The organism is Leisingera sp. ANG-Vp, assembly GCF_000813725.1.
Classification (GTDB): Bacteria; Pseudomonadota; Alphaproteobacteria; order Rhodobacterales; family Rhodobacteraceae; genus Leisingera.
The window spans coordinates 283914-341174 of the sequence record NZ_JWLD01000002.1 but is presented as its reverse complement, the minus strand read 5'-3'; the positions used below and the strand labels follow the sequence as shown (position 1 = coordinate 341174).

Below are 57261 nucleotides of genomic sequence, written 5' to 3'. Positions count from 1 at the left end.
GCATGAACCAGAAATAGGCAGCCGCAAGAACTGCCAAGGCGCCGAGGATAATAGGCATCCTGTTTCTCCAATGCTTTAACAATAGATTTTCAGCATCAATGCCTGAAACGGGCCTGGGAAATCAAGCCGCGGCCAGGCCTGCATAGACAAGTGCCTCTGTCCAGACGGATCGCAAAGGGTTCGTTGAACTGTCGTCACAAGCGCGTGTTTCCCACTGTTCCCTCTGCTGCGGTCTTTCTAATACTGGGTGCAGCGGGGAGACTGTTGATGCTGAAACGCTTGTTGCTGAGTGCCGCTGTATTGCTTCCATGGCCGGTGCTGGCCGGACCCGCAGACTGGAAGCGCGAATGGCCAAAGACGGATTTCAGCCAGTCGCTTATAACCGACTGGCAGCAGATCCGCTCCGGCGGGGTGCCGAAAGATGGCATCCCGGCCCTGGACAGGCCGCAGTTCCTGGAGGCCGGCAAGGACCGTCGGTTGAAGCCGCGCGAGCCGGTCATAACCCTGGAGATCGAGGGGGCCGCGCCGCGGGCCTATCCGCTGCGCTACCTGACCTGGCATGAGATCGTGAATGACGAGGTGGCGGGTGTGCCGGTGGCGGTCACCTACTGCCCCCTGTGCAATTCGGCGGTGACCTTCGACCGGCGCACCAAAGCAGGGGTGCTGAGCTTCGGGGTCACCGGCAAGCTGCGTTACTCCGACATGGTGATGTATGACCGCGAGACGCAAAGCTGGTGGCAGCAGGCGCTTGGCACCGGCATCGTCGGCGAGATGAGCGGCCAGCGCCTGGCCAGCCTGCCGAGCTGGGTGGAAAGCTGGGAAGAGTTCACCGCCCGCAACCCGGATGGCCTGGTGATGGCGCAGCCCGGCTACAACCGGAGCTACGGGCGCAATCCGTACCGTGGTTATGACACGTCGGACTGGCCGTTTCTGTACGACGGCGCCCCGCCGCCGCACGGGCTGTCGCCGCTGGACCGGGTGGTGCGCGTCGGCAGCCGGGCCTGGCCGCTGACGCGGCTGGCCCGGGAGGGGGAAATCCGGGAAGCCGGCCTGATGCTGAGCTGGCGGGCCGGGCAGGCCTCGGCACTGGACAGCCGCACGCTGGCTGGCGGCCGCGATATCGGCTCGGTCCGGGTGCGGGACCAGGCAGGGCTGGACGTGCCGCATGACGTGATGTTTGCCTTCGCATTCCATGCCTTCTGGCCAGACGGCAATTGGATGCTCAAGTAGGCTCGGAATCCGGCAACGAAAAAGGCGCGCCCGGAGGCGCGCCTTTGCCAGAAACCCGTGGTTTTGTCTGGGTTTAGAACAGGAAGTTGTCTGCGTCCTGAAGTGCCGCGACAGTGGTGTTTTCGACCAGGATGGTGGTGTCTGCAAAGCTGACCAGCACATCGCTGCCCTGCGTGGTGAAGGTCAGATCTCCAAGGTCCGAGGCACCATTGACAATCTTGATCACGTCCAGGCCGGCGGAGAAGCCATGCATGACATCGTCGCCATCATCATCGCTGAAGACAAAGGTGTCTGCGCCGGCGCCGCCATACAGCTGATCATCGCCGCCGCCGCCGCGCAGGGTGTCATTGTTGCCGCCGCCGAACAGGGTGTCGTTGCCGGCACCGCCGAATAGGGCATCGCTTCCGAAAAAGCCCGCGAGAACGTCATCGCCTGCGCCGCCGCCCAAAAAGTCCCGGCCGCCGCCGCCCTGCAGGCGGTCATTGCCACCGCCGCCCTGCAGGCTGTCGTGTCCGCTTCCGCCAGCCAGCGTGTCGTTGCCGTTGCCGCCGTTCAAGGTGTCATCGTGGTTGCCGCCGCCCATCAGGTCATTGCCCTGGCCGCCCCACAGCCGGTCGGCGCCATCGCCGCCGAACAGGGAGTCAGTGCCCTCGCCGCCAAACAAGGTGTCATTGCCGGTGAAACCGCCCAGGATGTCGTCGTCGGCACTGCCATCAAGCAGGTCATTGCCGAGGCCGCCAAGCAGGCTGTCGTTCCCGGCACCGCCATAAAGCGAGTCATTGCCTCCATTGCCGGCCAGCGTGTCATTGCCGGTGAAGCCGTTCAGGAAGTCGTGATGGGCGCCGCCATGCATCTGGTCTTCGCCAATGCCGCCCCACAGGCGGTCGTTATCATTGCCGCCATAAAGGGTGTCATTGCCTTGGCCGCCGAAAAGTGTGTCGACGCCAAGCGAGCCGATCAGAAAGTCACCTTGCGCGCCGCCTTCCAACCGGTCAGAGCCGGCGCCGCCGTTCAGCCGGTCGCCGCCGTCGCCGCCCCATAGCCGGTCGTTGCCGTCCTCTCCAAAAAGACTGTCGCCGGCGTCGCCGCCCCATAGCTGGTCGTCGCCGCCCTCTCCAAAAAGACTGTCGATGCCGTTGCCGCCGAACATGCGGTCAGTTTGGTCCCCGCCATGCAACCGGTCTTCGCCGTCGCCGCCGGAAAGGGTATCCCGGCCACTTCCGCCGAACAGGGTGTCCAGGCCCTTTCCACCGTGCAGTTCGTCGTTTTCTACACCGCCATCCAGCAGGTCGTTGCCGTCGCCACCGGACAGGGAATCGTCGCCGCTGTCTCCGTACAGGGTATCCTGGCCTGTCCGTCCTGACAGCGTGTCGTTACGGTTGCCGCCCCGCATAAGATCGTCTGTTCTGCCAGAGCGGGTATCGCCGGTCAGCTGGTCCTGGCCACTTCCCCCTTCGTAGACGCCGATTCCCCGGTCGGAAAAGTTGATCAGTTCGACACCATTCACTTGGTCCCGGCCTTGGGAGGTCGCGATGATGAACCTGTCATGGCTGAGGCTGATTTCTGCTTCCGAGTATTGGGCGCTGATATTCAGCTGATCGGTTCCTGAGCCGCCGTCAACCGTCTCGTTTCCGCTGCCCGCGTTGATCGTGTCGTTGCCTGCGCCGGCATCCCAGAACCCGCCGGAGGAAGAGTTGATTTCGAAGCGGTCGTCGCCTCGGGTAGCGTCCGTGACGAACTCGCCTGAAGACGTGTCGCCATAGGCTGAAAAAGAGGCATCCAGGCCGGTTGCAGAGATAGCGGTAGTGCCGTTGATGTCAAGCGTGATTGAGTTGACTGTTCCAAACACGGAAAAACCGGTTGACCCGAAGCTGCCTGTTACCACCGCACGGACCGGCTGGCCTGCACTGTTGGTGCCGGAGACTTCGATCAGGCCGCTGTTTACAGTGCCGGGGACTGCGCCAATGATCCGGTAGGACTGGAGATCTCGAACGGACCAAGTTTCGTCGGAGTTGTTGACTGTAAAAACGGCCATGCCTTTTCCTTGGTTGTTAACAGGTGATGCAAATCATTTTCGATAGAAAGCCAATTATTAACCGTTTCGGTTTTGATCAAGGTAGGGAATTCCCGTTCTGCTTGTTGCGGCAAGGATGCAACACTTTGGCTGTACCAGGTTGAGGATTCTCTCAGGGGGAGTTCTTCTGCGTGACCGGTCTTCCGGTCGTATCACACTCGGATGGATGCAGAAGCAAAGGCACGCCCGGAGGCGTGCCATAACTAGAAACTATTGGGTCGCAGAGGCTTAAAACAGGAATTGTCCGCATCCTGCAGTGCTGCGAGATTGGTGTTTTCGACCAGGATGGTGGTGTTTGCAAAGCTTACCAGTACGTCACTGCCCTGCACAGAGAAAGTCAGATCCCCGAGCCCTGAGGCGCCGCCTGCGATTTGAATCTGATCGAGTCCGGCCTCGAAATCGGTGATGGTGTCGTCGCCGCCACCGGTGTTGAAGACAAAGACGTCGGCGTGGCTTCCACCGGTCAGCTTGTCGTCGCCGAATTGCCCAAACAGCGTGTCGCTGCCAGAATTGCCTTTGAGCCTGTCATTGCCGTTGCCGCCTTTCAGCTTGTCAGAGCCGGAGCCACCGGAAAGAAAGTCATTGCCGTCATCTCCCCGCAGGGTGTCATTTCCGGTGCCACCCCTCAGGATGTCGTTCTCGCTGCCACCCGACAGCCGGTCGTGGTGTGCGCCGCCGTCCAGGAAATCCTCACCTGCTGTGCCGAACAGCCAGTCCCTGCCTGCGCCGCCAAAGAGCTGGTCATCGCCGTTGCCGCCATTCAGCGTGTCATTGCCATGCTTTCCCAGCAGAACGTCGTCGTCGTGATTTCCGAAGATTTCATCATTCCCGCGCTCGCCCGAGAGCCGGTCGCGTCCGAAACCGCCCGAAAGGGCATCGTTGCCGTCTCCGGCATTTACCTTGTCATGTCCGTCGCCTGCCTGGATCGTGTCGTCCCCCGATCCGGCCTGAACAGTGTCATTGCCGGCGTACGTCGAGATAACTTCACCGTCGTTCCAGAAGGAGGTATAGGTATCGTTTCCGGTCATTGCCGCCTCGAGCGCAGCAGTAAGGTCTCCGGACTGAAGTTCCGAAAACGTCAATCCGAGATCGGTTGCTTCAATCAGCAGTTCTCCGTTGCTGATCAGGGTGAGGGCGTTGAGCAAGCTGGAAGTGGCAGGGTTGCCGTTATCATCATAGGTAAAGGCACCGGTAAAGACGACAGTTAACTGCTCAACTGTGGCGGTGATACTTGTGGCAGTTCTGGATGTAATGGCCGCATCTTCGGCCGAAAGTGTGGAAAAGTCCAAGCCGGCAATGGAATTGGAGGCTTCGGTAATAAGGATATCTGCCATTTCTGAGGCTTGTATCAAATTCGGGTGAAACTGTGCTTCTATAAGGTTGAATAGATATATGCCCATATGCGGTAAAGTGGCAAACTCAGCGCGCGGGATTAAGGCGGCATAGCGTAGTTGCATTGATGCAAAAAAACCGCCGCGGGTTTGTGCCTGCGACGGTCATTATCTGGAAAGCTATGCTTTTACAGCTGTTCAGCCCTCGGCTTTGTGGGCCGCGGTGGCTGCCTGAACAGCTGCCGATGGGGCCGGAGCTGCGGAGGGGGCCGGAGCCGGGGCTGCCTTGCGGCCGCCGGGGTTCAGCGGGTCGTCCTGACGCTGCACGGAGCCTTCGAAGTGGGCACCGCTTTCGATCGCGATGGTCTTGTGGATGATATCGCCTTCGACCCGCGCAGTGGAGGTCAGGCGGACCTTCAGGCCGCGCACGCGGCCGACGATGCGGCCGTTGATGACCACGTCATCGGCGGTGACTTCGCCCTTGATGGTGGCAGTTTCGCCAACTGTCAGCAGATGCGCGCGGATGTCGCCCTCGACAGTGCCTTCGACCTGGATGTCGCCGGTGGTCTTCACGTTGCCGGTGATGTGCAGATCCGAGCTCAGCAGCGACGCGGCGGGCTTGGCCTTGGGGGCGCTGGACTTGTAGTCGCTTGCCGCCGGTGCAGCAGGCGCAGCAGCAGGTGCCGGGGTTGCTTCGGCCTGCTTGGGCCCGGGCTCGTTGATTTTGCTCTTAGAAAACATTTCTCGCAGCCTTGATGTAGATCATGGGGTTTACAGGTTGCCCGTTGACCCTGACCTCGTAATGGAGGTGGGTCCCGGTGGACCGTCCGGTGTTACCCATATCAGCAATGTGATCCCCGCGCGAGACCCTTTGGCCCTCGGTCACGCGGATCTTGGAGTTATGGGCGTATCTGGTTTCGATGCCGAAGGCATGGCGGATGGTGACAAGGCGGCCGTAGCCGGATTGCCAGCCTGCGTGAGTCACCACGCCGTCGGCCGTGGCAAAGATATCGGTGCCGGTGCGGCCCGCGAAATCGGAGCCCTTGTGCAGGCGGCGGCCGCCGGATTTGGGATCGCGCCGGTAGCCGAATCCCGAGGTCTGGCGCACCTGTCCCAGGTTCACCGGCGTTGCAAAAGGCGCTTGCTGCGCTGCCAGCCGGTAGAGGTTCAGCTGATCCAGCTGCGCCAGGATCTTGTTGGCACGCAGTTCTTCCGGGGCGGGTTCCTCGCCGCGGGTGGACATCGCCAGGGGCTCAAGCGGGCCGCCCTGGCCGTTATAGCCGCGCCGCACCTGTTCAAGGATCCGGTCGGTGGGCATCCCGGCACTGCGGAACATCTTGTCGAGCGGGGTGACCGAGACCGCCACAGCTTCCTCGAGCTGGCGGAAGATCTGGTTGTTGCGCTCGTCCATCAGCTGCAGTTCCAGCTTCAGCTCGTCGCGTTGCTCAAGGGCGTCCCGGGCATCCGCCATGATCAGGTCGCGTTCGGCTGCGGTGTCGGACAGGACGTCAGCAAGCATTCCGGTCTGGGCAGCAGAGCTGAGCATTGCAGCGTGGGCATCGGCCCCGTCTTCCGCTTCGTCCTGCAGCTGCGCCAGCGACCTGCGCGCGTCATCGCGCTGGGTCATCGTGTCGCGCAGCGTCGTCTGAATCACTTCAATGCCGGTTTCCAGCTCGCGGCGGCGGGTTTCCGAGGCCAGCAGCTCGGACTGCATCATCGAGATCTGCGCCAGCGCAGCATTGAAGCGCGCCTGTGCCGCCAGCGCTTCTTCGGCACGGGCATCGCGCTCGGCGGAAATTGCGTTTAGGCGCTCCCGGTAGGTCTGCTGGTCGCGCTTGGCAAGCTCGCGGAAATTTCCGGCGCCGATGCTGTCCATCAGAACAATGGCCGTTGCGACAATGGCCCAGGCGACAAACAGGGTGGCGCCGGCCACTGCAACCAGCTGGGTCTCCGAACGAAGCCGGATGAACCGCGTGTCGCTGTCGGATTTGAGGAACACCCGCCGTTCAGGAAAGCGGCGTTCCAGGAAAGCATGAATTCTGATCGCGAGCCGAGTGCGCAAGGTCCGTTCCCTGTCCCTTCTTGCGAGGCAGCGCAGTGAGCGCAGTGCCGCCTCCTTGGGCGAAGTGAATAGACAGGGCGCGGCCATAGGGCAAGCCTGTTGACCCTTTGGTCTGGAAACCGGGGGAAGGCGGCGCAAGATAGGCGGAAACCTGCCGACATGCAGGGCGCGGGAACTGCAGAGGTTATGAAGGCAGCAGAGCAGGGAGGAGGCTAGCCCTGGCGTTCCTCCAGCGCTTCCATCCAGCCGTTTTCCCAGGATTGGTGGTCGACGTTGTCAAAGGCATAGGGGTTTGCGGTGAAGGACAGTCCCCGGCGCCGGGCCAGATAACCTTCGTCATAGCTGTTCATCCGCGGATCCATGCCGCAGGATTGGTGGGCCGTGTTGCGCAGATGGGCGGCGAACTCCGGGTATTTTACCAGATCGGTTTGGTCGAGCCCTTCCGGATGCTGTTTCAGCGCATGGCGGCCGCGAGGGGTAAGCTCCCAGCCGTCTTGCCCTGCCGCCTTGAGGATTCGGGCGATTTCAAGATCCTTCAGGTGGCCGGCTAGAAGGCTGCGCAGATCGGCTTCGGGAAGACCGGGATCTTCGTTGGCCTGCCGGAACAGATTGGCCAGCGCGTCCTCGCAGCTTGTCAGGGTGACCGGGCCGGAACCGGCCCTGTGAAGGATCAGTGCCACAAGGCTTGCAGCGCTTAACAGTGGGAAATCGTTATCAAACATGAGATCAGCCGGTTGCCGGGTTCTTCCTGGGTATGCCTTGAAAGGCTGCAGGTAAAACTAGGCTTCGCTGGCGCCTGGTCAAACTGACGCAAGCCCCGCTGTCATGCCGGGCCTCACCAGCCCGGCAGCGGCTTCACCTGATCCGCAAGCGGCCAGTAAAAATCCGGCGGAAGCCCTGCGTCGGCGCGCTTTTCTTCGTTGAAGGGCGGTTTCAGAGCGCCATGGAAATACTTGCGCACCAGGGTGTGGAAGACCTCTTTGGGATCCAGATCGTCGCGACCGCAGAGGAAATTGAACCATTTGGAGCCATAAGCCACATGGGCAACTTCTTCTGCATAGATAACTTCCAGCGCCTCGACCGCCTGGGTGATGCCCGCCTTGCGGAACACGCCGATCATACCCGGTGTCACATCCAGGCCGCGGGCCTCCAGAACCATGGGGACGACGGCAAGACGGCCCATGAGGTCGTCAGCGGTGTCTTCGGCCGCGCGCCACATTCCTGCATGGGCCGGCAGGGCGCCGTAGTGGCTTCCCAAGGCTTCAAGGCAGTCGCACATCAGGTTGAAATGCTTGGATTCCTCATCGGCGGCTTTTACCCAGTCGTCAAAGAAACCCAGCGGCATCGGGACGTGTGAGAAGCGGGCGATGATATCCCAGTGAAGATCGACGGCATTGAGCTCGATATGCGCCACCGCATGCAGCAAGGCGATGCGCCCGGCTTCTGAGCCCGGCTTGCGCTTGGGCACGTCGCGCGGGTGCAGAAGCTCCGGCCTGTCCGGGCGGGCCGGATGCACCGGCGGTTCGGCGGTGCCAATGGAAATGTCCGGTCCTGTACCGGCACGGGAAGCTGCCCAATCAGCGGCATAGCGGCGGGACAGGGCTGTTTTTTCCCTGCCGTCTGCGGTGGCAAGTACTTTGGCGGCGCGCTCTGCAAGCGAAAGAGGCTGGTCACCCATGCTGGTCTCCTTTTGGGCGTTGTATGGGGCTTCACCCGATTTCAAGGCAAATGTCCAGCTTGAGCCAAGCCTGGCTCCCTTTGTTGAGGATGGCATAAGCGGACGAAAGGAGCCGGCGCCCCGGCTCGGTAAGCGGCGCACTCCCGCGCCCGCGGATGATCAGCAGGCTGATCCCCCTGGCGGCCTTGGGCATGGCACCGCGCAGGCGCGGTGCGCGCCGCCCGGCGGGCGGCGCCCGACCCAACAGAGCAGGCAGTTCCCGGAAGGGAGCTGGCGGAACTGGCGGGAGCGCTCCCCTCGTGGTTACAGTTCCTGGACCGCCGCGAGCACTTCCTCCGCATGGCCATCGACCTTGACCTTGCGCCAGACACGGGCGATCCGGCCATCCGCGCCGATCAGGAAGGTAGAGCGCTCGATTCCCCAGTGCTTCCTGCCGTACATGTTCTTTTCCTTCCAGACGCCATAGTCCTCGCTGACCGTGCCGTCCGCGTCCGACAGAAGAGGCGTTGTCAGCGTGTGTTTTGCGGTGAATTTCTCATGCTTGGCGACGGTGTCCTTGGAAATCCCGAAAACGTGAGCGCCGGCATCGGCGAATGACTGCAAAGCCTCTGAAAAGGCGATGGATTCTTTGGTGCAGCCGGGGGTATCATCGCGGGGGTAAAAAAACAGCACCACGGCAGAACCCTGGAGGCTGGACAAAGTGACCTCTCCGCCGCCGCTGCGGGGCAGGGTAAAGGAAGGGGCGGGATCTGATACGTCTAGCATGGCCTGTCTCCGGTATTCTGTGCAATTCACTGGGCGGCAAACATAATCAATGACCAGCAAAGGGAAAGCTGAGATCGGACCTGACGGCGGGAAAATCAGCGCCGCCGCTGAGGCGGTGCCGGTCCGCGGCCCTGACCAGGCAGCGGAGGCAGGTTTGTGCGGCCCGCAGAAATCCGCGCGCCGGCGCTGGCGCTGGCGGCTGCTGCGCGGGCTGGTCTGGATGCTGGCGCTCCTGTGCTTTCTGGGCGCGGGCGCGGTCTATTTCGGCATCGGCACCCGGCTCGATGCGCCGGATTGGGTGCGCCAGCGGGTAGAGAGCCGGATTGAGAGGCATCTGAACGGCCTGCAAATCGAATTTGGCGCCATCCATGTTGTGGTCAACGAAGGCTTGCGGCCGCGGGTGAGTCTCAAGGATGTGGTGCTGCGGCATCCCGACGGATCGGTGTTTGCCCAGCTTGCGGATGCGCAGGCGAGCCTGGCGATGCGGCCCTTGCTGCGCGGCAAGGTGCAACCCAAGCGGATCGCGCTTAGCGGGCTTTTCGCCGCCTTGCGCCGCAACAAGGATGGCTCCTTGGCGCTGAGTTTCGCAAACGGCGGGCTGCCTTACCGGCAGGCGGGCAACCTGGCGGAGCTGATCGAGCAATGGGACAGCCAGCTTCAGAAACCGGTTCTGGCGGCTTTGACCGGGGTGGAAACCAGCGCTCTGACACTCTCCTATACCGATGACCGGCTGGGCCGGGCCTGGACGCTGGACGGCGGTCAGATCGGGTTGCAGCGGGACGGCAGCTCGGTGTCGCTCGCCGCTGCCTTCTCGGTGCTGAGCGGGCGCGGCGATGTGGGCACGGTGGAGGCAAGCTATACCTCCGAGCTTGGCAGTCCCGAAGCGGATTTCGGGGTGCTGATTTCTGACATCGCCAGTGAGGATATCGCACTGCAAAGCCCGGCGCTCGGCTGGCTAGGCGTGCTGAGGGCGCCGATATCCGGTTCGCTGCGCGGCGGTGTGGATGACGGCGGTGTCATCGAGCCGGTTCAGGCCAGCCTGCGTATCGGGGAAGGGGTGATCCAGCCCGAAGCGCAAACAAAGCCGGTCCCGATCACCGGGGCGCGCAGCTATTTCACTTATCATCCGGACCGCCAGGTGCTGGAGTTCAGCGAGCTGAGCGTGCAGAGCGGCTGGGGCTCGGGCGTGATGCAGGGCCAGGCGAGCCTGGCGGGGATCGAGAACGGGCAGCTGGCCGGGCTGGTAGGGCAGCTGCGCTTCTCGGACCTTGAGCTGAATCCGCAGCAGCTGTTTGAAACGCCGGTGTTGTTCCCAGGGCTGGATGCTGATTTTGACCTGCAATTGAAGCCTTTCCGGTTGCGGCTGGGGGAGATGCTGGTGCGGGACGGCACAAGCCGGATCCATTTTGACGGCGACATCGGCGCCGGGCCGGAAGGCTGGGATTACGACTTGAACGGCCGGGTCGACCAGATTTCCGTTGCCCGCGTCAAAGAGCTGTGGCCCGAACCTTTGGCACCCAATCCGCGCGGCTGGGTGCGGGAGAACCTTCGCAAGGGAACTGTGCGGGATGTGGGTTTCCATATGCGGGGCCGCGGCAGCGGCAAGCCGTTCATCAGCCTGGATCTGGCATTCGAGGAAGCCGAGGTTCTGTTCCAGAAATTCATGCCGCCGGTGCGGAGAGCGGCGGGTCAGCTCAGCCTTTACGGAACGCGGTTTGTGGTGACGGCCTCCAAGGGGCAGGTGGCTGCGGATCAGGGAGGCCTGGTTGATGTCACCGGCACGTCTTTCATTATCCCGGACACCTCGGCCAGGGATGGCACGCCTGGCATTGCCCGGATAAAGGCACGCGGTTCAGCCACTGCGGCTCTGTCCTTGCTGAACCGGGAGCCGCTGGCCGTTATGGACAAGGCAGGCCTGCCGGTGGATCTGGCGGAGGGGCAGGTGGAGGCCTCGGGCACTTTGGCGCTGCCGCTCCAGAAACAGGTGCCTGTGGAGGAGATCCTTTATCACTACAAGGGCCAAGTGCGGGCAGTCCAAAGCAGCAAGCTGGTGCCGGGCCATGTGGCCGCTGCTGCGCTTTTGCAGGTTGAAGGCAATCAGAGCGAGGTTCGGATCAGCGGCGATGGCAGCCTGTCCGGGGTGCCGCTGAGCGCCAGCTGGCAGCAGAAGATCGGTAAAGATGCGGATCCTGACAGCCGGGTCGAGGGGACAATAGAGCTGTCGGAAGACGCTGTAGAGGCCTTCAATCTGGGCCTGCCGCGGCGGTCCGTTTTCGGAAAGGGAGAAGGCCGCTATACGGTTGATCTGAAGCCGGGGCAGCCGCCGCGGCTGGAACTGGAGTCGGATCTGGCGGGAGTCGGGCTGCGGATTCCGGATGTGAGCTGGCGCAAGCGGGAAGAGGCCGAGGGCAAGCTTTCCCTGTCGGCAGTGCTGGCGGACAGCGCAACCGTTGAGCGTCTGGAACTGCAGGCGCCTGGCCTGGCCGCTTCAGGCCGGGTGACGACACATAAGAGCGGCGGGCTCGACCGCGCCGTGTTTTCCTCTGCGCGGGTCGGCAACTGGTTCCAGGGGTCGGTAACCTTCCGGGGCCGCGGCAATGCGGCGCCCGCAATAGAAGTGACCAGCGGGCGGTTGGATCTGAACCGGTCGCCGTTTTCGGCAACTGCTGAAAGCAGCGGCGGGAGCAGCAGCGGCGGCTCAGGGCCGATCACCCTTCGCCTGCAGAACCTGCAGGTGACTGACAGCATCGGATTGCAGAACTTTCAAGGACGGTTTTCCACGCAGGGCGGTATGAATGGTGAATTCACTGCCCGGCTGAATGGGCAGACTCCGGTTGCGGGCACGCTGGTCCCGCAAAACGGCGGCACCGCCTCGCGGATCCGCTCCAATGATGCGGGTGGCGTATTCCGCTCGGCCGGGGTGTTTGAGCACGGCCGCGGCGGCAGTTTCGACATGACGCTGGTGCCGGCGGATAAGCCCGGCGAATACGACGGCAAGGTCAATGTGCGCAACATCCGGGTGCGAAATGCTCCGTCGATGGCGGCAATCCTGAATGCCATCAGCCTGGTCGGGCTGCTGGACGAGATGACCGGCCAGGGCATCCTGTTCACCAGCATGGAGGGGCGGTTCCGGCTGGGCGCCTCGCATCTGATCCTGCACCAAAGCAGTGCCGTGGGCCCGTCGATGGGGCTGTCGCTGGACGGCAATTTCGATCTGAACAGCACACGGCTGAACATGCGGGGGGTGATCTCGCCGATCTATCTGGTGAATGCCATCGGCCGGATTCTGGCGCCGCGCGATGGCGAGGGGCTGATCGGATTTACTTTCACCCTGCGCGGCACCGCCGAAAACCCGTCCGTTTCGGTGAATCCGCTGGCGGGGCTGGCACCCGGGTTCCTGCGGGAGGTGTTCCGCGGTCCGGCGCCTAAGGTGCCAGGCCAGCAGCGGGCTTTTTCAGCCGAGGAAGAGGCCGCACGGAAAGAGCGCGAGGAGTTCCGCCAGCCGCGCGGCGCTGACAAGTAACCCTAGCTAAAAAAGAAAATCGCCATAGATTTTCCCTGCAGCACATCTTATAGCGCGCGCCATGAAACTCAGCGATTTTGACTTCAATCTGCCCGACGACCTGATTGCCACCCGGCCTGCCAATCCGCGCAGCTCGGCCCGGCTGCTGGTGGCTTCAGACGGAGCCCTGCACGATGGCAAGGTGACCGACCTTGTGGACTGGCTGCAGCCCGGCGACCGGCTGGTGCTGAATGATACCAAGGTCATCCCTGCGCGCCTGAGCGGGCTGCGCCACCGCGACAGCGCCCAAGGCCCGGTATCGGCAAAAATCGAAGCCACATTGCTGGAACCGCGTGCCGATGGCAGCTGGGCAGCATTGCTGAAGCCGCTGAAAAAAATCAAACAGGGCGAGGAAATCGTCTTTTCAGATGATCTCAGCGCAACGCTGGAAGACGTGTCGGAAGGCCAGGGGCGTCTGCGCTTCAACCTCAGCGGCACAGATTTCGACGCTGCGCTGGCTGAGGCCGGGGCCATGCCGCTGCCGCCCTATATTGCCGCCAAGCGCGCAGCGGACGAGCAGGACAAGACCGACTACCAGACTGTCTGGGCCAGAAACAGCGGCGCGGTCGCAGCCCCCACGGCCTCGCTGCATTTTGATGCGCCGCTTCTGGACGCACTCGCATCACGCGGCGTGGAGATTTCCTATGTCACCCTGCATGTGGGCGCGGGCACCTTCCTTCCGGTCAAGGTGGAGGATGTGACCACCCATCGGATGCATGCGGAATGGGGCAAGGTGAGCGGGGAGGCGGCAGCCGAAATTGCGGCCACCAAGGCAGCCGGAGGCCGGGTGATCCCGGTTGGCACCACCGCATTGCGGCTGATCGAAAGCGCCGCAAAGGACGGCCAAATCCATCCTTGGGAAGGCGATACGGATATCTTCATCTATCCGGGGTTCGAATTCCAGGTGGCCGATGCGCTGATGACCAATTTCCACCTGCCGAAGTCGACACTGCTGATGCTGGTCTCTGCCCTGATGGGGCGGGAGGAAATCCTGCAGATCTATGATCATGCGGTCCGCAGCGGCTACCGGTTCTTTTCTTATGGCGACGCGTCGCTTTTGATCCCCGCCAAGGCGGATACACCTCAGAAAAACGGCGCGAATCCATAGACAAGCGCCGCGGCGATGGTTTCTGATGTCTGGATCAGAGTCACAAAACCGCAATCAGAATCAGCGATACCGGCGTTCCGCGCTTTCGTCGCCCGGACTTAACGAACTAATGTGAGTGCAGCCCGTCCCCCGTGGAGGGCTGCTTTGCTTTCAAAGGAGGCATGGAAATGCTGCAGGTGCTGTCGAGCGCGTGGGCGCTGCTCTTGGGGGTTTGCTTGCTGATGGTGGGCAACGGCCTGCAGGGCACCATGCTGGGGGTCCGGGGCGACCTGGAAGGCTTCTCCTCGCTGGAGATGTCGCTGGTGATGGCGGCTTATTTCGTGGGCTTTCTGGGCGGTTCGCGGCTGGCACCAGAGATGATCCGCCGCGTTGGCCATGTGCGGGTGTTTGCGGCACTGGCCTCCTTTATCTCTGCGGTGATGATCCTTTACCCCATCCTGCCCAACACCGTTGCTTGGGGGCTGGGGCGTGTGGTCATCGGTTTCTGCTTCTCCGGCGTGTACGTGACCGCGGAAAGCTGGCTGAACAACGCCGCCGACAACAGCAACCGCGGCAAGGCGCTGTCGCTTTACATGATCGTGCAGATGATCGGAATTGTGACCGCGCAGGGCCTGATCCAGATCGGCGACCCGGGCGGCTATGAGGCGTTCATCATCGCGTCGATCCTGGTTTCAATCTCCTTCGGGCCGATTCTGCTGTCGATTTCGCCCACTCCTGCGTTTGACACCACCAAGCCGATGACCCTGAAGGAACTGATGAAAATCTCGCCGCTGGGCTGTGTCGGCATGTTCCTGCTGGGCGGTGTGTTCTCGGCTCAGTTCGGCATGAGCGCGGTTTACGGCACGGCCGCCGGCCTGACCCTGACCGAGCTGTCCATCTTTATTGCCACCTTCTATGTCGGTGCGACCGTGCTGCAATACCCGCTGGGCTGGATGTCGGACCGCATGGACCGGCGCGTGCTGATCCTGTTTGTGGCGCTGATCGGCGGCGGTGCTTCCGTGCACGGCTTCATGTTTGGCACCGACTTCAAGATGCTGCTGGTTGCGGCCTTCTTCATCGGCGGCCTGTCGAACCCGCTTTACTCGCTGCTGATTGCCTACACCAACGACTACCTGGACCACGACGATATGGCGGCGGCCTCCGGCGGGCTGGTGTTCATCAACGGTCTTGGCGCGATTGCCGGCCCGGTGATCACTGGCTGGCTGATGGGGGACGCGGTTCTTGGTCCGGCAGGCTTCTTCGCCTTCATCGGCGCGCTGATGTTTGTGATGGCAGCTTATGCGGCGTACCGGTCGACCCAGCGTGCCTCTGTTCCGGTTGAGGAAACCGGCAGCTTCACCGTGATGACCCCGACGGCAACTCCGGTCGCGGTGGAGTTCGCTCAGGAATACGCCATCGAAACCGAATTGGAGGAGCAAGAAACTGCTCAAGAAACGGGCTGATTGCGCTAACCAGCGGGAATTGTGAGGATTATTTCACACAGCCCCCTTGTCTGTTGCAAAATGTGACCCAAGCTTACTTGTAAACGCAATGTAAAATGGCCTGAAGTTAGGGTCAGGAAAAACTTGGAGTTACAGACCGATGGCTGGTCCCGAAGAGATACTTGCATTCTGGCTCGACGAAGTCGGCGAGAAGGGGTGGTATCTGCAGGATGACGCGCTGGATCAACAGATCCGCGAGAAGTTTCAAAAGACCTGGGAGGCGGCTTGCGAAGGCAGGTTCTCCTTCTGGCTCACCTACCCGAGCGGCACGCTGGCCTACATCATCCTGATGGACCAGTTTTCGCGCAACATGTTCCGCGGCGAGGGCAAGGCGTTTGCCTCAGACCGGGCGGCGCTGTCGGCGGCGAAAGTGGCGATCAACAAGAAGTGGGACCTGAAGATCGACGAGCCGGCGCGGCAGTTCTTCTACCTGCCTCTGATGCACTCGGAAAACCTCTGCGACCAGGAACGCTGCATCCGCCTGATGATGGAGCGGATGCCCGAAACCGGCGGCAGCAACCTGCTGCATGCCCGCGCTCATCGCGAGGTGATCCGCCAGTTCGGCCGCTTCCCCTACCGCAACGAGGCGCTGCACCGCGCCAGCACCGGACCGGAGCTGGATTACGTGATGGCAGGCGGCTACGGCGAAACAGTGCGGCAGATGCAAGCGGCCGGCTGAGCCCGGAACCGTACAGAAAATTCCGGCACCGCGGCCCTGAACGGCCGCGGTGTTTTTTTGTCTTCAGACATGCAGTATCAGCGCCGCAGCGGGGCCCGAGCAGTGCAGCCACTGAACATGGCTCGCGCCGGCCTGCGCGGCTGTTTGCGCCAAGGTGCCAGTGTCCAAGAACTGGCCGCGCCTGCTGTGCCGGATATGTGCGCTAAACAGGGTGCCAAGCATCGAACCGGCCGGCCGCTCCGCACAAAACACAAGGCAGATCCTGCCATCTGCGCGGGCGACCCGCACAAACTCGCGGAGTGCGGGTTCGGGGTCGTTTAGGACCTCCAGCCCCCAGGCGCAGGTCACCAGGTCAAAGCTGTTGTCCGCAAAAGGCAGATCTTCCATTCTGCCAAGCACCCGTCTGGCGGCAATGTCATGGCACTGGTCCAGCATTTGGCGGGAGATATCCAGAAGGGCGATGTCGATCTTGCCCCGCGACCCGTTCAGCAGTCTCCGCACGACCGTTCCGGTCCCGCAGGCCGCGTCCAGCATAGACATTCCCGGGCGGAGCAGGGCTGTGGCGGCGCCTTCAAAGGCGCATTGCGCCTCGCCGCCCGCGTACCGGAGCCAGCGGTCATGAGAGCGGTCGTAAGAGCCTGCGGCTCTGTCATAGTCATAGGCCGTGCTGGAGAACCGCATTGGCAGAACACCCGAAACCGAATAACGTCAAGTAAATTGACTAACAGGGGGAATGGCTATTGGTCAAGAAGGTTGACGAATTCCGGCCGAACCATATCGGCTGGCTGCTGTGGGACGCTGCTGCGGCCTGGAAGGCACGCTTTGCCGCCGGAATGATCGCGCATGGTCATGGCTGGTACGCAGAGGCGCGGTCCAGTGTGATTCCCTACATCCGAAAGGAAGGCACGCGCCAGGCAGAGATTGCGGCGCGGATGGGGATCAGCAAACAGGCCGTGCAGCAACTGGTTCTTGACCTTGAACAAGCCGGTATTGTGCAGCGTAAGCCGGACCCTGCCGACAGGCGCGGAAAAATCATCACTTTTACGGACGCCGGGTTGGCGGCGCAGCGAGACAGCGCCAAGGTGAAACTGGCGGTCGAACAGGAATTGCGCCAGCAATTGGGAAAGCAGGATTTTGAGGCGCTGCACCGTATTCTTGGGAAAATCGGCAGCGGCCCGCAGGAATAGGGTGAACTTTGCCGGGTTCGCCAACGGGTTGTGCGCAGCTGTGGCGAAAATGGCATGGCCGCTATGCCGCAGCAGAGGGTGATTGCAGCGCAGAAGATAATAGTTTAACGGTGAACTAGTTTTTGGAACCTGTTCGAGGCGAGGGGACACCATGGCCGCACAATCCTATGACGTGATCGTAATCGGCGCAGGCCCGGGGGGCTATGTCGCGGCCATCCGAGCAGCGCAATTGGGGCTGAAGACCTGTGTGGTCGAGCGCGAGCATCTGGGCGGCATCTGCCTCAACTGGGGCTGCATCCCGACCAAGGCGCTGCTGCGGTCGTCAGAGGTGTTTCATCTGATGGAGCGCGCCGCTGAATTCGGCCTCAAGGCCGAGAAGATCGGCTATGACCTGGACGCGGTGGTGAAACGCTCGCGCGGGGTGGCGAAACAGCTGTCTTCCGGCATCGGCCACCTGATGAAGAAGAACAAGATCGACGTTGTCATGGGCGAGGCCTCTATCCCGGCCAAGGGCAAAGTGTCGGTGAAGACCTCCAAAGGCACCGAGGAGCTGGTAGGCAAGAACATCATCCTCGCCACCGGTGCCCGCGCGCGGGAACTGCCGGGCCTGGAGGCTGATGGCGATCTGGTCTGGACCTACAAGCACGCGCTGCAGCCGGTGCGGATGCCGAAAAAGCTGCTGGTCATCGGCTCCGGCGCAATCGGCATCGAATTTGCCAGCTTCTACAATACCTTGGGTGCCGACACGACGGTGGTTGAGGTGATGGACCGGGTGCTGCCGGTGGAAGATGCGGAAATCTCTGCCTTTGCCAAGAAGGCCTTTGTCAAACAGGGCATGAAGATCATGGAGAAAGCCATGGTCAAGCAGCTGGACCGCGGCAAAGGCAAAGTCACCGCCCATATCGAGACCGGAGGCAAGGTTGAAAAGCACGAGTTCGACACGGTGATCTCGGCTGTGGGCATCGTCGGCAATGTCGAGGGGCTGGGGCTTGAGGCGCTTGGCGTCAAGATCGACCGCACCCATGTGGTCACCGACCAGTTCTGCCGCACCGGCGTCGACGGGCTTTATGCCATCGGCGACATTGCCGGTGCCCCCTGGCTGGCCCACAAGGCCTCCCACGAGGGAGTTATGGTGGCTGATCTGGTCGCAGGCAAACATGCGCATCCGGTGAAGCCGGAAAGCATCGCAGGCTGCACCTACTGCCACCCGCAGGTTGCCTCCGTCGGCTATAGCGAAGCCAAGGCCAAGGAACTGGGCTACGACATCAAGGTCGGCCGCTTCCCCTTTATCGGCAACGGCAAGGCCATTGCCCTGGGCGAGGCTGAAGGCATGGTGAAAACCGTGTTTGACGCCAAGACCGGCGAACTGCTGGGCGCGCATATGGTCGGTGCGGAAGTGACCGAGATGATCCAAGGCTATGTTGTGGGCCGCCAGCTGGAAACCACCGAGGAAGATCTGATGAACACTGTCTTCCCGCATCCGACTCTCAGCGAAATGATGCATGAATCGGTGCTCGATGCCTATGGCCGCGTGATCCATATGTGACGCCGGCGCCCCGGCTGCGTGCCGGGGCAGTTTCGCTCTGTACCTCTTGCGGTTGCGGTGCTTTCGTGGCGCCGCAGCCGTCAGAGGAGCCCGTCATGCCCAGTCTCAACCGAATAGTCATGGCCAAGGCCAGCCGCGCGATGGTGCGCAGGCTTGGGCCGGATCAGCTGGATGCCGCTGAAATTTCGGGTAATTGGGGGGAGCAGTTCAAGTTCCGCAGCTACCAGAAATTCCGCTTTCCGGAATATGATGTTTGCCAAGGGCCCTTTACCGGTCCCGGCGGCAAGCCTTTGAAATTTGACCTTATTCTGGCCAATCAGGTCTGGGAGCACCTGGACCGGCCGTATCAGGCGACAAAGAACATCCGCAAGATGTTGCGCAAAGGCGGGCATTTCTGGCTGGCGGTGCCGTTCTATATTCCGTTTCACGCTGCGCCCGCAGATTGCTCGCGCTGGTCTGCCCGCGGGCTGAAGAACCTGCTGATCGAAAGCGGGTTTGCCGAAGCAGCGATCCAATGCGGGCAATGGGGCAACCGGCAAGCGGCGCTGCGCAATATGGAGCTGCCCTGGCCGCCGGAATATGATGAAACCCGGGACAGTCTAGCGGATGATCCCGAAATGCCAATCTGCGCCTGGGCGATGGCTCAGAAGATCTGAGCCGGATTCCGAACCGATAGGAATGTTATGAACAGTCAAACCAGCGGCAGCCGCTGGCTGCTTATACTGGCGGTCTGGGCGGCGGGCTTGGGCGCGGCGGCGCAGTACGGCAAAGTTTCAGTTGTTTTTGACCAGCTTGGCGCGCTGTATCCTGAGGCTGGTGCGGCCCTGAGCCTGAGTGTGTCGATGACTGGTGTGCTGGGCATTCTGCTGGGCGCCGTGACCGGGCTGTTTGTCTCGTCCTTCGGCTACCGCCGCGCGCTGGTTTGGGCCCTATGGACCGGGGCCGCGATGTCGGCGCTGCAAGCGCTGCATTTGCCCTATGGACTGTTCCTGGCCACCCGTGTTGCCGAGGGCTTGTCCCACCTGGGCATTGTAGTGGCGGGGCCAACGCTGATGGCGCTGCTGGCCGACGAACGCCAGCAGGGCACAGCACTGACGGTGTGGAGCACCTTCTTTGGGGTCGCCTTTGCGCTGCTGAACTGGCTGGGATTGCCGCTGGTTGCCTCCCACGGGCTGCTGGCGCTGTTTGCAGCCCATGCGGTGCTGATGGCGGCGCTGGCGGTGCTCTTGCATTGGGCGCTGCGGGATTTGCCGGTGCCGCCGCGCCAGCCGGTGCCGCAGCTGGCCATGCTGCCTGCGCTGCATCTCCGCATCTACCGCTCTGCCTTCAAATTGGCGCCCGCTGCAGGCTGGCTGTTTTATACCTCCTGTTTCGTGGCGCTGCTGACGGTGCTGCCGCCGCATCTGCCAGCCGGGCAGCGTGCCTTTGTCATGGGGGCGTTTCCGCTGATCTCCATTACGTCGTCGATGACTGCAGGTGTTGCATTGCTGCGGGTGCTGCCGGCAGTAAATCTGACACAGGCGGGTTTTGCTTTCTGCGCTGCCGCCGGCCTGTGGCTTTGGGCCGTGCCAGGGGACTGGCTGGCCTGCTTTGCGCTGGCCGCCGCCTTCGGGCTGGTTCAGAGCGGCAGTTTTGCGGCGGTGCCGCAGCTGAACAGCAGTGCTGCCGGTCAGGCCGAAGCAAACGGCGCGATGTCCCAGGCCGGAAACGCAGGCAATGTGATTGGCACGCCGTTGCTGCTGGCAGCCCTGGGGCTGGCCGGGTATGGCGGTATGATGCTGGTGGTCTGCGGGCTGTTTCTGGCGGGCATTGCAGTGCATCAGCTCCTTGCTCTGCGGCGGCGCGCCTGGGCCTAGGGGCGGCTCCCACCCGTCGCCGGTCCCCAGAGGGGACCGTTTCCCGTTGGGCCAAGCGCCGCGCGGACGCGCGGCGCCTGCCTGACCCTTCGGAAACCGGGACACAGCGGCGGGAGTGCCCGGCTGCTGCCATCTGCTGTCAGCAAGTTTCATCCCGTTCGCGCAATGTTCTCAATTTGGACTTGGCGTTTTCCGCGGCATTCCCTATCTGTAGGGCGGGCGCCCGCCCAGGTTCGGCGGGGGGGGGGGCGGGGGGGGGGCCTAGGGGCGGCCCCCCCCCGTCGCCGGTCCCCAGAGGGGACCGTTTCCCGTGGGGCCAAGCGCCGCGCGGACGCGCGGCGCCTGCCTGACCCTTCGGAAACCGGGACACAGCGGCGGGAGTGCCCGGCTGCTGCCATCTGCTGTCAGCAAGTTTCATCCCGTTCGCGCAATGTTCTCAATTTGGACTTGGCGTTTTCCGCGGCATTCCCTATCTGTAGGGCGGGCGCCCGCCAAGGTTCGGCGGGTGCGGGTACGGGGGCATTATGGCTGAGCTGAAATCCATCGAAGTGCGCGGTGCACGCGAGCATAATCTGAAGAGCATCGACGTGGATATTCCGCGCGATGAGCTGGTGGTGATCACTGGCCTTTCGGGCTCGGGCAAGTCCTCGCTGGCGTTTGACACCATCTATGCCGAGGGGCAGCGCCGCTACGTTGAATCGCTCAGCGCTTATGCGCGCCAGTTCCTCGACATGATGGAAAAGCCGGATGTGGATCACATCAGCGGGTTGTCGCCTGCGATTTCGATTGAGCAGAAGACGACCTCGAAGAACCCGCGCTCGACCGTTGGCACGGTGACCGAGATCTACGACTATCTGCGTCTGCTGTTTGCCCGTGCCGGCACGCCGTATTCGCCGGCGACCGGAAAGCCGATTGAGGCGCAGCAGGTCCAGGACATGGTCGACCGGATCATGGAAATGGAGGAGGGCACCCGCGGTTATCTGCTGGCGCCGATCGTCCGCGACCGCAAGGGCGAGTACAAGAAGGAATTTCTGGAGCTGCGCAAGCAGGGCTTCCAGCGGGTGAAGGTGGACGGGGCTTTCTATGAACTGGACGAGCCGCCTGTGCTGGACAAGAAGTTCCGCCATGACATTGACGTTGTGGTCGACCGGCTGGTGGTGCGCGAGGGGATGGAGACGCGGCTGGCCGACAGCTTGCGCACCGCACTGGATCTGGCTGATGGCATCGCCATTCTGGAAACCGCACCGCGCGAGGGCGAGCCGGAACGGATCACCTTCAGCGAAAACTTTGCCTGTCCGGTCAGCGGCTTCACTATTCCTGAGATCGAGCCGCGGCTGTTCTCCTTCAACGCACCCTTCGGGGCCTGCCCGGATTGCGACGGTCTGGGGGTTGAGCTGTTTTTTGACGAGCGCCTTGTGGTGCCGGACCAGTCATTGAAAGTTTATGACGGTGCGCTGGCGCCCTGGCGCAAGGGGAAGTCGCCGTATTTTCTTCAAACAATTGAAGCGATTGCGCGGCATTATGAATTCGACAAGAACACCGTTTGGAAGGATCTGCCAGAGAAAGTGCAGAAGGTGTTCCTTTATGGCTCCGGCGAAGAGGAAATCCTGTTCCGCTATGACGAGGGCGGCCGGGTCTATCAGGTCGAGCGCACATTCGAAGGCGTCATTCCGAACATGGAGCGGCGTTACCGCGAGACGGATTCAAACTGGATCCGGGAAGAGTTCGAGCGTTACCAGAACAACCGCTCCTGCGGCTCCTGCGACGGGTACCGTCTGCGGGAGGAAGCGCTGGCAGTAAAGATTGCCGGAATCCACATTGGCCAGGTGGTGCAGCTGTCGATCCGCGAGGCACTGGCCTGGATCGAGGATGTGCCGAACCACCTGACCCAGCAAAAGCAGGAGATCGCCCGCGCCATCGTCAAGGAAATCCGAGAGCGGCTGGGTTTCCTGAATAACGTGGGTCTTGAGTATCTTACGCTGTCGCGTTCATCCGGAACCCTGTCCGGCGGCGAGAGCCAGCGGATCCGTCTGGCCTCGCAAATCGGCTCCGGGCTGACCGGGGTTCTCTATGTGCTGGATGAGCCCTCCATCGGTCTGCACCAGCGCGACAATGACCGGTTGATCGGTACTCTCAAGAACCTGCGCGACCAGGGCAACACGGTGATCGTGGTGGAGCATGACGAGGACATGATCCGCCAGGCGGATTACGTCTTTGATATTGGACCGGGCGCCGGGGTGCATGGCGGCGAAGTGGTGAGCCACGGCACGCCTCAGGCCATTGCCTCGGATACCGGCTCGATCACCGGGCAGTATCTGGCGGGCACCCGGGAAATCGCGGTGCCGGCCGAGCGGCGCAAGGGCAACAAGAAGAAGATCAAGGTGGTCAAGGCCACCGGCAACAACCTGAAAGAGGTAACCGCCGAGTTCCCGCTGGGCAAGTTTGTCTGCGTGACCGGGGTGTCGGGCGGCGGCAAGTCGACACTGACGATCGAGACGCTGTTCAAGACCGCCTCGATGCGCCTCAACGGTGCGCGCCAGACTCCGGCGCCCTGCGAGAGCATCAAGGGGCTGGAGCATCTGGACAAGGTGATCGACATCGACCAGCGCCCGATTGGCCGGACACCGCGGTCCAATCCGGCGACCTACACCGGGGCCTTCACTCCGATCCGGGATTGGTTTGCAGGCCTGCCGGAGGCCAAGACGCGGGGCTACAAGCCCGGGCGCTTCTCCTTCAACGTCAAGGGCGGGCGCTGCGAGGCCTGCCAGGGCGACGGGGTCATTAAAATCGAGATGCACTTCCTGCCCGATGTCTATGTGACCTGCGAAACCTGCAAAGGCGCGCGTTATAACCGGGAGACGCTGGAGATCAGGTTCAAAGGCAAGAGCATTGCCGATGTGCTTGATATGACTGTGGAAGATGCGCAGGAGTTCTTCCAGGCCGTGCCTGCGATCCGCGACAAGATGGATGCGCTGATGCGGGTCGGCCTCGGCTATATCAAGGTGGGCCAGCAGGCGACGACGCTGTCGGGCGGCGAGGCGCAGCGGGTGAAGCTGTCCAAGGAGCTGTCGAAACGCTCGACCGGGCGGACGCTGTATATTCTCGACGAGCCGACCACGGGCCTGCATTTCGAGGATGTGAAGAAGCTCTTGGAAGTGCTGCACGAATTGGTGGAGCAGGGCAATTCGGTGGTGGTGATCGAGCACAATCTGGATGTGATCAAAACCGCTGACTGGATCATTGATATTGGTCCGGAGGGCGGTGATGGCGGCGGCGAGATCGTGGCGGCGGGCACTCCCGAAGCTGTTGCGGATGAGCCGCGCAGCCATACCGGGCGTTACTTGAAGGACATATTGGCGGCCCGCAAAGTCGCGGCTGAATAGGGCGGAGGGGCGCTGCCCCTCTTGGCCTGCGGCCAATTCACCCCGGGGTATTGGGGACCAGAAAGAAGCAGGGCCGGCCGCCTGTCAGGCTTCGGCTGGCTGCTCCCGGCCCGGCATCAGAAGCGGAACCAGGAACAGCGCCAGCAAAGCGGTGTTCATCACCGTATTGAACCAGGCTCCGGCCGCGAAAGAGCCGAGGCTGTCCGGGATATACCAGGCCAGGAGCGCAGGCAGTAAGAGGCGGCGGCCGAGCGACGGGTTTTCCGTGTAAACATGCTTTGTGACCAGATAGATCAGCACGCAGAAGCCGCACATCAGGCCGCCGCTGATAGCGGTCATCAGGCTGGCGGCGCCGGGCCGAAGCTGCTGGCCGCTGTCCAGCGGCAGGAAAGCCAGATCCAGGAAGAGCCCGAACGCATATGACAGCGGCGTGGCGAGCGCGAGAACAAGCGCAAGCCCGAAGACGGCTGAAAGCACGGCAATTGTTTTGAGCATGCGGACAGAGGCGGTATGGGTCATTGAAGTCTCCTTGGCTGATGTCCTGGTCAGCCTTGTTCCGCAGAGGGCAGGAAAACAATTACCTGTAAGGTAAGTGAATTCCCCGCAGCTTGCGCTATTGTCGCCTGAAGCAGGAGGCGGTAATGGCGGCAGAGTTTGGCAGTGCGCTGAAGAAATGGCGGCAGGTCCGCCGGATGAGCCAGATGGAGCTGGCACTGTCGGCAGGTGTTTCGCCGCGCCACGTATCATTTTTGGAAACCGGGCGGTCGCGCCCGAGCCGGGGCATGGTTCTGCGTCTCTGTGACGAGTTGCAGCTTCCGGGTGCGGCGCGGAACCAGTTGCTTTCTTCAGCCGGCCTGGCTCCCGCTTATACCGCGCGTCCGCTTGATGATGCGGCGCTGCAGCCGCTGCATCAGGCGGTGGACTGGATGCTGAGCGCGCATATGCCTTATCCGGCCATGGCTGTGGACCGGCACTGGCGGCTGCAGAAGCTCAACCCGGCGTCCCGGTTACTGTTTGCAGCAACGGGAGTGGGCGCAGGGGACAGTCTGATAGAGGCCCTGCTGGAAAACGAAAGGCTGCGGGCAGCGCTGGACAATCTGGAAGAAGTCGAACAGCACGCATTGGCACGGCTGCGGACGGAAATCGCCCATTTCGGCGAGGACCCGGTTCTTGCACGGGCTGCCGCGCGGCTGCAGGAGAACACAGCTGAAGCGGGTGGGGTGCACGGCTTCGAATTGCCCGCAGTGATTCCCGCGCGCTACCGGATGAACGGGCAGACCCTGGCGTTCTTTTCGACCATTACCCAGTTCGGAGGAACCGGCGATCTGGCAATGTCCGAGCTGAAGATCGAGATGCTGTTCCCGGCTGATGAAGCCACCGGCCAAGCCATGGCAGCGCTGGCCGGCCAGTGAATAGTTGCCGGATTAGTCGGACAAAGCGGCAGCCGCGCCAATCAGGCGGAGCACCTTCTGAGTTTCGCGGTTCACCTGGTAGACATAGCCGCCCGCCTGAACATAGCTGCCATAGGGGTCAGGCGCCCAATGGCCGGGGTCGCCGATCCAGATGTAGTCTTCCACGATATGATCGCCGCGGCGGTAGAACCGTTTGGCCTGTCCCGGCGGCACACAGTGCTGCAGCTTCTTGGCCAGTCCCGGCGGGCAAAGAACGCTGGAACGCTCTGCCTTTCCTTGGCCATTGCCGGCGGCCAGTGGAATCGCCAGCGCGCTAGCCGCGGCAAGAACGGTAATCAAAACTGCAAAACTGCGAACCATTAACAAACGTCCCTTTCTGACTGCCTTTCACATACCGGGCTGCCCGCAAATGCCAAGGGACCTGAAAATGAGCGGCGGCGGCCCGCCTGCTGCAGGCTCAGGCGGCGGCAAGAACCCGCGCTTCGTAGCTGCGCAGGGTCAGTCGGGCGGCATTTCCGTAGCCCCGGCCGGTTTCCGCGCAGAGCTCCGGGAATAATTCCTGGATTTCCGCCAATGTGCCGGAATCGAAACCCGAAGCGGTTTCCGGGCCGGGCTGATAGCTTTCACTGAGCGCGCCATCAGCCCAGAGGATCTGGTGGCGGCCGAACAGCAAGTGGAAGTATTCCGCCTCCTGCATCTCCAGCGCCGGGCGGACGGTGCTGTCATTGACCAGATCCTTGGCTTTGACCAGCACCTCGTCTTCGCCAAACAGCAGCTGTGCGTGAACGCCTGAGACCAGCATCCGGTGATGCGGTGAGACGCAGAGGTCGCGGTGGTTGCCGCAGGTGCCCTTGGCGAAGCGGATGGGTGTGGTCTGCGCGGTGCAGGCAGTGCGGCGGCTGCCGACCCATTGCAATTCCTGCGGGCCGTTATCGTAAGTCAGCACCTGCATGCCGGGGCGAAGGTCCTCCACAGGGACCTCGCCGCCGGGCACCCGGATCAGCGTGCCGCGCAGGAAGCAGGGCACCGTTTGATTGATCTCCACCAGGCCGGTGTCTGTGTTCCCCAAACCGTTGTTAGCGGTGTAGTTGAAGTAGACGGTCTCCAGGTCGCCATCGGTCACAACGGTAAGTGTGCCGTCCGCGTTCAGGGTGACCTGCTGGCCGGTGGCCAGGGTGACAGTGTCGCCTGCAGAAACGGCCTGATCATTGATGTGGGTAATGGACAGGGTGCCGGAGGTGGTGGTGTCGTTGTCCAGAACGTCGATCACGCGGGTCTTGTTGATCGCGATATCTTCCTGATCGTCCTGTGCGACAACCGCTGTCTGCACCGATCCGCCTGCAATCAGCAGGTTGGTATCGTAATTGGCGTCTGCAGTATCTGCGACGCCGATTTTGAGGGTGTTGATTTCGCCTGCGTTCACCGGGGCGACAAAGGTCAGGGTGATAGTGAACCCGTCCATCTCGGTGTTGAACTGGTCCCCGGTGTTGTCGACATAGATGTTTTCCGTGCCGTCGTTGATATTGCCGATAGACGCGGTGCCGTCGCCAATTGAGACCTGGGCCTCAACGCCATTCACCCAGACGCCGATGACGTCGTTGAATTGGGAGTCGACGAATTCAGGGTACTCCTCGGAGGACAGCACGAAGTCGATGGTCAGCAGGTCGCCATCGGGGATGAAATCGATCTCCAAAAAGGAGGCGTCGCGGGTGGGCGCGCCGGCCAGCGCGTCAAAATCGGCGTCCCGGTCCACACCAGCGGTGTTGGTGCTGGTATTGGCGCGGACGTTGGTGTTGGTGGAGCCGTCGCTGTTGGTGAAGTCGCGGGCGTACCCGGTTGACAGGATGACGCCGGAATCCGCTGGAGCCACCCCCGGAGACGTTGTGTCTGCGCCGGAATAGATGCCGGAAGACAGGTTGTCGCCGCTGTAGCTGGCACTGGTGACTGTGACACCATCGCCAAAGATCTCTTCCGCCATCTGTGTGGCGGTGGCGGTTGTGTCGATATTGAGTTCCGTAGCGGTGGCCATGGCAGGCAGCCTGTCTCCAGCGGGCAAGATTTAACGATTGCTTACCGGAATGCTGCTGAACTTGGACGGAACTGTGGCGGTGCCGCGCCGGAATTCGGGAGTTTACTCGAATTTTAAGGGTATTCTAAAAGAATTGAGCAGAAAGGGCAGCCATCGGCTGGCTGCCCTGTATCTTTGCAAGTCCGGATGCCTTGGCCAGGCTTAGAGGAAACCCAGTCAGGTGCTGCGGGACCGCTGTTCGAAACGGGGCAGCATGGCTGAGAAGTCCTGGCCCAGACCGCCTTCATCTTCGACAAATTTCTTGTAGAGCGCCATGGCCAGTTCACCCATCGGGGTGTCGGCATCGGCGCTTTCTGCGGCCTGCTGGCTGAGGCCAAGGTCCTTGAGCATCAGCTCGGCCGCAAAGCCGGGCTGGTAGCTGTTGTCGGCCGGCGATTGAGGGCCGACACCAGGGGCAGGGCAATAGGCGTTCATGGTCCAGCTGTAGCCGGAGGACGTGGAGACCACGTCGAACATCTTCTGCCGGTCCAGGCCGAGTTTGTCGGCAAGCGCAAAGGCCTCGCAGGTGGCAATCATGGTGACGCCCAGGATCATGTTGTTGCAGATCTTGGCGGCCTGGCCCGCGCCGGCCTCGCCGCAATGCACCGCCTTCTGGCCCATGATGTCAAACAGCGGTTCCGCGGCTGCGAAAGCGTCAGGTGAGCCGCCCGCCATAAAGGTGAGCGTGCCGCCTGCGGCGCCGCCGATGCCGCCGGAGACGGGAGCGTCGACCGACAGCAGGCCTGCGTCTGCGGCTTGCGCAGCCACCGCGCGGGCGGAGTCCACATCGACGGTGGAGCAATCGATGAAGGCAGCACCCTTGGCCATTGCCGGGAGGACCTCAGCTGCAACAAGCCGCAGGATGGCGCCGTTGGGCAGCATGGTGATCACCGCATCAGCGCCTGCAGCGGCTTCGGGGCCGGAGCCCGCCATGGTGACGCCTTCGATGCTGACATCAGCCATGTCGAAGCCGGTGACCTCATGGCCCGCTTTGGCCAGGTTGGCAGCCATCGGCCCGCCCATGTTGCCCAGCCCGATAAATCCGATCTTCATGAGAGTTCCTCCTCAAATGTCAGCGCGTCCGCACCCAGCGGTGCCAGCAGATTGTCTACCGCGGATGCAGGGACGTCCTTGCCCGCAAATTGCCATTGCGGGTTGCGGTCCTTGTCAATGATCTGCGCCCGGATACCTTCCAGAAAATCGCTCTTTTCCATCGCGCGGAAGGTATAGCGGTATTCCAGGTCCAGTGCCCGGCGGATTGCGGGGCCATCAGCCCGCAGGCGCCGCAGCATTTCAACAGTGCACGCCATCGACAGCGGTGAATTCCGCTTCAGAGATTTCAGTGCACCCGTGGCGAAATCACTGTCTTCAGCTTCAAGACCCGCAAAGATTTCCGCCAGGCTGCCCTTGCCAAAATGCCGGGCTGTGCCGGCACGCATGCCCCGCAGCTTGCCTTCCGGCGCAGGCTGGACGGCGTCCTCCACCAGTTTGGCATTGCCGGTTTCCTCCAGCGCAGCGATCAATGCAGGCCACTGCTCCTGCGGGATGAAATAGTCGGCAAACCCTGCCAGGATTGCATCATCAGCGCCCATCCGCGCTGCCGTCATGCCCAGATACTCGCCCAGGTGATCCGGCGCCAGGGCCAGCATCAGCGAGCCCCCGACATCCGGCACCAGGCCAATGCCGACCTCGGGCATGGCGATCTGGCTGCTTTCGCCCACGACACGGTGCGTTCCATGGCAGCCGATGCCGACACCGCCTCCCATGGTGAAACCCTGCATGAAGCTGATCACCGGTTTCTTGTATTCGAAGATCCGCGCGTTCAGCCGGTACTCATCCCGCCAGAAGCTGCGGCCGTAGGAATAATCGCCCTTGGTGCCGGTCTCATAGAGTTCGGCAATGTCCCCGCCGGCGCAGAACGCTTTTTCGCCCTCGGCGTCGATCACCACAAGTTTGACGCTGTTGTCGCCGGCCCAATTGCGCAATGCTTCGTCAATAGCCATGCACATATCATAGCTCATCGCGTTCAGCGCCTTGGGGCGGGTGAAGGTGATACGGCCGGCCTGGCCGGACTTGCGGATATGGATGTCACTCATAGGGGGAGCTCCATTTGTATTGGGCGCCTGCTACTCCGCAATAAGCTGCCGGGCGACGATCAGGCGCATAATCTCGTTGGTGCCTTCCAGGATCTGGTGCACCCGCAGGTCGCGGACGATCTTCTCGACGCCGTAGTCTGCCAGATAGCCATAGCCGCCGTGCAGCTGCAAACAGCCGTTGGCCACGTCAAAAGCGGTGTCGGTGACCATCAGCTTGGCCATGGCGCAAAATTTGGTGGCATCATGGGCGCCGGTGTCCAGCTTCCACGCCGCCTGGCGCAGGAAGGTGCGGGCGGCCTGCAGGCGGGTTTCATACTCGGCCAGCCGGAACTGCAGCGCCTGAAACTGGTTGATGGGTTTGCCGAAGGCCTTGCGCTCGGACATGTACTGCACAGTCTGATCCAGAGCCGCTTGGGCGCCCCCCAGCGCGCCGGCCGAGATATTCAGCCGGCCGCCGTCCAGGCCTGCCATCGCGTAGGAGAAGCCTTTGCCTTCTTCGCCGATCAGGTTGTCCGCGGGGATATGGCAGTCGTCGAATTGCACTTGCGAGGTTGGCTGGGCTTTCCAGCCCATCTTGTCCTCCAGTGCGCCGAAAGAAAGACCCCGTGCGCCATCCTCGACCACCACAGTGGAGATGCCTTTGGGCCCGTCTTCACCTGTGCGGCACATCACGACATAGGCGTCAGAATAGGAGCCGCCGGAGATAAACGCCTTGGTTCCGTTCAGGATGAAACCTTCATTGCTGCGTTCTGCGCGGGTTTTCAGCGCTGCCGCGTCAGAGCCTGAGCCGGGTTCGGTGAGGCAGTAGGAAAACACCTTGTCCATGGTGCAGAGCGCGGGCAGCCACTTCTGCTTGGTCTCTTCTGACCCGAACTTGTCGATCATCCCTCCGCACATGTTGTGGATGGACAGGAAAGAGCCAATGGCCGGGTCGGCCATCGCCAAAGCTTCGAACACCAGGGTTGCATCCAGACGCGACAGGCCGGATCCACCGTATTCTTCTGATACGTACAGGCCGCCGAATCCCAGTTCCGCCAGTTTCGGCCACAACGTCTTGGGAATGGTGCCTTCTTTTTCCCATGCGCGGGAATGAGGCGCGATGTTCTCTTGCCCGAAAGCATGAGCCATGTCGAAGATGGCCGTCTGTTCCTCGGTCAGTGCGAAATCCATTTGCAGTTCCTCCCGCAAGCGCATGAATTGAACAGTTGTTTATTTAATAGCGGCAGCAGGCCGCTGAGGCAAGCTGCGCAAATGCAAAGCCGGCGTGCAGCAATGCGGCAGGTGATGTCATTTAAACGGAAATTCAACAGCATCATGCCAAGATGAGAGGAGATGATTGCTTTGACCCCGGGAACAGGAAGACTATGACAAGCCGCCCGCAATTTCCGCTCAGAACCAGCAAAGCCGCAACGGCCCTGCCTTTGAAGCCTCAAGGCGCATCTGTGCAAAGCATGCAGTGGAGGGGTCCAGCAGCTTGGAGCAAGGGGAAGCTGTCCAAAACGGGCCTATCAGCAGGCGGGCAGAGCAGCAAGGATTTGGAAGCCGCGATAGAAAATCTGGTTTTAGCTGGCAAGAAAAGCATTCTTTCGAGAGATTACGAAGCAGCTTTTAAGGCTTTGTCTAAAGCAGTCGATCTTGCTCCTAAGCACTTTGCCGGGCGGATGGCCTTTGCCCACCTGCTGGACAGGATGGGAAAGATTGATGAAGCCGTTCAACAATTCGGCTCAGCGGTCAAACTAGAACCTGAAAACCCCAAACCCTACGTAGAGCTCGGCTTGATCTTCTTGCGCGGAAACCGGATTTCAGATGCGAGAGTTTTCTTTCTGACCGCTCTGGAGTGCGATCCCGAATGTGCCATTGCGTTGGACAAGCTGATGCATACTGACGCGCATATGGCGGATTGGAGCCGGTTCTCCCAGCGAAGCAAAGACGTTAAGACGTTGCGCGCGACAAACTTGGATGTGAATCCCTTTGCACTTCTGCCAGTCGCTGATGATCCGGCGTTTCAGCTGCTTGCTGCGCAGCGCTTTGCCCGCGAACGGCACAGGCTGCTAAAAGAGGAACCGGTTTCCTCCCTGCCAGCCCGGCAAGATGGCAAAATCCGGATCGGCTATTTCTCTTGTGATTTCTTCAATCACGCAACGATGCTGTTGATTGGCCAATTGTTTGAACTCCACGACCGCGAGAAATTTAGCATCTATCTGTATGATTACGGCGCCGCCAAACAGGACGACCTGCACAAGCGGGCGGTTCAGGCAGCCGATGAATACCGGAATGTATCTTTAATGAACGACCGGGCAATTGCCATGCTGGCCCGCGAAGATCAGATTGACGTTGCGGTGGATTTAAAGGGCTACACCCAGGACGGGCGGGCAGGAATTTTTGCAGTTCGCGCAGCCCCAGTGCAAATGTCTTTCCTGGGATTTCCTGGGACCGTCGGTATGCCGGCAATGGATTACATTGTTGCTGACCCGGTGGTGATCCCTCCGGAATTCCGGGACGCCTACTCTGAAAAGACGCTGAATATGCCCTATTGCTACCAGATAAATGACCGCAGCAGGATCAAGGCTTTCCCGCCCGTCACGCGGGCCGAGGCCGGGCTGCCGGAGGACGCGTTTGTTTTTTGCTCCTTCAACAACAGCTATAAGATTTCTCCCCGGGAGTTTGATATCTGGATGGACCTTCTCCGGCAGGTGCCGGACAGCGTGCTGTGGTGCTTCGCCGGGCACAAGGAGGCTGAAGCCAACCTAAGAGTAGAAGCGGAGAAACGAGGCATCAGCGGTGACCGGGTGATTTTCGCCCGCAGACTGCCGCAAGGGGCGCATCTGGCGCGGCACCAACTGGCGGATCTTTTCCTGGATACCTTTGCAGTCAATGCCCATACGACAGCCAGCGATTCCCTTTTGGCCGGCGTGCCGGTGGTTACCAAACTCGGCCGCCAGTTCGCAGCAAGAGTGGCCGGCAGCATCCTGACCGCCGCCGGGGTTCCGGAACTTGTTGCAAGCAGCGACGAGGAATATGCGGCTTTGGCGCTGCGGCTGGCGCAGAACCCGGTCGAGCTGACGGCCATCCGCGAGAAAATTGCCACTGGCCTTGCTGACAGCGATTTGTTCAATTCCAGGCAGTTCTGCAAAGACTTGGAAAGAGGTATTGAAACCGCAGTGCACCGCTTTGCAGACGGGCTGCCGCCAGATCATATTCAGCTCTAACCCGACTCGCCGCGGATGAACAGCGGTGCAAGCTGCTCAGTTTCTAAAGCAGCCTGACCTGGGTTCCGATCTGCACCATGTCATAAAGTTCTTCGACATGCTGGTTGTAGAGGCCGATGCAGCCGGAAGAGCTTTGCCGCCCGATTTTTCGGGTGTCATGGGTGCCATGCACCAAGTAGGCAGGCCAATCGAGATACATCGCGCGTGTGCCCAGCGGATTGCCGGGGACGCCGCCTTCTATGCGCTGCGGCAGAGTGGGGTCGCGTTCGCGCATGGAAGCGGTCGGGGTCCAGCTTGGATTCTCGCGCTTGCGGACAACCTTGGTATAGCCGCGCTTGGTCAGCTCTTCGGTCATCGGCACCGAGGAGGGGAACAGCCGGTAGGTCTCTCCGTCACCGCCCCAGTAATGCAGCGCGCGGGAGTTGATGTCCGCCAGCAGGCAGCCGACCCCCAGCTCATCGAAATGAACCCGCCAGTCCTGCTGGGCAAAAGCAGAGATGTTGCGCTGCACCGGCACTTCTTCGCGGATGGCCGGTTCACTTTGCGGAAACGCGTCGGTGGACTGGGCGCGCAAGAGCGCAGGTGTGGCCAGGGTTGCGCCAAGCCCGGTCAGGGCGGCGCGGCGGGTTATGCGGTGTTTGGTCATCTTGTCCTCTGCCGGGCTGCTCGAAAACTCGGCAGCAAGATAAGCAAGCACACGGGTTTTCATAGGGGCCCAATAGCGGATTTGACCCGCCTCACAAACTTGTGTCGGCGCGGGCGGCAGGTTCCCGCCGCTGCGCCGGGCAGGTTTCAGCCATAAAGCTGGCGGGCCTGGGCGAAGGACAGCAGCCGCTTGCTGTCTTCGTCCCACAGGTGCAGCCGCGCATTGGCCAGGCTCTCGCGGATGGTCATCCGGTTGCCTTCGGCCAATTCTGCATGATCCCGCAGCACTTGCGGCAACCTGTAGAAGGGAATGCGGCTGTAAAGGTGATGCACGTGGTGAATGCCGATATTGGCGCTGAGCCATTGCAGCACCGGCGGCAGCACATAGTGGGAGCTGCCATGCAGAGCGGAGTCATGCAGCTGCCAGTCCTCTTCCTGCTCCCACTGTGTGGTTTCAAACTGATGCTGCACGTAAAACAGCCACAGGCCGGCGGTTGCAGCGATCAGCGTGGCAGGCACGAAAATGAGCAGAATTGGCATCAGCCCGCCAAAGTACCAGATAGCTGCCAGAGCTGCGATGATTGTTGCGTTTGTGCCCATTGCGCTGATCCAGTAGCGGGACTGGTCCATCAGGCCGTAAGGAATGCGGTTCTGCAGGAAAAACAGATAGCCGGGGCCAATACCGAACAGCGTCACCGGGTGGCGGTAAAGACGGTACATCAGCCGCCCCCAGCGGCTTTCCGCCCGGTACTCCGCCACCGTCATGGTGTGGATGTCGCCCATGCCGCGCTTGCCCAGGTTGCCATGGGTGCTGTGGTGGATCGAGTGGGTGCGGCGCCAGACGTCGTAGGGTGTAAGTGTCAGCACGCCGATGATCCGTCCGACCCAGTCGCTCACATGGCGGTTGCGGAAGAAGGAACCATGGCCGCAATCATGCTGGATGGTGAACAGGCGCAGCAGAAAGGCTGCGATTGCCACCGAAATAGCGAGTGTCAGCCAATAGCTGACAGAGAGCGACCACCAGGCCAGCGCCCAGAGCGCCAGGAAGGGTACAACAGTTACAGCCAGTTCGAACGCACTTCGCCGATGATCCGGTTCCCGGTAGTGGGCCAGCACCTTGACCCAATCACGTGCTGTCTTTGCGGCCGAACCGGGCCGGTCGGGAATCTGGGTGCTGCTCATGCGCCTGCCGTTGTTCTTGAGTGGTGCTGACCGGATAGACTACCAGCCGGGCAGAGCAAGGGAAATTTTGCCGCAAACAGGTTTAATCCTTCACAGTTGCGGGTTCACGTCGTGCCTGATTGCGGGGGCTTCCTGGTCGAACAGAGAAAAACAAGAAAGGCCCCGGAAATCCGGGGCCTTTGAAAGCGATTTAAAAGCAGAAGCTTAGTCCATAGCTTTGAAGTTGAACTCGCCGCCTTCCTTGATGCCCGAGGGCCAGCGCGAGGTCACGGTCTTGGTGCGGGTGTAGAACTTGAAGCTGTCCGGGCCGTGCTGGTTCAGATCGCCGAACATGGACTTCTTCCAGCCGCCGAAGGTGTGGTAGGCCAGCGGCACCGGGATCGGGACGTTGATGCCGACCATACCGATGTTCACACGGCTGGCGAAGTCGCGCGCAGTGTCGCCATCACGGGTGAAGATCGCGGTGCCATTGCCGTACTCATGATCCATCGCCAGTTTCAGCGCTTCTTCATAGGAGCCGGCGCGGACGGTGGACAGAACCGGGCCGAAGATTTCCTGCTTGTAGATGTCCATGTCGGTGGTGACACGGTCAAACAGGTGCGGGCCGACAAAGAAGCCGTCTTCATAGCCCTGCAGGGAGAAGTCGCGGTTGTCGACAACCAGTTCCGCGCCCTGATCGACACCGGACTGGATCAGGCCCAGGATACGGTCCTTGGCGGCTGCAGTTACAACCGGGCCCAGGTCGACGTCGTCGCCTGCGGTGTAGGGGCCGACTTTCAGCTTTTCGATGCGCGGGATCAGCTTCTCGATCAGCTTGTCGGCGGTTTCTTCACCGACCGGAACCGCAACCGAGATCGCCATGCAGCGTTCGCCTGCCGCGCCGTAGCCTGCGCCGACCAGCGCGTCTGCTGCCTGATCCAGATCCGCATCGGGCATCACGATCATGTGGTTCTTGGCGCCGCCGAAGCACTGGGCGCGCTTGCCGTTGGCGGTGGCGCGGGAGTAGATGTACTGGGCAATCGGGGTGGAGCCCACGAAGGACACGCCCTGAATGATCTCGCTGTCCAGGATGGTGTCGACCGCTTCCTTGTCGCCGTTCACAACCTGGAACACGCCTTCGGGCAGGCCTGCCTCAACAAACAGCTCGGCCAGCATCAGCGGCACGGACGGATCGCGCTCGGACGGCTTCAGCACCACGGCGTTGCCGCAGGCCAGCGCCGGGCCGACGTGCCACAGCGGCATCATGGCGGGGAAGTTGAACGGCATGATGGAGCCGACAACACCCAGCGCCTGGCGCATGGAGAACATGTCGATGCCGGGGCCCGCGGAGTCGGTGAACTCGCCCTTCAGCATCTGCGGTGCACCGACGCAGTATTCGATCACTTCCAGGCCGCGCTGCAGGTCGCCCTTGGCGTCGGGGATAGTCTTGCCGTGCTCGCGGGACAGGGCCTCGGCCAGTTTGTCCATGTCGCGGTTCATCAGCGCGACCATTTTCATCATCACGCGGGCGCGTTTCTGCGGGTTGGTTGCCGCCCATGCGGGCTGCGCTGCCGCCGCCTGTTCGATGATCGCGGCGGTTTCATCGGCGCTGGCCATGGCCAGTTTCGCCTGAACTTCACCTGTTGCAGGATTGTAGACGTCGTCAAAGCGGCCGGACGTGCCGGCGGAGAGCTTGCCGTTGATAAAGTGGCCGAGTTCTTGCATCGGTTCCTCCTGTTTTCCTTTGCCGCAATCCTAGGCTTGCAAAAAACATCGGAAAAGAGGAAAGATTTCAAAGAGGCTTTGCAGGAACGCAAAAGGTTAACGCAGCGTTAATACGGGCACGGAGGAACCGGCGCAATGGATCCGCAGTGGGATGATATGAAAGTGTTTTTGGCGGTGGCGCGGGAGGCCAGCCTGTCAGGGGCAGGGCGCATCCTGAAAATGGACCCTGCCACCGTGGGCCGCAGAATTGCCCGGTTCGAGGCCGCTTTGGAAACTCCGCTGTTTGTGAAATCCCCGCAAGGCTATGCGCTGAGTGCAGCCGGCGACCGTTTGCTGGTCCATGCCGAGGCCGCAGAACAAGCGATGCGCGCAGGCACCGAGGCGCTGACCGGACCCAGCGATACCTTGTCCGGCCAGATCAGGATTGGCGCGCCGGACGGCAGCGCCAACTACATTCTGCCGCAGGTCTGCGTCCAGATCGCCGAGGAAAATCCCGATTTGGATATCCAGATCGTTGCGCTGCCGAGGGTCATCAATCTGAGCCGCCGGGAAGCGGATATGGCCGTTACCGTCAGTGCGCCCACGGCCGGCAAGCTGCTGGTGCAGAAAATCTGCGACTACAAGCTGCATCTGGTCGGCTCGCGGCATTACTTGAAGAAACACCCGCCAATCGAAAAGCTTGAGGACCTCAGCGGCCACAGGATGATCGGCTATATCCCCGACATGATTTTCGACAAGGAACTGGATTACCTCAATGACATTGGCATTGAGAGAGTTGCACTGGCGTCAAATTCCGTGTCGGTCCAGATCAAGATGGCGGCGCAAGGCACGGCTCTGTGCGTTGCGCATGATTTCAGCCTGCCGGCGCACCGCATGCTGCGCAAAATCCTGACCGAAAAGGTGAGCCTGACCCGCAGCTTCCACCTGGTGCGCCATCAGGGCGACCAGCGCAGTGAACGGCTCAACCGCTTTGCGCAGGCGCTGTCCAAAGGCATCCGCGACGAGGTGGCCCGATTGGAAGCCTTGACTTAAAGCTGCATTGCGGCAAACCTCGGAATTACGCAATAATATTACGGAGGTGTGCGCAGAATGCTTGTTCAAGAGATTTTGAAGTCAAAGGCCAGCTCCGAGGTTGTCACCGTCAAACTGACTGCGAGCGTGTCCGAGGCTGCAAAAGTGATGTCTGACAACCGTTTTGGCACCGTGGTGGTTTCTGCAGACGGCGAGTATCCGGACGGAATCCTGTCCGAACGCGACATCGTCCGGGAACTGGCCAAGGCAGGGTCCGGCTGCCTGGATCAGCCGGTCAGCGGCTATATGACGCGCGAGCTTGTCACCTGCACGAGCCAGTCGAATGTCGGGGACATCCTGAAACAGATGACAGACGGGCGTTTCCGCCACATGCCAGTGGTCGAAGACGGAAAACTTGTTGGAATCGTTACACTTGGCGATGCCGTGAAGGCGCAGCTGGCGCAAGTGGCAATGGAGAAGGACGCGCTGCAGGACATGATCATGGGGCACTGAGCCGCAGGGGCAGGCTCCGTATTTCTGCCCTCTTGCATTCGCAGCACCAGATGTGTTTGCGTGTGCAGAAATTCTGACAAGGCAGGAGGCCGCCCATGCGTGTGGGTCTGTATCCCGGCACCTTCGACCCGATCACCATCGGGCACATCGACATCATCCGCCGCGCCAGTGCGCTGGTGGACAAGCTGGTCATCGGCGTCGCGATCAACCGTGACAAGGGGCCGTTGTTCAATCTGGAAGAACGGGTTGAGATGATCGAGGCGGAATGCGCCAAGCTCAGCGCCGAGACCGGCACCGAGATTGTGGCGCATCCCTTTGAGAATCTGCTGATCGATTGTGCCCGTGACGTCGGCGCTCAGATCATTGTGCGCGGTTTGCGCGCGGTTGCGGATTTCGAGTATGAATTCCAGATGGTTGGCATGAACCGGGCGCTGGACAGTTCGGTGGAGACGGTATTCCTGATGGCGGAGGCGCGGCATCAGGCGATTGCGTCGAAGCTGGTCAAGGAAATCGCCCGGCTGGACGGGGATGTGTCGAAATTCGTGACCCCGCTGGTCAAAGACCGCCTGCTGGACCGGTTGGGCAAAACCGCCTGAGATCTTTTGCAGATTTGGAGACTGGCAAAGCCGGGCTAATTGCCTGGCTTTGTGCTTTTGCCGGCGGGTTGCGTGTAAGTACCGGCCGAAGGCAGGCAACAGGGCTTGAGGCCAGCGGCTCCGGAAACGATGGCGGTGTCAGCGCCAGAAGGCGACCCAGTCAATCAGCGCAAAGAACTTCTTGCCGAGGAAGATCATGTGCTCATTGCCGAACAGAGCGATATCAATAGCGGCAGCGGCAACCAGGAACAGGCCCAGGAAAATGGCAATCCGGTTGGTCATGAAAGCTCCGCCGCAAAGAAAACGCCCGCCCAGATAACCTGAGCGGGCGCGAATTCTCAAGAACAATTGGGCGTTTAGCCCAGCTTGCCCATCGCAACGGCGACATCGGCCATACGAACCGAGAAGCCCCATTCGTTGTCGTACCAGGCCAGCACGCGCACCATGCGGTCCTCAACCACGCGGGTCTGGTCCGGCGCAAAGATCGAGCTTTCCGGGGTGTGGTTGAAGTCGGTGGAGACCAGCGGCGCCGGCTCAAAGCCCAAGACACCCTTCATCGGGCCTTCGGCGGCTTCCTTGACGGCCGCGTTGATCTGCTCGGCGGTCACGTCGCGGCCGGCGCGGAAGGTCAGGTCCACGGCGGAGACATTCGGGGTCGGCACGCGGATGGCGGACCCGTCCAGGCGGCCCTTCAGGTTCGGCAGCACTTCACCCAGGGCTTTGGCGGCGCCGGTCGAGGTCGGGATCATCGACATTGCAGCTGCGCGGGCGCGGTACAGGTCCTTGTGGCGGCGGTCCAGGGTCGGCTGGTCGCCGGTGTAGGCGTGGATGGTGGTCATGATGCCGTGCTCGATGCCAAAGGCCTCGTCCAGCACTTTGGCCAGCGGCGCCAGGCAGTTGGTGGTGCAGGAGCCGTTGGAGATCATGGTGTCGCCGGCTTCCAACTGGTCATCGTTAACGCCGTAGACGATGGTCTTGTCGACATTCTTGCCAGGGGCGGACAGCAGCACTTTCTTGGCGCCGCGCTCCAGGTGCGCTTTGGCTTTCTCACCGTCGTTGAACTTGCCGGTGCATTCCAGAACCACGTCGCAGCCGTCCCAGTCCAGCTCACCCATGTCGTAGGTCGAGAACATCTGCATGTCGCCGCGGCCCAGGTTCATGGTGCCTTCGCCGATGGTGACGTCGCCGGGGAAACGGCCATGCACGGAATCGTATTTGATCAGATGCGCAGCGGTGTCCAGCGGACCGGTGGCGTTCACCTTGATCACTTCGATGTCGTCGCGGCCCGAAGCGGCAATGTGCGACAGGGTGCAGCGGCCGATGCGGCCAAAACCGTTGATCCCGACTTTGATGGTCATGAGTACGTCTCCAAGCGAGCAAAACCTTTGGCCGCCATATAGACCGGGGCGGATGTGGTCTAAAGGGGTAAAAGCGGCATTAAATGAAACTGTTAGCGCAAAATGTCGCTGGTGGCGGTAACGGCTGCCGCCGGTGGCGTTAACGGAAAATTGCCGCTGGCGCTAACGCTTGTGCCCCGGCGCGGAAGCAGGCAGATTGCCGGGTAAACGCGGGCAGAGATTGAGGGAATTGGCATGAGCGGTTTGCTGGCGCTTCTGGATGATGTGGCGGGGATCGCCAAGGTGGCGGCGGCGTCGATTGACGACGTGGCGGCGGCGGCAGGCAAGGCCGGGGCCAAGACTGCGGGTGTGATCATCGACGATGCAGCGGTGACCCCGAAATACGTGCAGGGCTTTGCGCCCGCGCGTGAGCTGCCGATTATCTGGCGCATTACCCGCGGGTCGCTGTTCAACAAGCTGATCCTTTTGCTGCCGGTCGCCATGCTGCTGGCGAACTTTGCCCCCTGGCTGATCACGCCGCTGTTGATGCTGGGCGGGTCATACCTGTGCTTCGAGGGCGCTGAAAAGGTCTTCCACGTGCTGTTCCCGCACGCGAGCCACGCCATCGAAGAGGATATGAGCGTCAAGGACCCGGGCCACCTCGAAGAGCAGAAAATCAAGGGGGCTATCAAGACCGATTTCATCCTGTCGGCAGAGATCATGACCATTGCGCTTGCCGCCATCGAGGCGCCGAATGTCTGGATGCAGGCGGCAACGCTGGCGGTGGTGGCCATCGGGGTGACCGTCGCCGTCTATGGCTCGGTGGCTTTGATCGTGAAGATGGACGACGTGGGCCTGTACCTGACGAACAACGCGCCGACGCCGGTCGGCCGGGGGCTGGGCCGCGGGCTGGTCAAGTTCATGCCGGTTCTGATGTGGATCCTGTCGGTGGTTGGCACCGCTGCGATGCTGTGGGTCGGCGGCTCCATCATCATCCACGGGCTGGAAGTGCTGGGCTTTGGCTGGCTGGGCCACCTCATTCATGACTGGGCCTATGCCATTGGCCACGCGGTTCCCGCGGGCTGGACCGGTTTTGCCGAGTGGACCGCCAAGGCCGCAATGGACGGGGTGTTCGGCGTTGCCTGGGGGCTGGTGCTGATCCCGCTGGCGACCAAGGTGATCGGGCCGGTGATTGCGTCGGCCTCCGGGAAGAAGTAAAGCCAAGCTGATGGTTGTTTAAGGGTGCTGAAACATTAAGAAATTTGCTTTGGATCCGGTCAATTTCAGAAGGTGGTCAAGAAATGAGTTCCCGAAGAGTATTGAGCAGGATTGCTGTGGGCTTACTTACGTTTGCTGGCTCTGGAGCATTTGCTGACACTCAGAAAATCCGTTTTGACTCGTGGAATCTCTCTGTCACGGCACGGGAAGAAATCGTGGCACAGGACACCGGTCAGCTGATTGACTTTGAATTTCAATCAGAGTTGGCCGATGACTACGACTATTTTTTTGCAGTGCTCGATGGGATGGAAAACGTTCACGCATTCCCGCTTTTTGACTTTTTCCAGCTAGACCGGAGTGAACCCTTTCCAGAAGAAAAGGCAATTGTTGAACTCAAGTACGTCTTAGAAGGGAACGACGATTTCCGTCTTTTGCTGATCGATGGGCCGTACTTTAGCGAGTTTGATCAACGGTGCCTTGGCCACTTGATTTTCAGCCTCATGACAGAGGATGAGCTTGTAGAGCGCGATGGTCAGGAGATTGAGGCCTTTCGTCACTGCGAACCGGGCGAACCTTCAATTGCCAGGGGTAAAAAGGGGGGTGCCAGTGACGGTTGATGCGCAACGGCTCAATCGATGGGCCTGGCGGGCGCTAGACCTGTAACGCAGTTTTTTGAGGCGGAAAAGGAAAGGGGCATCCTGTTGGATGCCCCAAAGACTGTAGCTGCTAGCTGAGCAATCAACCCAGCAGCTCTTTGACCTTCGCCACTGTGCCCTCGGCGGTGATGCCGAAGCGTACGAACAGCTCGCCTGCAGGGGCGGAGGCGCCGAAGCGGTCCATGCCGACGAAGCCAGCCTTCTTGTCCTGGCCGCGCTCGCCCAGAAGCCAGCGGTCCCAGCCGCCGTCGCGGACGGCTGCCTCGATGCCGACGCGGACCGGGCCTGCGGGCAGGACCTTGCGGCGGTAGGCTTCGTCCTGCGCTGCAAACAGCTCCATGCAGGGCATGGAAACAACGCGGGTGCCGATGCCTTCGGCTTCCAGCTTGGCCTTGGCTTCCATCGCGACGGAGACCTCAGAGCCGGTGGCGATCAGGATCACCTGGCGCTTGTTCTCGGCCTCGGCCAGCACATAGGCGCCTTTTTCGACCATGTTGGTCAGCTTGTGCTCGGTCCGGACGGTCGGCAGGTTCTGACGGGTCAGGGTCATCACCGAGGGGGTGTCCTTGGAGGTCAGGGCGATTTCCCAGGCCTCGGCGGTTTCCACGGTGTCAGCCGGGCGGAACACATAGGTGTTCGGGGTCGCGCGGCAGATCGCCAGGTGCTCCACCGGCTGGTGGGTCGGGCCGTCTTCGCCAACGCCGATCGAGTCGTGGGTCATCACGAACACCGACGGGATCTTCGACAGCGCGGCCAGGCGCATCGCCGGGCGGGCGTAGTCGGTGAAGCAGAAAAAGGTGCCGCCATAGGGGCGCATGCCGCCGTGCAGCGCCATGCCGTTCATCGCCGCGGCCATGCCGTGCTCGCGGATGCCCCAGTAGACATAGCGGCCCTTGCGGTTGTCGGTGTCAAAGACGCCCAGGTCGCCGGTCTTGGTGTTGTTGGAGCCGGTGAGGTCGGCGGAGCCGCCCACGGTTTCAGGCATCAGCGGGTTGATGACGGCCAGCGCCATTTCCGAGGATTTGCGGGTGGCAACCTTGGGCTGCTCTTCGCTTACCTGCTTTTTCAGCGCCTTGATGGCAGCGGACAGTTTCTTGGGCGCATCCAGGTTGTAGGCGCGGTTGAACCGGTCCTGCTTCTGCTGCGACAGCTCGGCAAAGCGGGCCTCCCAGGCTTCGCGCTCGGACTTGCCGCGGGAGCCGATCTCTTCCCACTGGGATTTGATCTCAGCCGGCACCTCAAACGCGCCGCCGGTCCAGCCATAGGCGTCCTTGGCCGCCTGCAGCTGGCCTGCGTCGGTCAGCGCGCCGTGGCCTTTGGAGGTATCCTGTGCGGCGTGGCCCAGGGCGATATGGGTTTTGCAGGCGATCATCGACGGCTTTTTGGATTTCTTCGCCGCCTCGATGGCCTCGTCGATGGCCTTGGGGTCGTGGCCGTCGATTTCCAGCACCTGCCAGCCCGACGCCTTGAAGCGCTGCACCTGGTTGGTGCGGTCGGACAGTTCAACCGTGCCGTCGATGGTGATGTTGTTGTTGTCCCAGAAGACAATCAGCTTGCCGAGGCTATGGCGGCCTGCGAGGCCGATGGCTTCCTGGCTGATGCCTTCCATAAGGCAGCCATCGCCTGCGATCACATAGGTGTGGTGATCCACGACCTTTTTGCCGTAATGAGCGCGCTGCATTTCCTCAGCCATGGCAAAGCCGACGGCGTTGGAGATGCCCTGGCCCAGCGGGCCGGTGGTGACTTCAACCGCGTCCAGCAGGAAGTTCTCCGGGTGGCCTGCAGTCAGCGCGCCGGACTGGCGGAAGTTCTTGATCTGGTCCAGGGTGACCTGCTTGTCGCCGGTGAGATACAGCAGCGAGTAAATCAGCATCGAGCCGTGGCCCGCCGACAGAATGAAACGGTCGCGGTCCGGCCACTGCGGGTTCGATGCATCAAATTTGAGGTGCTTTTCGAACAGCACGGTCGCCACATCTGCCATGCCGATCGGCATGCCGGTGTGCCCGGAGTTTGCGGCGGCAACGGCGTCCAGCGCCAGCGCACGAATGGCGGCGGCTTTGTTCCAATGCTCGGGGTTTGCGGTGCGCAGGGCTGTCAGGTCCACTTGGATCGTCCTTTGGCGTTAACAGTCATTTGATCCGCTCAATAACAGCGATGCCGCAAAGATCAAGCATGCTTGCGCGCATGTCTGCCTTGCTGCGCGAACTTGGCGCGGCAAGTGGTTGAAACGCAAAGGGGGGTGATTTATTCCTGTGAGAGAAGAACTGGCCCATGTCAGCGGTGTTGCGTTCGATTCGCAGGCGCACCGGAGAGAATATGGAAAAGATGTGGACGGGTGAGGGACAGGCATGAACCAGATTGAAGAGTTGCAAGGCCGCATCCAGGCCGCGCTGGAGCGTATCAGTGCAGGCTCTGCCGCGCTGCAGGAGGCGCGTGCTGCAGACCAGGCCAAAGCAGAGGAAGCCGCCGCCAAGGCCGAAGAATCTGCCGCAGAGGCTGCCAAGGCGGCTGAAGCCGCCGCTGCGGGGGCGGCCAATGCTGAGGTCGAGCAGGCGCTGGAAGAGGAAAAGCTCGCCAATGCCCAGCTGGAAGAACGGGTGAAAGTGCTGCACGCCCGCCTCCAAGAGGCCGGCGGCCAGGCGCCCGCACCCAGCGAGGATGTCGCGGCGATGCAGGCAGAGCTTGAGCTGCTGCGCAACGAAGCGGGCGATCCCGCTGAGAAGGAAGCGCTGCGGGCTGAAGTAGCGCGCTTGAAAGGCGAACTGGAAGCGGCGGCCAATACAGCCGCTAGTGAAAAAGAAGCGCTGGAAGACCAGCTGTCGGAAGCCAAAGCGGCCTGCGACAGCCTGAAGTACCAGCTCGACGAAACTCAGGACGGTGCTTCAGCCCCTGCTGATCCGGCTCCTGGCCAGGATTTGAGCGCTGAGATTGAGCGCCAGAACGATGCCCTGCTGCGGCTGGATACCGAGTTGCAGCAGCTGCGTCAGGCAAATGAAGACCTGCGGGCCTCGAATACAGCCCTGCGCGACGCCAATGCGCAAAGCCTCGGCGATGCCGGGCTGATCAATGCGTCTATGGAAGCCGAGATTGAAGGGCTGCGCGCGGCCCAGGCCAGCGATCAGGCCCAGGTGAACGCTGTGCTTGCCAAGCTTGAGCCCCTTTTGGCCAATGCGCGCAACCTGCCGGAAGGGGAGGAAGTCTGATGCCCGAAGTGACCATTCATATCGGCGGCCGAGGTTTTGAGGTCTCTTGCCAGGAGGGCGAAGAAAGCTACCTGCACTCGGCTGCCAAGATGCTGGACGATGAGGCGCAGGTGCTGTCCGACCAGATCGGACGGATGCCCGAAGCGCGGATGCTGCTGATGGCCGGGCTGATGCTGGCGGACAAAACCGCAGCCGTCGAGGACCGGATCAAGGAAGTTGAGGCCGAGCTTGCCGAGCGCGAGAAGGAACTGGCTGAGCTGCGCGATGCGCCTGCACCTGAGCCGGAGCGGGTTGAAGTGCCGGTGGTGCCGCCGCAGGTGGCGGAAACACTTGCCGCGCTGGCAACTCGCAGCGAAGCCCTGGCCCAGGAGCTTGAGGAGAAACTGCAGCCCGCCGAGTAACCAGGTTGCGGCCGTGCCTTTTTCAGATCTTCTGGAAAACGAATACGGCAAAAATCTGTCCGTTTTCAGACCTTTGCGCGAAGCTCCGGAAACACTGTTTTTCGGGGGCCGCGGTTTGGCTAGGCTCGTGATTGCGAACAATTTGAAGTACTTTCGCTGTGCAGGCAGAAGACCTGAGGCAGCGGAGCGGCAGAATGTTGGAAGCAATGATCCTGGCAGTGCTGGTGGTGGGCGGAGCCTCCATGAGCAGCTTTGACTTCGATGTCCCTCAGCCGGAAGAGGACATTCCGGACACCGAACCAACCGACAATTCCGACCGCCTGCAACTGGGCGGGGAAGACGACAGCATCGATGCCGGGCGCGGCAATGATCAGGTTGCGGCAGGCGCTGGCGACGATACCGTTGCGGGCGGTCTTGGCAAGGATGTCCTGCTTGGCGAAGCTGGTCATGACCAGCTGGCTGGCGGTGAGTTTCACGACATCCTGCTTGGCGGCGAGGGTGATGACCTGCTGGAAGGCGAAGGCGGCAAGGATATTCTGCTGGGCGGAAGCGGCGACGATACCGTACTGGGCGGCGATTGGGACGATGTGATCTCCGGCGATGCCGGCTCAGACCTGTTGGAAGGTGGGCGCGGCAATGACAATATCTTTGGCGTTAATGTGCTGCCCGAACCGGACGTAGACACTCTTAGGCTGCTGCGGGAAGATGAGGAGACTGCGGAGAATATCTTTACTCTGACAGCGGATGAAGAAGCTGACACCCTAATTGGCGGTGACGGCCATGACTACCTTGCTTTGGGCGCCGGGGATTCGGGCAATGGCGGCACCGGACGCGATGTCTTTGAGCTGCACTTGGAGGGGGGCAGCCCAGACGTCATTGCTATCGAAGACTATGAGGCCGGAACAGACAGTATTCGGATTGCGGGTGCGGACACTGGCGGGTTCATTGTCGAACAGGAAGACGGCAGCGGTGATGCGCTGATTTTCGACGATGGAACCCTCGTTGCACGCTTGACCGGCGCGGGCGGCAGTTTCGGGCTTGAGCAGCTTGAGTTCACCTCCGGAGCATAAGACCTTCGCGACCGTTATTTCTGACATGTGCAGACTGGCATGGCCTGCCTGCCGGGTAATTTTTTCCAATGCCTGAACGGTGTATTGCAACCGGCCGGCACAGCAGGCCGGTGCGATCGCTGGACCCGGGAAAAGAACCGTTATACCAGAGTTAATAATTCTTTAGTTGTATTTGAGGGAAATCTGATGATCGCAGTAATTGTGCTGGGAACTTTGGCTGTAGCGGGCCTGGCGATCAGCGGCGGAGACAGTGACGACGCGCTGAACACTGAACCCACGGATTCTTCCGACGACCTCACATTCGGATCGCTGGACGACTTGATCGACGCCGGCGCTGGCTTTGACACGGTAAACGCAGGTGCTGGAGATGACACCGTGAACGCAGGTGCGGGCAAGGATGTGATCTATGCCGGTTCCGGGGACGACAGCGTTGAAGGCGGCGGCTTTCATGACATTGCCTATGGCGAGGGCGGAGATGACACTCTGAACGGCGGCGATGGCATTGATGTGCTGTTTGGCGGTGAAGGCGCCGATGTGCTGGAAGGCGGCGGCCGGAACGACGTCTTGTACGGCGGCAATGGCGCCGACTACCTGAGCGGCGGTCTGGGCGATGACGAACTGAACGGGGTGAACCTGAGCCGGGATCTGACAGCGGAGGAGGTTGCCCGGTTCCGGGATGAAGAAAACCCGGCCCCGGTGACGGATGTGTTTGTGTCCACCGCTGCTGACGGTGCGGATACGCTGATCGGGGGTGACGGGAACGATTACCTTGCGCTAGGCAAAGGCGACACCGGCAATGGCGGTGCGGGATCTGATGAGTTCGAGCTGGTTGCGGGCCAGGAAGGAGATGGAGTCATCATCATCGAGGACTACACCTTTGGCGAGGATGGGGTTCAGATCATCATCGATGACGGAAACGGCAACGAGATAACCCCGGTCCGCAGCGACTATACCGTCGAAAGAGACGATGAAACCGGAGATGCGCTGATTCTGGAGCGCGGCGAAGTCATTGCCCGCCTGCTGGGTGCCGGTGATACTTTCAGCAACGACTATCTGGTGGTTGGGCGGTACATCTGATCGGAGCCAAGAACAAAAAGCCCCGCCACGTCAAAGAGACGCGACGGGGCTTCTATTAACCTCTGAAGAGACTTGTTCAGCCGTTCGCTTCGCGGATCTTGTCGGCGGCGTCCTTGTTGAAGGCGATGCCGTTTTCGTCGAACATGCCGTCCAGCTCGCCCGACAGAGTCATCTCGGTGATGATGTCGCAGCCGCCGACGAACTCACCCTTCACATAAAGCTGCGGGATGGTCGGCCAGTCGGAGTATTCCTTGATACCCTGGCGGATTTCTTCGTCGGCCAGAACGTTAACATCAGTGTAGTCCACAGCGATGTAGTTCAGAACTGCCGCCACGCGCGAGGAGAAGCCGCACTGGGGCATTTCCTTGGTGCCTTTCATGAACAGCACAACGTCGCTGGCTTTGACGGTTTCGTCGATGCGGGTCTTTACGTCGGTCATTTATCCATTTCCTCTTGGCGTTGCCGCCGCTCGCGGTTTGTTCGGATATAGGGGAGAAACTTCAGGAAAGTAAGCCCTGCTGGCAGGGCAAGAGCAAAGAAGGTTGTCTTTAGAACCGGTTCAAGAACTTTCCAATAGTGCGCGCAGTCATGTCATTCATGCGTTCCTGCTTCTCCAGTTCCAGTTCGGCTTCCAACTCGGGGTGCTTTCCATCCAATGATACAAATGGCAGGTCAGGGGGTTTCGGAGGGTCCTTGCGCTTTAAAAACAGCAGAGCTGACAGCACTACTCCAAACCACAAAAGCAGCCCGCCGCACACAATCCAAAAGAAAATCTCAGTAACCAAAGCAGCCGCCCGAGTATGGATAGAGCTCCGATGGACAGAGCGTACCGGCAAGGCGTTCCGGCCTAAACATGATCTTGGCTACTTTCTTGTTTTCTTTGGTACAAAGAAACGAGCATATTCCTGCGGATCCTTTGGGACTTTCCAGGTGCGGACGGAACCGCCGCCCATCCCTGACTGGTAGTCAGAGCGCAGCGTGTGGTAATTAGGGTCTTCGTCATCCTCCTCCAGCGGGCGGCGGCGCTGGGACACGACCGCTACAACAGCGGTCATGATCACAATTCCAATCACCAGAATGGAGGAGAATAGTGACATCCTGGTCTATTCCGGCGCCTTGCTGGTCAGCTCCAGCGCGTGACGTGCACGGTCAGGTCCGTTCATCTTTTACCGTTCAGTTTCTCAAGCCGCTCATTCTCTTTGTTTACGCGGTCCACCTTTCGTAAGTCGACCGCTTCCAAACCCAAATCACGGTCAGGCGTCAGGGGGTGGTATTCGTAGTCTGGCTGGCTTTGCGACAAAGGGCGCTTGCGGCTTCGTTTCTTCAACTGCGTATCAACGGCATAGATACCTGCAGCGAGACCCAAAAGGCCGATCATGAGCCACCAGCCAGAAGACATTCAGATCACTCCGGAGCCTTCGTTGTCAGCGCCAGCGCGTGCAGTTCGCCGTCGGGGCCGTCCATCTTGCCTTTCAGCGCGGCATAGACGGCGCGCTGCTGCTGGACGCGGTTCTTGCCGCGGAAGCTTTCGTCGACGACCATCGCCGACATATGCACGCCATCGGTGCCGCCGACCTGGATTTCGGCGTCCGGGAAGGCTTCGCGCAGCAGTTCTTCAATCTCGTGGGCTTGCATGGGCATCCGGGGAAGTCCTTTATCTCGTTTGGTAAAAATGTAGGTTGGCGCCGGTTGCTGTGCAAGCAGGATTAGCTGCGGCCTTGCGCAAAAGGCGCGATGTTTTCGACGAAATCCGGAACTGCGGCGAGCGCGTCCTGCACGCTGTCTTCCTCAAAGTCCCAGACTGAATCGGGGTCTTCCGGGCAAAGCGCCTGCGTCAGTTCCCGGCGCCGGGCCTGCAGCCCGGCAGGCAGTTGCAGGGCTGAAACCTCCTGGAGAACCAGCAGCGCCTCATGGATCGGGCGCAGCACCCGCAGGGCGTAAGTCATATGGGTCAGCAGATCAGGATCGTCACGCCAGGTGTCGCCGTCAAACAGCTCTTGCGTCACCCTCTGGCCGGCACCTGCGCAGGAATAGGCGACGCAGCCGCCAAACCCTTTTGCCGCCAAATCAGTGTGGATGCTGCAGCGGAAATCCTTGCAAAGGTTGGGGCAGGGCGTGTCCTGCGCTTTGGCCAGCCCGAAGTCTTCATGCGGCGCAAACGGGTAGGCCAGGCAGCACAGGGCTGCGCAGCGGCTGCAATCTTCTTTCAGGTCTGGAAGGTGCAAGGGCCGGTCCCCTGGTCAAAAGAAAAGGCGGGATGACAGTGCCATCCCGCCCTTGAGCATGTGATTGCCTCAGCGCCTTGTAAAGGCAGCGCGTCAGGCGACAGCTGCCGCAAAACTGGAGCGGAAGATCTCCTTCAGCTCAGCCAGCGGCGCTTCGGAGCCGCCGATTTTGACGCTGTCGCCGCCGAATTTGCCCACGGAGACCAGCGGCACACCGGCCTGGCCCGCGGCCAGCATCAGCGCTTCGGCCTGATCGAAGTTGCAGGCAATCAGGTAACGCGCCTGGTCTTCACCGAACACGGTCTGGGTATCGCCCGCGTCGATTTGCACGCCGACGCCGGCTTCTTCGGCCATCTCGAACGCAGCCAGTGCCAGGCCGCCATCGCCAAGGTCGGTACAGGCCTTGATGAAATCGCGGTTGGCGCGGATGAATTCGCCATTGCGCTTCTCGGCTGCCAGATCGACCGCCGGGGCATCGCCGTCTTCGCGGTTGAAGACTTCAGCCAGCAGGGCGGACTGGCCCAGGTGGCCGATGGTTTCACCCACCAGCAGGGCCACATGGCCGTCGCGGGCTTCGCCGATGATCGGCTCCTCATCTGCAGCCACCAGGCCAACGGCACCGATCGTCGGGGTCGGCAGGATCGCCTGGCCGTCGGTCTCGTTGTACAGCGACACGTTGCCGGAAACGATCGGCATATCCAGAGCGGCCACGGCCTCGCCAATGCCTTTGATGGCGCCGACGAACTGGCCCATGATCTCGGGCTTCTCGGGGTTGCCGAAGTTCAGGTTGTCGGTGGTTGCCAGGGGCTTGGCGCCAACGGCGGTCAGGTTGCGGTAGGCTTCGGCCACTGCCTGCTTGCCGCCCTCAACCGGGTTCGCCTTGACGTAGCGCGGGGTCACGTCGGAGGTGAAGGCCAGCTTCTTGTCGGTGCCATGCACGCGGATCAGGCCGGAACCTGCACCCGGACGGCGCTGGGTGTCGCCCATGACAGTGGTGTCGTACTGTTCGTAAACCCACTGCTTGCCGGCATAGTTCGGCGAGGACAGCAGCGCCTTCAGGCCATCAATCGGGTCGATGGTCGGCACGTCGGCGTCGGTCAGTGCTTCGGGGATGACCGGCTCATTCCAGGGGCGGTCATATTCCGGTGCGGTCGAGGAAAGTTTGGACAGAACCAGGTCCGCCTTCACTTCGCCGTTGTGCATGATCAGGAAGCGGTCTTCTGCGATGGTCTCGCCGACGATGGCGAAATCCAGGTCCCACTTCTCAAACACGGCGCGGGCTTCGGCTTCCAGCTCTGGCTTCAGCACCATCAGCATGCGTTCCTGAGACTCCGACAGCATCATTTCATAGGCTGTCATGTTCTCTTCGCGCTGCGGCACGTTTTCCAGGTCCAGGCGCACACCCAGCTTGCCCTTGTCGCCCATTTCCACGGCCGAGCAGGTGAGGCCAGCCGCGCCCATGTCCTGGATCGAGATCACCGCGCCGGTCTGCATCAGCTCCAGCGTGGCTTCCATCAGGCGTTTTTCGGTGAAGGGATCGCCAACCTGAACGGTGGGGCGCTTTTCCTCGATGGTGTCGTCGAATTCCGCAGATGCCATGGTGGCGCCGCCAACGCCGTCCCGGCCGGTCTTGGCGCCGAGGTAGACCACCGGCATGCCAACGCCCGAGGCGGCGGAATAGAAGATGCCGTCGGTCTTGGCCAGGCCTGCAGCGAATGCGTTTACCAGGCAGTTGCCGTTGTAGGCCGGGTGGAAGCGAACTTCGCCGCCGGCACAAGGCACGCCGAAGCAGTTGCCGTAGCCGCCGATGCCTTCAACCACGCCGTTGACCAGCTGGCGGGTCTTGGGGTGGGAGGTTTCGCCGAAGGACAGCGAGTTCATCGAGGCGATGGGGCGCGCGCCCATGGTGAATACGTCGCGCAGAATGCCGCCAACCCCGGTTGCCGCGCCCTGGTAGGGCTCGATGTAAGAGGGGTGGTTGTGGCTTTCCATTTTGAAGACCACAGCGTCGCCGTCTCCGATGTCCACGATGCCTGCGTTTTCTCCGGGGCCGCAAATAACCTGAGGGCCGTCGGTCGGCAGGGTGCGCAGCCATTTTTTGGAGGATTTGTAGGAGCAGTGCTCGTTCCACATTGCCGAGAAGATGCCCAGCTCGGTGAAGGTCGGCTCCCGCCCGATAATTTCGAGGATCAGATCGTATTCCTCGGGCTTCAGCCCGTGGCTGGCAATCAGTTCAGGCGTGATGGCGGGTTCCTGCATCCGTAAACGTCCCCAATGGCTGCGATTGCGCGCCTTTTAGGGCAAGGAAGGGCGCGGGGGAAGTGGAATTAAAGGAATCCGGATCAGTTCTGGCACAAGGCGTCTTTGCGCCGCAGCCGGGGGGATAGGCGGCCGGCTGAAGTTACAGGCTTTTCAAAGTGATGCAATTCGCGGCAGGCCGCAGGGAGGCGGCGCAAAATACAAGCAATGCGAAAGTTGCCCAGCGCCAAAAGATTTTTTTCAATGACCAGGGAATTCTTGCCTGATTATACAGGTCCAGGGACCCGGCGCCGTGCCAGCCTGCTTTGCAAAGCTAAAGCGTCTGCCGGTGCCGGCACAGGCAGCGTATGAAATAAACCAAGTAAGGTCAGCAGGTTAACTGCCAAAAAAAAGGCCGAGCACTAAGCTCGGCCGAAGTCCAACAGGGAGGTATGAAGGGGGGCGAAGCCGCCGCCTTCATGAGGATCATTTAGGGCGCCGGGCCTGCCCCTTCAAGGGGATTAACGCCAAATGAACATCAAAGCTGGTATGCGTTCGTTGCATGGCTTGAAGCGGGGCATTGGTTTGGCGCAACGAAATCCAGGCCGGATTCTGCATCGCAGCAGAAAAACAGCTCCATTCAAAGGTGTTAGCGCTTAGAGTTTGCCGAGCTCTTTCATATGTTTGCGGTGCGCCATGATTTCGGACTGCACAAAGTCGCGGAAAGCACCAACTCGCTGCGAGTGGCGCAGCTCCTCAGGGTAGGCAAGGTAAACCGGGACCTGGTTCTGGTCTTCCGGCGGCAGCACTTCAACCAGTTCCGGGAACTCTTCGGTCACATAGTCCGGCAGAATGCCGACACCGAGGTCATGCAGCACCCCCTGCAGCACCCCAAAGTAGTTATTCACGGTTAGCAGAGAGCCCGGGTTGTTTGCCATCAAAGCCTTGCCGAGCACCGCGGCAGAGCCAACCTGGGCAGACCGCTGGTTCTGGCAGATCAGCCGGTGTTCGGAGATGTCGGCCACCGTTTCCAAGGTGCCGCGCTCCTCAATATAGGCAGGAGAAGCGTAAAGCCCCATTCGCACCGTCATCAGCCGCTTGCGCACCAGGTCAGCCTGGCTGGGTTCCTTCATCCGGATTGCGACATCGGCCTCGCGCATGGGCAGGTCCAGGACCCGTTCTTCCAGCATCAGGTCGATCTTCAGGTTGGGATACTGTTCATACAGTTTAGTAAGCCGCGGTGCGAGCCACAGGGTGCCGAAACCAACCGTGGTGGTCACACGCAGTTCACCGAACACTTCCTCCTCGCTGTCGCGGATGCGTGCCGCGGCCGCTTCCAGGCGGCTGGACATGGATTGAGTGGCGTCAAACAGCAGCTCGCCCTGTTCGGTGAGAATCAGTCCGCGCGCATGGCGGTGGAAAAGCGTCGCATTCAGGCTTTCCTCCAGGGCTCTGATCTGGCGGCTGACCGCCGATTGAGACAGATTCAGCTTGTCTCCGGCATGGGTCAGGCTGCCCGCATCCGCGACTGCGTGAAATATTCTGAGCTTATCCCAATCCATTTGCGTTACTTTCTGTCCGTTACGGGCTGACTGTATGAAATCTTAGTTATGTATCAGTTTTCGCGATGCAAGCGAGCAAAAATGTGAAAAAAGAACCCTACACAGGTCAGCAATTCTGACCTAATATCGAGAGCAGTTAGGCAAGCTAATCCAAGGTTGAGGAGGACCGGATGGGCACGCAAGAGATCTCGCTCAACGACAAATACGACCTCGAAAAGTCGCCAGTGCTGCTGAACGGCACTCAGGCGCTGGTGCGTCTGATGCTGATGCAGAAGCACCGTGATGCCGCGGCTGGACTGAACACCGCAGGGCTGGTCACCGGCTACCGCGGCTCGCCGCTGGGTGCGGTGGATCTGCAAATGAGCCGGGCCGAGAAGCAGCTCACAGAGGCCAATGTCACCTTTCAGTACGGGTTGAACGAAGACCTCGCTGTCACCGCCCTGTGGGGAGCACAGCAGGCCGAAGTGCGCGGCGAGGGCAAATACGACGGTGTATTTGGCTTGTGGTATGGCAAGGGGCCGGGCGTGGACCGCTCGGGCGATGCGATACGGCATGCCAATATGGCCGGGACCTCGAAACATGGCGGCGTTCTGCTGGCAATGGGCGATGATCACACCGGCGAAAGCTCCACCGTGCTGCACCAGTCGGAATGGTCGCTGCTGGACTGCTATCTGCCGATCGTCAGCCCCGCCGGTGTGCAGGAGATCCTGGACTACGGTATCTACGGCTACGCTCTCAGCCGCTTCTCCGGCCTGTGGGTGGGGCTCAAGACCATGAAGGACACCATCGAGGTGACCTCGGTCGTGGATTCCCGGCCCGAGCGGATGGAAATCGTCACTCCGGACTTCGACATGCCCGCCGACGGGCTGAACATCCGTCTGGATGATGACCGCTTCCGCCAGGAAAACCGCATCATCGACTACAAGCGCTTTGCGGCAGAGGCTTTCAGCCACGCCAACAAGATGGACAAGCGCGTGTGGGGCAAGCCCGGGGCCAAGATCGGCTTTGTCGCGGCAGGCAAGAACTGGCTGGATCTGGTGCATGCGCTAAAGCTGCTGAACATTGATGAAAACATGGCCGAGCGGCTGGGCATTACCACTTATAAAGTGGGCCAGACTTTCCCGATGGACATGAAAGGCTTCCACGACTGGGCCGAGGGGCTGGACCTGATTGTTGTGGTCGAGGAAAAGCGCAAGCTTATCGAGATCCAGATCAAGGAAGCGATTTTTGACGACCGCCGCGGCCGCCGGGTTTACGGCTGGTACAAGGGCGGGGCAGGCGCGTTGCACCGGGAGGAGCTGTTCCCGACAAAATATGCGCTGGACCCGATCATGATCGCCGAGAAGCTGGGCGGTATTCTGATTGAGGAAGGCCGCGATACCGAAGCGATACGGGCCGGGCTGGAAGGCCTGGCGGAAGCACGCCGCGCCGACAATGCCGAGGAAATCGCCACCCGGCTGCCTTACTTCTGCTCGGGGTGCCCGCACAATTCCTCTACCCGTCTGCCCGATGGATCGCGCGCCTATGCGGGCATCGGCTGCCACTTCATGGTGCAATGGATGGACCGCGAGACAGTGGGGTTCACCCATATGGGCGGCGAGGGCGTCAACTGGGTCGGCGAAGCGCCGTTCTCGACACGCAAGCATGTGTTCCAGAACCTGGGCGATGGCACCTACAACCACTCCGGCGTGCAGGCAATCAGAGCCGCGCTCGCTGAAGGCACCAACATCACTTACAAGATCCTTTACAATGACGCCGTTGCCATGACCGGCGGCCAGCAGGCCGAAGGGGGGCTGACTGCCCATCAGATCGCGCATGAGCTGAAGGCGATGGGTGTAAAGACCATGGCCGTGGTCTATGACGAGAAGGAGGACGTGGACTCCGATCTGTTCCCGGCAGGCATGCGGATGCATGAGCGCGCCGAGATGATGAAGATCCAGCGCGAGTTCGAGAACGTCGAGGGCGTCTCCGCCATCATCTACATTCAGACCTGCGCCGCCGAGAAACGCCGCCGCCGCAAGCGTGGCCTGTTCCCGGATCCGGACCAGCGGGTGTTCATCAACACCGACGTCTGCGAAGGCTGCGGCGATTGCGGCGTGCAGTCGAACTGCGTCTCGATTGTGCCCAAGGAAACCGAACTTGGCCGCAAACGTGCCATTGATCAATCGTCGTGCAACAAGGACTTCTCTTGCGTCAACGGGTTCTGCCCGTCGTTTGTGACGGTAGAAGGTGCCAAAATCCGCAAGGAAGCCACCGCGGACATCGACCTTCCGCAATTGCCGATGCCGGAACTGCCGGATATCAACGGCACTCATAATGTGGTGATCACCGGCGTCGGAGGCACCGGCGTGGTGACTATTGGCGCGGTACTGGCACAGGCAGCCCAGATCGACGGTAAAGGTGCCGGGCTGATGGAAATGGCCGGCCTTGCCCAAAAAGGCGGCGCCGTGCACATCCACTGCCGGATTGCCAACGTTCCTGAAGACATTTCGGCGATCCGTGTTGCCACGGGCGAGGCCCATGCGCTGATCGGCGGCGACCTGGTGGTGAGTGCAGGCTCCAAGACTCTTGGTCTGACAACCACCGGTCAAACCGGCGCCGTGGTGAACAGCCATGAGATCATCACCGGCGAATTCACCAAGAACACCGAGTTCAAGGTGCCCGCCGACCGGCTGGAGGTGGCCTTGCAGGCCCGCCTGCGGGACCGGCTGGACCTGTTTGACGCCTCTGAACTGGCGCGCGCTGCGATGGGCGACTCGATCTTTTCAAACATGATGGTGTTTGGCGCTGCTTGGCAAAAGGGGCTTGTCCCGGTCAGCCATGAGGCCATTGAACAAGCGATCGAGCTGAACGGCGCTGCGGTAGAGCGCAACAAACGCGCCTTCGACATCGGCCGCTGGGCGGTGCTCTACCCCGAAGAAGCCCGGAAGCTCAGCCAGCCGAAAGTTGTCGAAAAGCCGAAGTCCCTGCAGGAGAAGATCGACTTCCGCCGTGACCATCTGATTGCCTACCAGGGCAATGGGCTCGCCAAGCGCTATGGCAAACTGGTTGACAGCGCAAGCGATCCGGCCCTCAAGGAGGCGGTTGCAAAAGGCTATCACAAACTGCTGGCTTACAAGGACGAATATGAAGTGGCCCGCCTGCTGCTGGATACCCGCGCCAAGGCGGAAGCCGAGTTCGAGGGTGATCTGAAACTGTCTTATCACCTGGCGCCGCCGATGCTGGGCGGCACCGATCCTGACGGCCGCCCCAAGAAGCGCAAATTCAACGCAGGCATGGAGCGCGGGTTCCGGCTGCTTGCAAAGCTGAAGTCCTTGCGCGGCACGCCGCTCGACATCTTCGGCTATACCGCCGAACGCAAGATGGAGCGGGCGCTGATCAAGCAGTACGAGCGCGACATGAAGGACTGGCTGCCGAAGGCAGGTCCGGAACTGATGGAGCCGCTGATCGCCCTGGCCGAACTTCCGCTGCAAATCCGCGGCTTTGGTCCGGTCAAGATGGCCAACGAACAGAAGGCTGCCAAGCGCCGTGAAGAACTGCTGGCGACCCTGCGCCAGGGCGGTGCGGCTTTGAAGCAAGCGGCTGAATAGGGCGGCGGAACGCAACGCTCCCGCCCGCTCAGGGCCATTCAAAGAATGACCCTTCTCCGTTGGGCCCGGCGCCGCGCTATTGCGCGGCGCTGATGCGCCTGGCCGCAGAAGGAGTCCTGCTTCTTCTTTCTGGTCAAAAATACCCCGGGGTCTGGGGCAGCGCCCCAGCCTTTGCCGGCGCCAAACTGTCACACCGGCGTTACGCGCGCGTTGCAATATGAGCGCCCGGCCATACTTGACCGGTGAACTTGCATGGAGCGCACTAGCAAATGCTGGCAGACCGCCATATTGCCCGCGACATTTCTT

The 57261-nt window shown here is 61.2% G+C and carries 51 protein-coding genes (2 of these 51 running past the window's edge); 23 read left to right on the top strand and 28 right to left on the bottom strand.

What is annotated here, in order from left to right:
* Window positions 1–58: the 5' portion of a hypothetical protein gene (locus RA20_RS01805; protein WP_039123974.1), read on the bottom strand. Its footprint begins 473 nt before the window's first position; 58 of the gene's 531 nt are visible here — the first part of the coding sequence; the start codon lies at window positions 56–58; its stop codon lies off the left edge, out of view.
* A 209-nt stretch (window positions 59–267) separates the two neighbouring features.
* Between RA20_RS01805 and RA20_RS01800 the strand changes: the two genes are divergently transcribed.
* Complete coding sequence (locus RA20_RS01800) at window positions 268–1230, top strand: DUF3179 domain-containing protein (RefSeq protein WP_039123972.1); 963 nt, start codon at window positions 268–270, stop codon at window positions 1228–1230.
* Window positions 1231–1303: 73 nt separating this feature from the next.
* Here the strand turns inward: RA20_RS01800 and RA20_RS26290 are convergent, their stop codons facing one another.
* The 7 genes from RA20_RS26290 to RA20_RS01765 all read right to left on the bottom strand — a co-directional run bounded on the left by RA20_RS26290 (window position 1304) and on the right by RA20_RS01765 (window position 9140).
* Window positions 1304–3265 (bottom strand): calcium-binding protein, encoded by a 1962-nt coding sequence (locus RA20_RS26290; protein ID WP_052248775.1) that lies wholly within the window; start codon window positions 3263–3265, stop codon window positions 1304–1306.
* Between the two features lie 242 nt (window positions 3266–3507).
* A complete protein-coding gene (locus RA20_RS24520) occupies window positions 3508–4638 on the bottom strand; it encodes a calcium-binding protein (RefSeq protein WP_052248774.1) in 1131 nt (376 codons plus the stop codon).
* A 195-nt stretch (window positions 4639–4833) separates the two neighbouring features.
* The gene (locus RA20_RS01785; RefSeq protein ID WP_039123970.1) at window positions 4834–5376 is read right to left on the bottom strand and encodes a bactofilin family protein; all 543 of its coding nucleotides are present in this window, start codon (window positions 5374–5376) and stop codon (window positions 4834–4836) included.
* Window positions 5366–6697, bottom strand: coding sequence for a M23 family metallopeptidase (locus tag RA20_RS01780; RefSeq protein WP_039123968.1), 1332 nt, complete (start codon window positions 6695–6697; stop codon window positions 5366–5368). The genes RA20_RS01785 and RA20_RS01780 overlap by 11 nt, the downstream gene beginning before the upstream one ends.
* A gap of 212 nt (window positions 6698–6909) precedes the next feature.
* A complete protein-coding gene (locus tag RA20_RS01775) occupies window positions 6910–7377 on the bottom strand; it encodes a ribosome modulation factor (protein ID WP_241482189.1) in 468 nt (155 codons plus the stop codon).
* A gap of 155 nt (window positions 7378–7532) precedes the next feature.
* Window positions 7533–8375, bottom strand: a complete 843-nt coding sequence (locus tag RA20_RS01770; protein ID WP_039123964.1) for a ferritin-like domain-containing protein — start codon at window positions 8373–8375, stop codon at window positions 7533–7535.
* 303 nt (window positions 8376–8678) lie between these two features.
* On the bottom strand, window positions 8679–9140 hold the full coding sequence (locus RA20_RS01765; RefSeq protein WP_039123962.1) for a peroxiredoxin: 462 nt from the start codon (window positions 9138–9140) through the stop codon (window positions 8679–8681).
* Between the two features lie 49 nt (window positions 9141–9189).
* On the opposite strand from RA20_RS01765, the gene RA20_RS01760 reads away from it, so the two are divergent.
* The 4 genes from RA20_RS01760 (at window position 9190) to RA20_RS01745 (ending at window position 15970) form a co-directional block, all read left to right on the top strand.
* Window positions 9190–12663 carry a YhdP family protein gene (locus RA20_RS01760; RefSeq protein WP_039123960.1) on the top strand — a complete coding sequence of 1158 codons (3474 nt, stop codon included), beginning with the start codon at window positions 9190–9192 and terminating at the stop codon, window positions 12661–12663.
* Between the two features lie 61 nt (window positions 12664–12724).
* Window positions 12725–13810 carry a tRNA preQ1(34) S-adenosylmethionine ribosyltransferase-isomerase QueA gene (queA, locus tag RA20_RS01755; RefSeq protein WP_039123959.1) on the top strand — a complete coding sequence of 362 codons (1086 nt, stop codon included), beginning with the start codon at window positions 12725–12727 and terminating at the stop codon, window positions 13808–13810.
* Between the two features lie 167 nt (window positions 13811–13977).
* Window positions 13978–15252, top strand: a complete 1275-nt coding sequence (locus RA20_RS01750) for an MFS transporter (RefSeq protein ID WP_039124068.1) — start codon at window positions 13978–13980, stop codon at window positions 15250–15252.
* Between the two features lie 139 nt (window positions 15253–15391).
* Window positions 15392–15970 (top strand): DUF924 family protein, encoded by a 579-nt coding sequence (locus RA20_RS01745; protein ID WP_039123957.1) that lies wholly within the window; start codon window positions 15392–15394, stop codon window positions 15968–15970.
* 63 nt (window positions 15971–16033) lie between these two features.
* Here RA20_RS01745 and RA20_RS24515 read toward each other — a convergent pair whose 3' ends face one another.
* A complete protein-coding gene (locus RA20_RS24515) occupies window positions 16034–16651 on the bottom strand; it encodes a class I SAM-dependent methyltransferase (RefSeq protein WP_052248773.1) in 618 nt (205 codons plus the stop codon).
* 197 nt (window positions 16652–16848) lie between these two features.
* On the opposite strand from RA20_RS24515, the gene RA20_RS01735 reads away from it, so the two are divergent.
* The 5 genes from RA20_RS01735 (at window position 16849) to uvrA (ending at window position 23942) form a co-directional block, all read left to right on the top strand.
* Window positions 16849–17157, top strand: coding sequence for a MarR family winged helix-turn-helix transcriptional regulator (locus RA20_RS01735; RefSeq protein WP_206540087.1), 309 nt, complete (start codon window positions 16849–16851; stop codon window positions 17155–17157).
* A gap of 151 nt (window positions 17158–17308) precedes the next feature.
* Complete coding sequence (gene lpdA, locus RA20_RS01730; protein ID WP_039123953.1) at window positions 17309–18703, top strand: dihydrolipoyl dehydrogenase; 1395 nt, start codon at window positions 17309–17311, stop codon at window positions 18701–18703.
* Window positions 18704–18798: 95 nt separating this feature from the next.
* On the top strand, window positions 18799–19359 hold the full coding sequence (locus RA20_RS01725) for a class I SAM-dependent methyltransferase (protein WP_039123952.1): 561 nt from the start codon (window positions 18799–18801) through the stop codon (window positions 19357–19359).
* 27 nt (window positions 19360–19386) lie between these two features.
* On the top strand, window positions 19387–20559 hold the full coding sequence (locus RA20_RS01720; protein WP_039123950.1) for an MFS transporter: 1173 nt from the start codon (window positions 19387–19389) through the stop codon (window positions 20557–20559).
* A gap of 524 nt (window positions 20560–21083) precedes the next feature.
* A complete protein-coding gene (gene uvrA / locus RA20_RS01715) occupies window positions 21084–23942 on the top strand; it encodes an excinuclease ABC subunit UvrA (RefSeq protein ID WP_039123948.1) in 2859 nt (952 codons plus the stop codon).
* An 84-nt stretch (window positions 23943–24026) separates the two neighbouring features.
* Here uvrA and RA20_RS01710 read toward each other — a convergent pair whose 3' ends face one another.
* Window positions 24027–24461 carry a hypothetical protein gene (locus tag RA20_RS01710; RefSeq protein WP_039123947.1) on the bottom strand — a complete coding sequence of 145 codons (435 nt, stop codon included), beginning with the start codon at window positions 24459–24461 and terminating at the stop codon, window positions 24027–24029.
* Between the two features lie 122 nt (window positions 24462–24583).
* Between RA20_RS01710 and RA20_RS01705 the strand changes: the two genes are divergently transcribed.
* On the top strand, window positions 24584–25354 hold the full coding sequence (locus RA20_RS01705) for a helix-turn-helix transcriptional regulator (protein WP_039123945.1): 771 nt from the start codon (window positions 24584–24586) through the stop codon (window positions 25352–25354).
* 12 nt (window positions 25355–25366) lie between these two features.
* On the opposite strand, the gene RA20_RS01700 is transcribed toward RA20_RS01705, so the two are convergent.
* From RA20_RS01700 to RA20_RS01680, 5 genes are all read right to left on the bottom strand, one after another.
* On the bottom strand, window positions 25367–25714 hold the full coding sequence (locus RA20_RS01700; protein WP_039123942.1) for a hypothetical protein: 348 nt from the start codon (window positions 25712–25714) through the stop codon (window positions 25367–25369).
* Window positions 25715–25811: 97 nt separating this feature from the next.
* The gene (locus RA20_RS01695; RefSeq protein WP_039123941.1) at window positions 25812–27383 is read right to left on the bottom strand and encodes a choice-of-anchor L domain-containing protein; all 1572 of its coding nucleotides are present in this window, start codon (window positions 27381–27383) and stop codon (window positions 25812–25814) included.
* A 216-nt stretch (window positions 27384–27599) separates the two neighbouring features.
* Window positions 27600–28475, bottom strand: a complete 876-nt coding sequence (gene mmsB / locus RA20_RS01690; RefSeq protein ID WP_039123939.1) for a 3-hydroxyisobutyrate dehydrogenase — start codon at window positions 28473–28475, stop codon at window positions 27600–27602.
* A complete protein-coding gene (locus tag RA20_RS01685; protein ID WP_039123937.1) occupies window positions 28472–29518 on the bottom strand; it encodes an enoyl-CoA hydratase/isomerase family protein in 1047 nt (348 codons plus the stop codon). The genes mmsB and RA20_RS01685 overlap by 4 nt, the downstream gene beginning before the upstream one ends.
* Before the next feature lie 30 nt (window positions 29519–29548).
* Entirely contained in the window at window positions 29549–30688 is a 1140-nt protein-coding gene (locus RA20_RS01680) for an acyl-CoA dehydrogenase family protein (protein ID WP_039123935.1), read from the bottom strand.
* 194 nt (window positions 30689–30882) lie between these two features.
* On the opposite strand from RA20_RS01680, the gene RA20_RS01675 reads away from it, so the two are divergent.
* Window positions 30883–32727 carry an O-linked N-acetylglucosamine transferase, SPINDLY family protein gene (locus RA20_RS01675; RefSeq protein WP_193748751.1) on the top strand — a complete coding sequence of 615 codons (1845 nt, stop codon included), beginning with the start codon at window positions 30883–30885 and terminating at the stop codon, window positions 32725–32727.
* A 43-nt stretch (window positions 32728–32770) separates the two neighbouring features.
* On the opposite strand, the gene RA20_RS01670 is transcribed toward RA20_RS01675, so the two are convergent.
* From RA20_RS01670 to RA20_RS01660, 3 genes are all read right to left on the bottom strand, one after another.
* Complete coding sequence (locus tag RA20_RS01670; protein WP_039124062.1) at window positions 32771–33373, bottom strand: L,D-transpeptidase; 603 nt, start codon at window positions 33371–33373, stop codon at window positions 32771–32773.
* A gap of 146 nt (window positions 33374–33519) precedes the next feature.
* Window positions 33520–34554 (bottom strand): fatty acid desaturase, encoded by a 1035-nt coding sequence (locus RA20_RS01665; protein ID WP_039123933.1) that lies wholly within the window; start codon window positions 34552–34554, stop codon window positions 33520–33522.
* A gap of 204 nt (window positions 34555–34758) precedes the next feature.
* The gene (locus tag RA20_RS01660) at window positions 34759–36258 is read right to left on the bottom strand and encodes a CoA-acylating methylmalonate-semialdehyde dehydrogenase (protein WP_039123932.1); all 1500 of its coding nucleotides are present in this window, start codon (window positions 36256–36258) and stop codon (window positions 34759–34761) included.
* A 135-nt stretch (window positions 36259–36393) separates the two neighbouring features.
* Here RA20_RS01660 and RA20_RS01655 point away from each other — a divergent pair, with 135 nt between their 5' ends.
* The 3 genes from RA20_RS01655 (at window position 36394) to coaD (ending at window position 38378) form a co-directional block, all read left to right on the top strand.
* Window positions 36394–37290: a LysR family transcriptional regulator gene (locus RA20_RS01655; protein WP_039123930.1), complete on the top strand. Its 897-nt coding sequence runs from the start codon at window positions 36394–36396 to the stop codon at window positions 37288–37290.
* Between the two features lie 57 nt (window positions 37291–37347).
* Window positions 37348–37782, top strand: coding sequence for a CBS domain-containing protein (locus RA20_RS01650; protein WP_039123928.1), 435 nt, complete (start codon window positions 37348–37350; stop codon window positions 37780–37782).
* 95 nt (window positions 37783–37877) lie between these two features.
* Window positions 37878–38378 carry a pantetheine-phosphate adenylyltransferase gene (gene coaD, locus RA20_RS01645; protein ID WP_039123926.1) on the top strand — a complete coding sequence of 167 codons (501 nt, stop codon included), beginning with the start codon at window positions 37878–37880 and terminating at the stop codon, window positions 38376–38378.
* Window positions 38379–38516: 138 nt separating this feature from the next.
* Here coaD and RA20_RS25650 read toward each other — a convergent pair whose 3' ends face one another.
* Together RA20_RS25650 and gap are read right to left on the bottom strand one after the other, a co-directional pair.
* The gene (locus tag RA20_RS25650) at window positions 38517–38660 is read right to left on the bottom strand and encodes a hypothetical protein (protein ID WP_039123924.1); all 144 of its coding nucleotides are present in this window, start codon (window positions 38658–38660) and stop codon (window positions 38517–38519) included.
* Window positions 38661–38734: 74 nt separating this feature from the next.
* The gene (gap, locus tag RA20_RS01635) at window positions 38735–39736 is read right to left on the bottom strand and encodes a type I glyceraldehyde-3-phosphate dehydrogenase (RefSeq protein WP_039123922.1); all 1002 of its coding nucleotides are present in this window, start codon (window positions 39734–39736) and stop codon (window positions 38735–38737) included.
* A gap of 234 nt (window positions 39737–39970) precedes the next feature.
* Between gap and RA20_RS01630 the strand changes: the two genes are divergently transcribed.
* Together RA20_RS01630 and RA20_RS01625 are read left to right on the top strand one after the other, a co-directional pair.
* Window positions 39971–40933: a DUF808 domain-containing protein gene (locus tag RA20_RS01630; RefSeq protein WP_039123920.1), complete on the top strand. Its 963-nt coding sequence runs from the start codon at window positions 39971–39973 to the stop codon at window positions 40931–40933.
* A 215-nt stretch (window positions 40934–41148) separates the two neighbouring features.
* Window positions 41149–41550 (top strand): hypothetical protein, encoded by a 402-nt coding sequence (locus RA20_RS01625; protein ID WP_152618414.1) that lies wholly within the window; start codon window positions 41149–41151, stop codon window positions 41548–41550.
* 121 nt (window positions 41551–41671) lie between these two features.
* Here RA20_RS01625 and tkt read toward each other — a convergent pair whose 3' ends face one another.
* Window positions 41672–43693: a transketolase gene (gene tkt / locus RA20_RS01620; protein ID WP_039123916.1), complete on the bottom strand. Its 2022-nt coding sequence runs from the start codon at window positions 43691–43693 to the stop codon at window positions 41672–41674.
* 244 nt (window positions 43694–43937) lie between these two features.
* Here tkt and RA20_RS01615 point away from each other — a divergent pair, with 244 nt between their 5' ends.
* The 4 genes from RA20_RS01615 (at window position 43938) to RA20_RS01600 (ending at window position 47340) form a co-directional block, all read left to right on the top strand.
* Window positions 43938–44792, top strand: a complete 855-nt coding sequence (locus tag RA20_RS01615; protein ID WP_039123914.1) for a hypothetical protein — start codon at window positions 43938–43940, stop codon at window positions 44790–44792.
* Window positions 44792–45193 (top strand): cell division protein ZapA, encoded by a 402-nt coding sequence (locus tag RA20_RS01610; RefSeq protein ID WP_039123913.1) that lies wholly within the window; start codon window positions 44792–44794, stop codon window positions 45191–45193. Before RA20_RS01615 ends, RA20_RS01610 begins: the two co-directional genes overlap by 1 nt.
* Before the next feature lie 194 nt (window positions 45194–45387).
* Entirely contained in the window at window positions 45388–46263 is an 876-nt protein-coding gene (locus RA20_RS24510) for a calcium-binding protein (protein WP_052248771.1), read from the top strand.
* A gap of 186 nt (window positions 46264–46449) precedes the next feature.
* Window positions 46450–47340, top strand: coding sequence for a calcium-binding protein (locus RA20_RS01600; RefSeq protein ID WP_052248770.1), 891 nt, complete (start codon window positions 46450–46452; stop codon window positions 47338–47340).
* A 76-nt stretch (window positions 47341–47416) separates the two neighbouring features.
* Here RA20_RS01600 and grxD read toward each other — a convergent pair whose 3' ends face one another.
* The 7 genes from grxD to RA20_RS01565 form a co-directional block, all read right to left on the bottom strand.
* Window positions 47417–47779 carry a Grx4 family monothiol glutaredoxin gene (grxD, locus tag RA20_RS01595; protein ID WP_039123911.1) on the bottom strand — a complete coding sequence of 121 codons (363 nt, stop codon included), beginning with the start codon at window positions 47777–47779 and terminating at the stop codon, window positions 47417–47419.
* 424 nt (window positions 47780–48203) lie between these two features.
* Window positions 48204–48395 carry a hypothetical protein gene (locus RA20_RS01590; RefSeq protein WP_241482188.1) on the bottom strand — a complete coding sequence of 64 codons (192 nt, stop codon included), beginning with the start codon at window positions 48393–48395 and terminating at the stop codon, window positions 48204–48206.
* 104 nt (window positions 48396–48499) lie between these two features.
* A complete protein-coding gene (locus RA20_RS01585; RefSeq protein ID WP_152618412.1) occupies window positions 48500–48739 on the bottom strand; it encodes a hypothetical protein in 240 nt (79 codons plus the stop codon).
* Between the two features lie 5 nt (window positions 48740–48744).
* Window positions 48745–48981 carry a BolA family protein gene (locus RA20_RS01580; protein WP_027237713.1) on the bottom strand — a complete coding sequence of 79 codons (237 nt, stop codon included), beginning with the start codon at window positions 48979–48981 and terminating at the stop codon, window positions 48745–48747.
* 65 nt (window positions 48982–49046) lie between these two features.
* A complete protein-coding gene (locus RA20_RS01575; protein ID WP_039123904.1) occupies window positions 49047–49565 on the bottom strand; it encodes a hypothetical protein in 519 nt (172 codons plus the stop codon).
* 93 nt (window positions 49566–49658) lie between these two features.
* A complete protein-coding gene (purL, locus tag RA20_RS01570; protein ID WP_039123902.1) occupies window positions 49659–51824 on the bottom strand; it encodes a phosphoribosylformylglycinamidine synthase subunit PurL in 2166 nt (721 codons plus the stop codon).
* A 635-nt stretch (window positions 51825–52459) separates the two neighbouring features.
* The gene (locus RA20_RS01565; protein WP_039123900.1) at window positions 52460–53365 is read right to left on the bottom strand and encodes a LysR family transcriptional regulator; all 906 of its coding nucleotides are present in this window, start codon (window positions 53363–53365) and stop codon (window positions 52460–52462) included.
* Window positions 53366–53535: 170 nt separating this feature from the next.
* On the opposite strand from RA20_RS01565, the gene RA20_RS01560 reads away from it, so the two are divergent.
* Both RA20_RS01560 and RA20_RS01555 read left to right on the top strand, forming a co-directional pair.
* Window positions 53536–56955: an indolepyruvate ferredoxin oxidoreductase family protein gene (locus RA20_RS01560; RefSeq protein WP_039123899.1), complete on the top strand. Its 3420-nt coding sequence runs from the start codon at window positions 53536–53538 to the stop codon at window positions 56953–56955.
* Window positions 56956–57224: 269 nt separating this feature from the next.
* Window positions 57225–57261, top strand: the 5' portion of a protein-coding gene (locus tag RA20_RS01555) for a lysophospholipid acyltransferase family protein (RefSeq protein WP_039123897.1). It continues 842 nt past the right edge of the window; only the first 37 of its 879 coding nucleotides appear in the window; its start codon is at window positions 57225–57227; its stop codon lies off the right edge, out of view.

Bases quoted from the DNA above. Each gene is read 5' to 3' on its own strand.
- RA20_RS01800 (WP_039123972.1), top strand. From the start codon at position 268: ATGCTGAAACGCTTGTTGCTGAGTGCCGCTGTATTGCTTCCATGGCCG.
- RA20_RS26290 (WP_052248775.1), bottom strand. From the start codon at position 3,265: ATGGCCGTTTTTACAGTCAACAACTCCGACGAAACTTGGTCCGTTCGA.
- RA20_RS24520 (WP_052248774.1), bottom strand. From the start codon at position 4,638: ATGGCAGATATCCTTATTACCGAAGCCTCCAATTCCATTGCCGGCTTG.
- RA20_RS01785 (WP_039123970.1), bottom strand. From the start codon at position 5,376: ATGTTTTCTAAGAGCAAAATCAACGAGCCCGGGCCCAAGCAGGCCGAA.
- RA20_RS01770 (WP_039123964.1), bottom strand. From the start codon at position 8,375: ATGGGTGACCAGCCTCTTTCGCTTGCAGAGCGCGCCGCCAAAGTACTT.
- RA20_RS01765 (WP_039123962.1), bottom strand. From the start codon at position 9,140: ATGCTAGACGTATCAGATCCCGCCCCTTCCTTTACCCTGCCCCGCAGC.
- RA20_RS01760 (WP_039123960.1), top strand. From the start codon at position 9,190: ATGACCAGCAAAGGGAAAGCTGAGATCGGACCTGACGGCGGGAAAATC.
- queA (WP_039123959.1), top strand. From the start codon at position 12,725: ATGAAACTCAGCGATTTTGACTTCAATCTGCCCGACGACCTGATTGCC.
- RA20_RS01750 (WP_039124068.1), top strand. From the start codon at position 13,978: ATGCTGCAGGTGCTGTCGAGCGCGTGGGCGCTGCTCTTGGGGGTTTGC.
- RA20_RS01745 (WP_039123957.1), top strand. From the start codon at position 15,392: ATGGCTGGTCCCGAAGAGATACTTGCATTCTGGCTCGACGAAGTCGGC.
- RA20_RS24515 (WP_052248773.1), bottom strand. From the start codon at position 16,651: ATGCGGTTCTCCAGCACGGCCTATGACTATGACAGAGCCGCAGGCTCT.
- lpdA (WP_039123953.1), top strand. From the start codon at position 17,309: ATGGCCGCACAATCCTATGACGTGATCGTAATCGGCGCAGGCCCGGGG.
- RA20_RS01725 (WP_039123952.1), top strand. From the start codon at position 18,799: ATGCCCAGTCTCAACCGAATAGTCATGGCCAAGGCCAGCCGCGCGATG.
- RA20_RS01720 (WP_039123950.1), top strand. From the start codon at position 19,387: ATGAACAGTCAAACCAGCGGCAGCCGCTGGCTGCTTATACTGGCGGTC.
- uvrA (WP_039123948.1), top strand. From the start codon at position 21,084: ATGGCTGAGCTGAAATCCATCGAAGTGCGCGGTGCACGCGAGCATAAT.
- RA20_RS01710 (WP_039123947.1), bottom strand. From the start codon at position 24,461: ATGACCCATACCGCCTCTGTCCGCATGCTCAAAACAATTGCCGTGCTT.
- RA20_RS01705 (WP_039123945.1), top strand. From the start codon at position 24,584: ATGGCGGCAGAGTTTGGCAGTGCGCTGAAGAAATGGCGGCAGGTCCGC.
- RA20_RS01700 (WP_039123942.1), bottom strand. From the start codon at position 25,714: ATGGTTCGCAGTTTTGCAGTTTTGATTACCGTTCTTGCCGCGGCTAGC.
- RA20_RS01695 (WP_039123941.1), bottom strand. From the start codon at position 27,383: ATGGCCACCGCTACGGAACTCAATATCGACACAACCGCCACCGCCACA.
- mmsB (WP_039123939.1), bottom strand. From the start codon at position 28,475: ATGAAGATCGGATTTATCGGGCTGGGCAACATGGGCGGGCCGATGGCT.
- RA20_RS01685 (WP_039123937.1), bottom strand. From the start codon at position 29,518: ATGAGTGACATCCATATCCGCAAGTCCGGCCAGGCCGGCCGTATCACC.
- RA20_RS01680 (WP_039123935.1), bottom strand. From the start codon at position 30,688: ATGGATTTCGCACTGACCGAGGAACAGACGGCCATCTTCGACATGGCT.
- RA20_RS01675 (WP_193748751.1), top strand. From the start codon at position 30,883: ATGACAAGCCGCCCGCAATTTCCGCTCAGAACCAGCAAAGCCGCAACG.
- RA20_RS01670 (WP_039124062.1), bottom strand. From the start codon at position 33,373: ATGACCAAACACCGCATAACCCGCCGCGCCGCCCTGACCGGGCTTGGC.
- RA20_RS01665 (WP_039123933.1), bottom strand. From the start codon at position 34,554: ATGAGCAGCACCCAGATTCCCGACCGGCCCGGTTCGGCCGCAAAGACA.
- RA20_RS01660 (WP_039123932.1), bottom strand. From the start codon at position 36,258: ATGCAAGAACTCGGCCACTTTATCAACGGCAAGCTCTCCGCCGGCACG.
- RA20_RS01655 (WP_039123930.1), top strand. From the start codon at position 36,394: ATGGATCCGCAGTGGGATGATATGAAAGTGTTTTTGGCGGTGGCGCGG.
- RA20_RS01650 (WP_039123928.1), top strand. From the start codon at position 37,348: ATGCTTGTTCAAGAGATTTTGAAGTCAAAGGCCAGCTCCGAGGTTGTC.
- coaD (WP_039123926.1), top strand. From the start codon at position 37,878: ATGCGTGTGGGTCTGTATCCCGGCACCTTCGACCCGATCACCATCGGG.
- RA20_RS25650 (WP_039123924.1), bottom strand. From the start codon at position 38,660: ATGACCAACCGGATTGCCATTTTCCTGGGCCTGTTCCTGGTTGCCGCT.
- gap (WP_039123922.1), bottom strand. From the start codon at position 39,736: ATGACCATCAAAGTCGGGATCAACGGTTTTGGCCGCATCGGCCGCTGC.
- RA20_RS01630 (WP_039123920.1), top strand. From the start codon at position 39,971: ATGAGCGGTTTGCTGGCGCTTCTGGATGATGTGGCGGGGATCGCCAAG.
- RA20_RS01615 (WP_039123914.1), top strand. From the start codon at position 43,938: ATGAACCAGATTGAAGAGTTGCAAGGCCGCATCCAGGCCGCGCTGGAG.
- RA20_RS01610 (WP_039123913.1), top strand. From the start codon at position 44,792: ATGCCCGAAGTGACCATTCATATCGGCGGCCGAGGTTTTGAGGTCTCT.
- RA20_RS24510 (WP_052248771.1), top strand. From the start codon at position 45,388: ATGTTGGAAGCAATGATCCTGGCAGTGCTGGTGGTGGGCGGAGCCTCC.
- RA20_RS01600 (WP_052248770.1), top strand. From the start codon at position 46,450: ATGATCGCAGTAATTGTGCTGGGAACTTTGGCTGTAGCGGGCCTGGCG.
- grxD (WP_039123911.1), bottom strand. From the start codon at position 47,779: ATGACCGACGTAAAGACCCGCATCGACGAAACCGTCAAAGCCAGCGAC.
- RA20_RS01590 (WP_241482188.1), bottom strand. From the start codon at position 48,395: ATGACCGCTGTTGTAGCGGTCGTGTCCCAGCGCCGCCGCCCGCTGGAG.
- RA20_RS01585 (WP_152618412.1), bottom strand. From the start codon at position 48,739: ATGTCTTCTGGCTGGTGGCTCATGATCGGCCTTTTGGGTCTCGCTGCA.
- RA20_RS01580 (WP_027237713.1), bottom strand. From the start codon at position 48,981: ATGCCCATGCAAGCCCACGAGATTGAAGAACTGCTGCGCGAAGCCTTC.
- purL (WP_039123902.1), bottom strand. From the start codon at position 51,824: ATGCAGGAACCCGCCATCACGCCTGAACTGATTGCCAGCCACGGGCTG.
- RA20_RS01565 (WP_039123900.1), bottom strand. From the start codon at position 53,365: ATGGATTGGGATAAGCTCAGAATATTTCACGCAGTCGCGGATGCGGGC.
- RA20_RS01560 (WP_039123899.1), top strand. From the start codon at position 53,536: ATGGGCACGCAAGAGATCTCGCTCAACGACAAATACGACCTCGAAAAG.